The 57,671-nt window shown below is 46.1% G+C and carries 62 protein-coding genes and 1 riboswitch (2 of these 63 cut by a window edge); of the genes, 55 read left to right on the top strand and 7 right to left on the bottom strand.

Going from position 1 to position 57,671, the window contains the following annotated elements; genetic code table 11:
* The 17 genes from accC to J2X75_RS24710 all read left to right on the top strand — a co-directional run.
* Positions 1-518 carry the final stretch of an acetyl-CoA carboxylase biotin carboxylase subunit gene (gene accC, locus J2X75_RS24790; RefSeq protein ID WP_091018133.1) on the top strand. The gene continues 826 nt to the left of window position 1, outside the view, so only the last 518 of its 1,344 coding nucleotides appear in the window; its start codon lies off the left edge, out of view; the stop codon is at positions 516-518.
* A gap of 218 nt (positions 519-736) precedes the next feature.
* Positions 737-1,147: an Asp23/Gls24 family envelope stress response protein gene (locus tag J2X75_RS24785; RefSeq protein ID WP_017687593.1), complete on the top strand. Its 411-nt coding sequence runs from the start codon at positions 737-739 to the stop codon at positions 1,145-1,147.
* A 145-nt stretch (positions 1,148-1,292) separates the two neighbouring features.
* Complete coding sequence (gene amaP, locus J2X75_RS24780) at positions 1,293-1,832, top strand: alkaline shock response membrane anchor protein AmaP (RefSeq protein WP_017687594.1); 540 nt, start codon at positions 1,293-1,295, stop codon at positions 1,830-1,832.
* A 14-nt stretch (positions 1,833-1,846) separates the two neighbouring features.
* The gene (locus tag J2X75_RS24775; protein ID WP_017687595.1) at positions 1,847-2,080 is read left to right on the top strand and encodes a DUF2273 domain-containing protein; all 234 of its coding nucleotides are present in this window, start codon (positions 1,847-1,849) and stop codon (positions 2,078-2,080) included.
* Positions 2,081-2,302: 222 nt separating this feature from the next.
* Positions 2,303-2,755, top strand: coding sequence for a transcription antitermination factor NusB (gene nusB, locus J2X75_RS24770; protein ID WP_017687596.1), 453 nt, complete (start codon positions 2,303-2,305; stop codon positions 2,753-2,755).
* A 117-nt stretch (positions 2,756-2,872) separates the two neighbouring features.
* Positions 2,873-3,730, top strand: coding sequence for a bifunctional methylenetetrahydrofolate dehydrogenase/methenyltetrahydrofolate cyclohydrolase FolD (folD, locus tag J2X75_RS24765; protein WP_017687597.1), 858 nt, complete (start codon positions 2,873-2,875; stop codon positions 3,728-3,730).
* Positions 3,731-3,740: 10 nt separating this feature from the next.
* On the top strand, positions 3,741-5,105 hold the full coding sequence (xseA, locus tag J2X75_RS24760; protein WP_150364559.1) for an exodeoxyribonuclease VII large subunit: 1,365 nt from the start codon (positions 3,741-3,743) through the stop codon (positions 5,103-5,105).
* The gene (gene xseB / locus J2X75_RS24755) at positions 5,095-5,352 is read left to right on the top strand and encodes an exodeoxyribonuclease VII small subunit (RefSeq protein ID WP_017687599.1); all 258 of its coding nucleotides are present in this window, start codon (positions 5,095-5,097) and stop codon (positions 5,350-5,352) included. The genes xseA and xseB overlap by 11 nt, the downstream gene beginning before the upstream one ends.
* Positions 5,345-6,250 carry a polyprenyl synthetase family protein gene (locus tag J2X75_RS24750; protein ID WP_397384237.1) on the top strand — a complete coding sequence of 302 codons (906 nt, stop codon included), beginning with the start codon at positions 5,345-5,347 and terminating at the stop codon, positions 6,248-6,250. Before xseB ends, J2X75_RS24750 begins: the two co-directional genes overlap by 8 nt.
* 283 nt (positions 6,251-6,533) lie before the next feature.
* Complete coding sequence (gene dxs / locus J2X75_RS24745; RefSeq protein WP_310341178.1) at positions 6,534-8,441, top strand: 1-deoxy-D-xylulose-5-phosphate synthase; 1,908 nt, start codon at positions 6,534-6,536, stop codon at positions 8,439-8,441.
* A 22-nt stretch (positions 8,442-8,463) separates the two neighbouring features.
* Complete coding sequence (locus J2X75_RS24740) at positions 8,464-9,309, top strand: TlyA family RNA methyltransferase (protein ID WP_310341174.1); 846 nt, start codon at positions 8,464-8,466, stop codon at positions 9,307-9,309.
* Between the two features lie 84 nt (positions 9,310-9,393).
* Positions 9,394-9,879 carry a hypothetical protein gene (locus J2X75_RS24735; protein WP_307534663.1) on the top strand — a complete coding sequence of 162 codons (486 nt, stop codon included), beginning with the start codon at positions 9,394-9,396 and terminating at the stop codon, positions 9,877-9,879.
* 84 nt (positions 9,880-9,963) lie between these two features.
* On the top strand, positions 9,964-10,413 hold the full coding sequence (gene ahrC, locus J2X75_RS24730) for a transcriptional regulator AhrC/ArgR (RefSeq protein ID WP_145322615.1): 450 nt from the start codon (positions 9,964-9,966) through the stop codon (positions 10,411-10,413).
* Positions 10,414-10,467: 54 nt separating this feature from the next.
* The gene (gene recN / locus J2X75_RS24725) at positions 10,468-12,186 is read left to right on the top strand and encodes a DNA repair protein RecN (protein ID WP_124116166.1); all 1,719 of its coding nucleotides are present in this window, start codon (positions 10,468-10,470) and stop codon (positions 12,184-12,186) included.
* A gap of 120 nt (positions 12,187-12,306) precedes the next feature.
* Entirely contained in the window at positions 12,307-13,635 is a 1,329-nt protein-coding gene (gene spoIVB / locus J2X75_RS24720) for a SpoIVB peptidase (protein ID WP_310341167.1), read from the top strand.
* A 195-nt stretch (positions 13,636-13,830) separates the two neighbouring features.
* Positions 13,831-14,637 (top strand): sporulation transcription factor Spo0A, encoded by an 807-nt coding sequence (spo0A, locus tag J2X75_RS24715; protein WP_091018123.1) that lies wholly within the window; start codon positions 13,831-13,833, stop codon positions 14,635-14,637.
* Positions 14,638-14,986: 349 nt separating this feature from the next.
* Positions 14,987-15,943, top strand: a complete 957-nt coding sequence (locus J2X75_RS24710; RefSeq protein ID WP_310341163.1) for a GGDEF domain-containing protein — start codon at positions 14,987-14,989, stop codon at positions 15,941-15,943.
* Between the two features lie 263 nt (positions 15,944-16,206).
* Here the strand turns inward: J2X75_RS24710 and J2X75_RS24705 are convergent, their stop codons facing one another.
* Positions 16,207-17,019 (bottom strand): FlxA-like family protein, encoded by an 813-nt coding sequence (locus J2X75_RS24705; protein ID WP_310341160.1) that lies wholly within the window; start codon positions 17,017-17,019, stop codon positions 16,207-16,209.
* A gap of 205 nt (positions 17,020-17,224) precedes the next feature.
* Here J2X75_RS24705 and J2X75_RS24700 point away from each other — a divergent pair, with 205 nt between their 5' ends.
* The 6 genes from J2X75_RS24700 (at position 17,225) to J2X75_RS24675 (ending at position 23,487) form a co-directional block, all read left to right on the top strand.
* Complete coding sequence (locus J2X75_RS24700) at positions 17,225-17,482, top strand: hypothetical protein (protein ID WP_310341158.1); 258 nt, start codon at positions 17,225-17,227, stop codon at positions 17,480-17,482.
* A gap of 127 nt (positions 17,483-17,609) precedes the next feature.
* Positions 17,610-17,849: a helix-turn-helix domain-containing protein gene (locus tag J2X75_RS24695; protein ID WP_310341155.1), complete on the top strand. Its 240-nt coding sequence runs from the start codon at positions 17,610-17,612 to the stop codon at positions 17,847-17,849.
* 373 nt (positions 17,850-18,222) lie between these two features.
* A complete protein-coding gene (locus J2X75_RS24690) occupies positions 18,223-20,196 on the top strand; it encodes an AraC family transcriptional regulator (protein WP_310341152.1) in 1,974 nt (657 codons plus the stop codon).
* A gap of 159 nt (positions 20,197-20,355) precedes the next feature.
* On the top strand, positions 20,356-21,393 hold the full coding sequence (locus tag J2X75_RS24685) for an NAD(P)/FAD-dependent oxidoreductase (protein WP_091018114.1): 1,038 nt from the start codon (positions 20,356-20,358) through the stop codon (positions 21,391-21,393).
* A 432-nt stretch (positions 21,394-21,825) separates the two neighbouring features.
* A complete protein-coding gene (locus J2X75_RS24680; protein WP_307410539.1) occupies positions 21,826-22,476 on the top strand; it encodes a hypothetical protein in 651 nt (216 codons plus the stop codon).
* A 534-nt stretch (positions 22,477-23,010) separates the two neighbouring features.
* A complete protein-coding gene (locus tag J2X75_RS24675) occupies positions 23,011-23,487 on the top strand; it encodes a hypothetical protein (protein WP_017687614.1) in 477 nt (158 codons plus the stop codon).
* Between the two features lie 117 nt (positions 23,488-23,604).
* On the opposite strand, the gene J2X75_RS24670 is transcribed toward J2X75_RS24675, so the two are convergent.
* Positions 23,605-24,204, bottom strand: a complete 600-nt coding sequence (locus J2X75_RS24670; RefSeq protein WP_062835251.1) for a thymidine kinase — start codon at positions 24,202-24,204, stop codon at positions 23,605-23,607.
* A gap of 176 nt (positions 24,205-24,380) precedes the next feature.
* Here J2X75_RS24670 and J2X75_RS24665 point away from each other — a divergent pair, with 176 nt between their 5' ends.
* Positions 24,381-24,593, top strand: coding sequence for a hypothetical protein (locus tag J2X75_RS24665; RefSeq protein ID WP_124116173.1), 213 nt, complete (start codon positions 24,381-24,383; stop codon positions 24,591-24,593).
* Between the two features lie 8 nt (positions 24,594-24,601).
* On the opposite strand, the gene J2X75_RS24660 is transcribed toward J2X75_RS24665, so the two are convergent.
* Positions 24,602-24,949: a potassium channel family protein gene (locus tag J2X75_RS24660; RefSeq protein WP_036607883.1), complete on the bottom strand. Its 348-nt coding sequence runs from the start codon at positions 24,947-24,949 to the stop codon at positions 24,602-24,604.
* Positions 24,950-25,012: 63 nt separating this feature from the next.
* Positions 25,013-25,330, bottom strand: a complete 318-nt coding sequence (locus J2X75_RS24655; RefSeq protein ID WP_017687618.1) for a DUF2627 domain-containing protein — start codon at positions 25,328-25,330, stop codon at positions 25,013-25,015.
* A 224-nt stretch (positions 25,331-25,554) separates the two neighbouring features.
* On the opposite strand from J2X75_RS24655, the gene lpdA reads away from it, so the two are divergent.
* The 5 genes from lpdA to lipB all read left to right on the top strand — a co-directional run bounded on the left by lpdA (position 25,555) and on the right by lipB (position 31,448).
* Positions 25,555-26,979 (top strand): dihydrolipoyl dehydrogenase, encoded by a 1,425-nt coding sequence (gene lpdA, locus J2X75_RS24650; RefSeq protein WP_310341139.1) that lies wholly within the window; start codon positions 25,555-25,557, stop codon positions 26,977-26,979.
* A 139-nt stretch (positions 26,980-27,118) separates the two neighbouring features.
* On the top strand, positions 27,119-28,147 hold the full coding sequence (locus J2X75_RS24645) for a thiamine pyrophosphate-dependent dehydrogenase E1 component subunit alpha (RefSeq protein ID WP_036607878.1): 1,029 nt from the start codon (positions 27,119-27,121) through the stop codon (positions 28,145-28,147).
* Between the two features lie 2 nt (positions 28,148-28,149).
* Positions 28,150-29,136, top strand: coding sequence for an alpha-ketoacid dehydrogenase subunit beta (locus J2X75_RS24640; protein WP_017687621.1), 987 nt, complete (start codon positions 28,150-28,152; stop codon positions 29,134-29,136).
* 47 nt (positions 29,137-29,183) lie between these two features.
* The gene (locus J2X75_RS24635; protein WP_310341134.1) at positions 29,184-30,629 is read left to right on the top strand and encodes a dihydrolipoamide acetyltransferase family protein; all 1,446 of its coding nucleotides are present in this window, start codon (positions 29,184-29,186) and stop codon (positions 30,627-30,629) included.
* Between the two features lie 111 nt (positions 30,630-30,740).
* Entirely contained in the window at positions 30,741-31,448 is a 708-nt protein-coding gene (gene lipB / locus J2X75_RS24630; RefSeq protein WP_397384230.1) for a lipoyl(octanoyl) transferase LipB, read from the top strand.
* 26 nt (positions 31,449-31,474) lie between these two features.
* Here lipB and prli42 read toward each other — a convergent pair whose 3' ends face one another.
* Positions 31,475-31,576 carry a stressosome-associated protein Prli42 gene (prli42, locus tag J2X75_RS24625; RefSeq protein WP_017687624.1) on the bottom strand — a complete coding sequence of 34 codons (102 nt, stop codon included), beginning with the start codon at positions 31,574-31,576 and terminating at the stop codon, positions 31,475-31,477.
* 266 nt (positions 31,577-31,842) lie between these two features.
* Between prli42 and J2X75_RS24620 the strand changes: the two genes are divergently transcribed.
* Positions 31,843-32,976 (top strand): M20/M25/M40 family metallo-hydrolase, encoded by a 1,134-nt coding sequence (locus J2X75_RS24620; protein WP_310341129.1) that lies wholly within the window; start codon positions 31,843-31,845, stop codon positions 32,974-32,976.
* A 126-nt stretch (positions 32,977-33,102) separates the two neighbouring features.
* Here J2X75_RS24620 and mciZ read toward each other — a convergent pair whose 3' ends face one another.
* Positions 33,103-33,249, bottom strand: a complete 147-nt coding sequence (gene mciZ, locus J2X75_RS24615) for a Z-ring formation inhibitor MciZ (RefSeq protein ID WP_310341126.1) — start codon at positions 33,247-33,249, stop codon at positions 33,103-33,105.
* Positions 33,250-33,596: 347 nt separating this feature from the next.
* On the opposite strand from mciZ, the gene J2X75_RS24610 reads away from it, so the two are divergent.
* The 11 genes from J2X75_RS24610 (at position 33,597) to sigF (ending at position 42,243) form a co-directional block, all read left to right on the top strand.
* Entirely contained in the window at positions 33,597-34,190 is a 594-nt protein-coding gene (locus J2X75_RS24610) for an NUDIX domain-containing protein (RefSeq protein WP_307534687.1), read from the top strand.
* Positions 34,191-34,192: 2 nt separating this feature from the next.
* Complete coding sequence (locus J2X75_RS24605) at positions 34,193-35,413, top strand: endonuclease Q family protein (protein WP_310341123.1); 1,221 nt, start codon at positions 34,193-34,195, stop codon at positions 35,411-35,413.
* A 160-nt stretch (positions 35,414-35,573) separates the two neighbouring features.
* The gene (spoIIM, locus tag J2X75_RS24600) at positions 35,574-36,203 is read left to right on the top strand and encodes a stage II sporulation protein M (protein ID WP_307534691.1); all 630 of its coding nucleotides are present in this window, start codon (positions 35,574-35,576) and stop codon (positions 36,201-36,203) included.
* A gap of 107 nt (positions 36,204-36,310) precedes the next feature.
* Positions 36,311-36,778, top strand: coding sequence for a ferric iron uptake transcriptional regulator (fur, locus tag J2X75_RS24595; protein WP_036607866.1), 468 nt, complete (start codon positions 36,311-36,313; stop codon positions 36,776-36,778).
* A gap of 158 nt (positions 36,779-36,936) precedes the next feature.
* Complete coding sequence (locus J2X75_RS24590) at positions 36,937-37,179, top strand: DUF4227 family protein (RefSeq protein ID WP_310341118.1); 243 nt, start codon at positions 36,937-36,939, stop codon at positions 37,177-37,179.
* Between the two features lie 75 nt (positions 37,180-37,254).
* On the top strand, positions 37,255-38,145 hold the full coding sequence (locus J2X75_RS24585) for a tyrosine recombinase (protein ID WP_105599514.1): 891 nt from the start codon (positions 37,255-37,257) through the stop codon (positions 38,143-38,145).
* A gap of 129 nt (positions 38,146-38,274) precedes the next feature.
* Positions 38,275-39,099, top strand: a complete 825-nt coding sequence (locus J2X75_RS24580) for a purine-nucleoside phosphorylase (protein ID WP_310341114.1) — start codon at positions 38,275-38,277, stop codon at positions 39,097-39,099.
* Between the two features lie 248 nt (positions 39,100-39,347).
* Entirely contained in the window at positions 39,348-40,523 is a 1,176-nt protein-coding gene (locus J2X75_RS24575; RefSeq protein WP_307534698.1) for a D-alanyl-D-alanine carboxypeptidase family protein, read from the top strand.
* A gap of 144 nt (positions 40,524-40,667) precedes the next feature.
* Entirely contained in the window at positions 40,668-41,021 is a 354-nt protein-coding gene (spoIIAA, locus tag J2X75_RS24570; protein ID WP_017687636.1) for an anti-sigma F factor antagonist, read from the top strand.
* Positions 41,018-41,473: an anti-sigma F factor gene (gene spoIIAB / locus J2X75_RS24565; protein WP_036672324.1), complete on the top strand. Its 456-nt coding sequence runs from the start codon at positions 41,018-41,020 to the stop codon at positions 41,471-41,473. The genes spoIIAA and spoIIAB overlap by 4 nt, the downstream gene beginning before the upstream one ends.
* A gap of 14 nt (positions 41,474-41,487) precedes the next feature.
* Positions 41,488-42,243: an RNA polymerase sporulation sigma factor SigF gene (gene sigF, locus J2X75_RS24560; protein ID WP_036607856.1), complete on the top strand. Its 756-nt coding sequence runs from the start codon at positions 41,488-41,490 to the stop codon at positions 42,241-42,243.
* 86 nt (positions 42,244-42,329) lie between these two features.
* Here sigF and J2X75_RS24555 read toward each other — a convergent pair whose 3' ends face one another.
* Positions 42,330-43,259: a DMT family transporter gene (locus J2X75_RS24555; RefSeq protein ID WP_310341106.1), complete on the bottom strand. Its 930-nt coding sequence runs from the start codon at positions 43,257-43,259 to the stop codon at positions 42,330-42,332.
* Positions 43,260-43,367: 108 nt separating this feature from the next.
* Between J2X75_RS24555 and J2X75_RS24550 the strand changes: the two genes are divergently transcribed.
* The 14 genes from J2X75_RS24550 to J2X75_RS24485 all read left to right on the top strand — a co-directional run.
* Positions 43,368-44,276, top strand: a complete 909-nt coding sequence (locus J2X75_RS24550) for a helix-turn-helix transcriptional regulator (RefSeq protein ID WP_310341103.1) — start codon at positions 43,368-43,370, stop codon at positions 44,274-44,276.
* A 636-nt stretch (positions 44,277-44,912) separates the two neighbouring features.
* Complete coding sequence (locus tag J2X75_RS24545) at positions 44,913-45,569, top strand: stage V sporulation protein AA (protein ID WP_310341101.1); 657 nt, start codon at positions 44,913-44,915, stop codon at positions 45,567-45,569.
* Complete coding sequence (locus tag J2X75_RS24540) at positions 45,550-45,978, top strand: stage V sporulation protein AB (protein WP_026080996.1); 429 nt, start codon at positions 45,550-45,552, stop codon at positions 45,976-45,978. Before J2X75_RS24545 ends, J2X75_RS24540 begins: the two co-directional genes overlap by 20 nt.
* Positions 45,979-46,059: 81 nt before the next feature.
* Positions 46,060-47,670, top strand: a complete 1,611-nt coding sequence (locus J2X75_RS24535; protein ID WP_397384265.1) for a spore germination protein — start codon at positions 46,060-46,062, stop codon at positions 47,668-47,670.
* A 104-nt stretch (positions 47,671-47,774) separates the two neighbouring features.
* Complete coding sequence (gene lysA, locus J2X75_RS24530) at positions 47,775-49,106, top strand: diaminopimelate decarboxylase (RefSeq protein ID WP_017687645.1); 1,332 nt, start codon at positions 47,775-47,777, stop codon at positions 49,104-49,106.
* Between the two features lie 247 nt (positions 49,107-49,353).
* Positions 49,354-49,785, top strand: a complete 432-nt coding sequence (locus J2X75_RS24525; protein WP_017687646.1) for a peptidylprolyl isomerase — start codon at positions 49,354-49,356, stop codon at positions 49,783-49,785.
* 114 nt (positions 49,786-49,899) lie between these two features.
* Complete coding sequence (locus tag J2X75_RS24520; RefSeq protein WP_310341395.1) at positions 49,900-51,207, top strand: hypothetical protein; 1,308 nt, start codon at positions 49,900-49,902, stop codon at positions 51,205-51,207.
* Positions 51,208-51,375: 168 nt separating this feature from the next.
* A riboswitch (FMN riboswitch) is annotated at positions 51,376-51,544 on the top strand.
* Between the two features lie 323 nt (positions 51,545-51,867).
* Complete coding sequence (gene ribD, locus J2X75_RS24515) at positions 51,868-52,971, top strand: bifunctional diaminohydroxyphosphoribosylaminopyrimidine deaminase/5-amino-6-(5-phosphoribosylamino)uracil reductase RibD (protein ID WP_167483687.1); 1,104 nt, start codon at positions 51,868-51,870, stop codon at positions 52,969-52,971.
* A 61-nt stretch (positions 52,972-53,032) separates the two neighbouring features.
* The gene (gene ribE, locus J2X75_RS24510) at positions 53,033-53,701 is read left to right on the top strand and encodes a riboflavin synthase (protein ID WP_310341091.1); all 669 of its coding nucleotides are present in this window, start codon (positions 53,033-53,035) and stop codon (positions 53,699-53,701) included.
* A 32-nt stretch (positions 53,702-53,733) separates the two neighbouring features.
* Positions 53,734-54,966, top strand: a complete 1,233-nt coding sequence (locus J2X75_RS24505) for a bifunctional 3,4-dihydroxy-2-butanone-4-phosphate synthase/GTP cyclohydrolase II (protein ID WP_076318983.1) — start codon at positions 53,734-53,736, stop codon at positions 54,964-54,966.
* A 102-nt stretch (positions 54,967-55,068) separates the two neighbouring features.
* Complete coding sequence (gene ribH / locus J2X75_RS24500; RefSeq protein ID WP_017687651.1) at positions 55,069-55,536, top strand: 6,7-dimethyl-8-ribityllumazine synthase; 468 nt, start codon at positions 55,069-55,071, stop codon at positions 55,534-55,536.
* A 104-nt stretch (positions 55,537-55,640) separates the two neighbouring features.
* Positions 55,641-56,441, top strand: coding sequence for a segregation and condensation protein A (locus J2X75_RS24495; RefSeq protein WP_076328266.1), 801 nt, complete (start codon positions 55,641-55,643; stop codon positions 56,439-56,441).
* Positions 56,410-57,066 (top strand): SMC-Scp complex subunit ScpB, encoded by a 657-nt coding sequence (gene scpB, locus J2X75_RS24490; RefSeq protein ID WP_310341084.1) that lies wholly within the window; start codon positions 56,410-56,412, stop codon positions 57,064-57,066. The genes J2X75_RS24495 and scpB overlap by 32 nt, the downstream gene beginning before the upstream one ends.
* A 188-nt stretch (positions 57,067-57,254) precedes the next feature.
* Positions 57,255-57,671, top strand: partial view of a DUF2953 domain-containing protein gene (locus J2X75_RS24485; RefSeq protein ID WP_310341081.1) — the 5' portion only. Its footprint extends 315 nt past the window's final position; only the first 417 of its 732 coding nucleotides appear in the window; the start codon lies at positions 57,255-57,257; its stop codon lies beyond the right edge, outside the window.

Here is a 57,671-nt window from a genome sequence, read left to right as displayed (position 1 = left end):
AGTTCCTGCTCAGCCCGAATGGCGAGTTCTATTTCATGGAGATGAATACGCGTATTCAGGTAGAACACCCGGTAACCGAGATGGTTACTGGCGTGGATCTGATCCGTGAGATGATCTCGGTAGCGGAAGGCAACCCACTTTCATTCCGTCAGGAAGACGTGGTTATCAATGGCTGGTCCATTGAATGTCGTATCAATGCAGAAGATCCGGACCGTAACTTTATGCCATCACCAGGCAAAATCGGATTCTACCTTGCACCGGGAGGACCTGGCGTTCGTGTAGATAGTGCTGCTTATCCGGGTTATACCATTTCACCTTTCTATGACTCCATGATCGCAAAATTGATCGTGTGGGGAGCGAATCGTGAAGAGGCGATTGCCAAGATGAAGCGTGCGCTTGGGGAATTTGCAATTGAAGGCATATCTACAACTATTCCTTTCCATCAGAAATTGCTGGAGCACCCAACGTTCATTCGTGGTGACTTTGATATCAAATTTCTTGAAGAAAACGAGATTTAAAAGGTATATTGGGCTTGTTTGTCATAATGTAGCCCAAATGATATAGTATGTAATAATAAGAGCGCATGTCTCCTGCAAAGGATAAGCCCGCATCTCGCGGATGTTTGCAGGAGTTCCGGTAAAGCCGGACCGGAAGGGTTCTGAAGGTTGATTAACCTGAGTCCAGCGCCCTGACGGATGGCCGCAAACTTATCTCGCGAAAGGTGTGTTGAACAGTTATGAGTACACTACCGACTGAATTTGAACGAACGGATATCGGTGAAATCCAGATCGCACCTGAAGTTATTGAAGTGATTGCTGGATTGGCAACCCTTGAAGTGAAAGGTGTTGCAGGCATGAGTGGCGGATTCGCTGGCGGATTTGCTGAATTGCTTGGTCGCAAAAACCTTTCCAAAGGCGTTAAAGTTGAAGTGGGCCAACGTGAAGCTGCAGTTGATGTTTCCGTAATTATCGAGTACGGATACCGTCTGCCACAGGTGGCTACGGAGATTCAACAGAACGTGAAACGTTCCATCGAGAACATGACAGGCTTGAATGTTAATGAAGTGAATGTGCACATTCATGACGTTCAGTTCAAGAGCACCGAGAAAGTGGAAGAGATCGACCTGAACAGTCAGCGCGTAAAATAAAAGAAGACAGATTCCCCCGGCATCATCTGCCGGGGGTTATCCCGTCTTGGACAGGTCTTCATTATAGCGAAAGCTGGATGAGGATCTGATTTTTGCTATTGAACAGGTTAAGTAATGTTAGTGAGCAAGGGAGGCTGTGCAGTTCGTGGCTAAAATACTGGATCGGCTTCTGTTGTTTATATACAGCATAAGCGTTGGAGCAATATCGGCAGCCGTCATTCTTCTGATTAGCGGTGTGCTGCCTTACGAATTGAATTACCAGCAGGAACAAAACGTTATTGTTGCGTCGGTTATAGCAGCAGCGATTTTGTTTATCCTGAGTTTGCGATTTTTCTACATCTCGGTTCGGCGTGAGCGTGCATCGTTGCCGTCTGTAGATCAACGTACTGAGTTTGGTGATGTACAGATTTCGATGGAGACGATTGAGAATCTCTGTTTGAAGGCAACTTCCCGTTTCCGGGGAGTACGTGATGTCAAGGCACGCATACGTGTGGTTGAGTCAGGACTGGAGATTATGATCCGTGCAGTAGTGGATGGTGAGACACCTATTCCTGCGCTGACTTCTGATCTGCAAAAGGCGATTCATGATCATGTACAAGAGATTACGGGCATCCCGGTTTCTTTTGTCACGGTGTATATCGCTAATGTGACCCAGTCGCCTAACTACAAGAGTCGAGTGGAATGAGGTGAGTTTCACTGATGCTGTGGAAAGAGATTTGGGATAGTCACAGAGGCCGAATTACCGGAATTATCGGCGGCATCTTTTTTGGATTTCTTTATGTATGGATCGGTTTTTGGGATATGTTGTTCTTTGCACTCTTGGTGTTCATCGGTTATACGTTAGGCAGACGGAGCGATTCGAAGCTGGGTTCGTCCATTCCCTGGAGGGAGTGGGGACAATGGCTGGGCGATCGCTGGCGTCCGTTTAAGTGACCTACCTGAACCCTGCAATATGTTTCTTCCGAAAATAGAGCTGTAGTTTAGGTTGCCCGTTTTTTGGAGGAAACGTATTGCAGGTTTTTTTGTGAAAAGGGATAACAATAACAATACCGTGTAAGCCATCGATCTAACCGATACAGGATTTGATGAGATGGATGCATGGATTATAAAATAAGCATGATGACGCTCCAGACGGAGCGCTGCAGGAGGCAGGACATGAAAAGACGTTTGGCAAGGGAAATTGCAGTACAAAGTCTGTATCAGATGGAAATGAATGAGGTGGGTGCAGCAGAAGCTGTAAACATGTTGATCAATGAAGCTGCTGAAGATAATGAAACCGAAGTAGTTATCCGCGATGCAGATGTAATGCGTACTTATGTTACTGAGATTGTACAAGGAGCCTGGAACAATAAGGAAGCCATTGACGGGCTGCTCGTGGATTATTTGAAAGGTTGGCAGATTAGCCGTCTGTCACGTGTAGATCGCCAGATTCTACGACTGTCTACGTATGAAATGGTGTTCCGTGATGATATTCCGGCAAAAGTATCTGTCAATGAAGCAATTGAACTTTCCAAATATTTTGGTACAGAAGAATCCGGTAAGTTCGTCAATGGCGTACTTGGACGCATGATTCAGGAAGTTGACGCCATTAAAGCAAAATTATCTTAAGTTATGATTAACTATAGTGCGTGTTCAAAAGGACCGGTTTTCAGTATCCTTCGTAATCAAAAGCGGTTTTTTTGAACAACCTCTAAATTTATATTCACATAAGGGAGAGAGAGTACAATGACAGCATCTATTATTAACGGTAAAGAAGTATCCCAAGAGATCCGCGCAAGCATGACAACAGAAGTAAAACAGCTTAGCGAACAGGGGGTAGTACCTGGTCTGGCTGTTGTGCTCGTCGGGGAAGATCCGGCATCCCAAGTATATGTGCGTAATAAAGAAAAAGCATGTCACGACCTCGGTTTCTACTCCGAAGTGCATCGCTTGGATGCAGATACGTCCCAAGAAGATCTGCTTGCGCTGGTGGACAAGCTGAATAATCAACAATCCATTAACGGAATTTTGGTGCAACTCCCACTACCGAAGCATATCGAAGAGAAAGCGGTCATTGATGCAATTGCCGTGGATAAAGACGTAGACGGATTCCATCCAGTCAATGTTGGTAATCTTGTTATTGGAGACGATAGTCTGCTTCCATGTACTCCAGCGGGTGTAATTGAACTGATCAAGCGTACTGGATTGGAAATGTCAGGTAAACATGCGGTAGTCATCGGAAGAAGCAATATTGTTGGCAAACCGGTATCGCTGTTGCTGCAACGCGAGAATGCAACGGTAACCATGTGTCATTCCCGTACCGCCAACATGAAAGAAATTACACGCCAGGCGGACATTCTAGTTGTAGCCATCGGCCGTGCCAATTTTGTGGATGCTGATTTTGTGAAACCGGGTGCAGTTGTTATTGATGTCGGCATGAACCGTTTGGAGAATGGCAAACTGGCAGGAGACGTTGATTTCGAGAGCGTGAAAGAAGTTTCTGGTCCAATTACACCCGTTCCTGGTGGTGTTGGTCCGATGACAATCACAATGCTGATGCAAAATACATTGATCGCTGCCAAGCGCGCTCACGGATTGGCCTAGGGTTTTGTCTGTGGCAGATCAAAAGATCTACTCCATCAAAGACCTGAACCGATATATTCGAATGAAACTGGAATCGGATCAGGTCCTGTCGGACGTTTGGCTACGCGGGGAGATTTCGAACTTCACACATCACTCCAGCGGCCATATGTATTTTACATTGAAGGACAAGGACAGCCGGATTAAGTCGATTATGTTTGCGTCCCATAACCAGCGATTACCCTTTGTACCGAAGGAGGGTGCAAGGGTTATTGCTCGTGGTAATGTCTCGGTGTATGAACGAGATGGGCAGTATCAATTCTACGCTACCCATATGCAGCCGGACGGGATTGGAAGTCTGTATCTGGCTTACGAACAGCTGAAGAAAAAGCTTGAGGATGAAGGGTTATTTTCACCTTCGCGAAAAAGACAGATCCCTCGTTATCCACAGACCATCGGGGTTGTAACTTCACCGACGGGAGCGGCAGTGCGGGATATCATGATCACACTCCAGCGCAGGTACCCTTCTGCCAAAGTTGTTTTATATCCTGTTCTGGTTCAAGGCAAGGGTGCAGCACCTTCCATCGTCAAAGCGATTGGCAACCTGAACCGGATGGGAGAAGCCGATGTACTTATCGTTGGACGTGGAGGCGGTTCACTGGAGGAATTGTGGGCGTTCAATGAGGAGATTGTGGCAAGAGCAATAGTCGCTTCGGATATTCCTGTCATTTCTGCGGTTGGGCACGAAACGGACTTCACTATTGCTGATTTTGCAGCCGATTTGCGTGCGGCTACACCTACAGCAGCTGCGGAGTTAGCTGTACCTAATCGAGCTGAGTTGCTTGATCAGATCGGACAACGTCAGCGCCAGTTACAGCATAGCTTGCGTCAGCGTGCTGTACATAATCGCGAACGGCTCGCAAGATTACAGCGCTCGCCAGTGCTGGTTCATCCAAGACGTACCTTGATGCAGCATACGGAACGACTGGATATGATGCACCAACGGCTTTTGAGAACAGTGGATACGCGTATGAAATGGACAGGAGAGAAGCAGGAGCGTCTACGAGCAGCACTGCAACGATTTAATCCTCGTGAGCAGGTCAATGCAGCACGCCGTGAGAATGCGGCAGCACGCAGACAACTGGAACTTGCGATCAGGTCTATAACCAGATCGAAGCAGCAACAGTGGAAATCATCTGTGCGGCATCTGGATGCGCTTAGCCCGCTTAAAGTCATGTCACGGGGATACAGCCTTGTCTATGATGAGCAAGAACAGCGATTGATCAAGTCAACGAAGGATGTACAGCCTGGAGATTCAATTAAGATTAAATTAACAGACGGACAGCTGGACTGTCAGGTTTGGGGAATGAAGGAGGACGACAATACCCATGGCGAATGAACCGGAATTGAATTTTGAAGAGGCAATGGCGGCATTGGAAGACATCGTAGGTCAGCTGGAACATGGTGATGTTCCGTTGGAACAGGCCATCGATCTGTTTCAACGCGGGATGAAGCTTTCGCAACTTTGCGGTTTGAAGCTGGAACAAGTGGAACGTAAGATCGAGATGATCGTAGAAGAAGATGGAGAGCTTCGCAAGAAGCCTTTCGGAACTGCTGACGATGAGAGCGGTGAAGTCCATGAGTAATCGTCCTTCGTTTCAAGCATATCTCGAAGAGGTCACAGCTGAGGTGACAGAAGCGTTGAAACACACGCTTCCCGATCACTGGGATGTACCCCAATCGCTGACGGATGCGATGCAGTACTCACTCATGGCCGGAGGCAAACGCCTTCGTCCTCTTCTGGTCGTTGCTGCGGCGGAAGCCTTCGGTGCACAGCGTACAGCTGCAATGCCGGTAGCCTGCGCCGTGGAGATGGTTCATACCTATTCACTGATCCACGACGACCTGCCTGCTATGGATAATGATGATTACCGCAGGGGAAAATTAACGAATCATAAGGTATATGGTGAGGCAACAGCCATATTGGCAGGTGATGCGCTGTTAACCCATGCTTTTTATAGCATTGTTCAAGCTGGACGCCGTAGCGGTGTAGCGGCAGATGCGTTGCTGTCCATCGTAGAGGACATGTCCGAACTTGCTGGAGCAAGAGGCATGGTCGGCGGCCAAGTTGCGGATATGGAAGGCGAGCAAGGATTGACTGATCTTGCACAGCTTCAATATATTCATTTGCACAAAACGGGTGACCTGATTGTTTTCTCCCTCATTGCTGGAGCACGAATCGGTGGAGCAACGGAAGGACAATTGGAAGCGTTGCGTGTGTTTGGCCGTGATCTGGGGCTGGCGTTCCAGATTCAGGATGATATTCTCGACCTGACGGGTGACGAGCAGAAGATGGGCAAGAAAACACAGAGCGATGTGAATCAGCAGAAGGTAACATATCCTTATTTTATTGGCATGGAGGCTTCTGTAGCTGAGGTGAAATCCCTTACCCTATCTGCGAAAGACGCACTCGAAAGAGCTGAGTTACCTGATGCATCCAGATTGCTGGAAATTGCAGATTACCTGATGCGTCGAGACCATTAGATTCTGATAAAACGTGCTGTTTCAAAATCTGTATAACCGTGTAATGAATGTAATGTCCTTTTTCCGAGTAGATGGAAAAAGTCTGTCCCGAGTGGATGCGGGAATACATATGGAGAAGAATTCTAAATAACTTGCTGGCGGAAATGCTCGTTATCGGGAGTATAGTGCAGTAAATTATGATTCTTGTTCTTTTATGTTATAATGATTTAATGTCATTTGATTCATTATGTATATATCAATTTACAACAATAACTAAACAATCTAGGAAAGCGGGGAGATTCTCGTGCTGCTTCCACAAATTAAACAACCCAGTGATCTAAAGTCGATGTCTCAGGATGATCTTGCCCTTTTATCGGCAGAGATCCGGCAGTTTCTGATTGAGAAACTGTCTGTTACAGGTGGGCATCTCGCACCCAACTTAGGCGTGGTTGAGCTCACGGTAGCCCTGCATTACTGCTATAACAGTCCAGCAGACAAAATGATTTTTGATGTAGGGCATCAGGCTTATGTGCATAAAGTCCTGACAGGGCGTATGGATCGCTTTGATACATTGCGTCAACATAATGGCCTGTGCGGGTTTGTCAAACGCAACGAAAGCGAACATGATGTATGGGAAGCTGGACACAGCAGTACTTCATTGTCCGCTGCGATGGGGATGGCCCTTGCACGTGATCTGAAGGGTGAGGACAATCAAGTCATCGCGATGATTGGTGATGGAGCGCTTACAGGCGGTATGGCTTTTGAGGCCCTCAATCATATCGGTCATGAGCAGAGAAAACTGATGGTTATTCTGAATGATAATGAAATGTCCATTGCTCCAAATGTTGGAGCCATGCATAAATATTTGAGCAAGATTCGTTCGGATCGTCATTATCTGAAAGCGAAAGATGATGTCGAGGGGATGCTCAAAAAAATCCCAGCTATTGGGGATCGTTTGGCCAAATCGGCAAGCTGGATCAAAGATAGTGTCAAATATATGATGGTACCAGGTGTTCTTTTCGAAGAACTGGGCTTCACGTATTTGGGTCCGATTGATGGGCACGATATTCCCAAATTGATTGAAACCTTCAAACAGGCAGATAACGTTGATGGTCCTGTGCTCGTTCACGTGCTCACTACCAAAGGCAAAGGTTATCAGCCAGCAGAAGCCGATTCGCACAAGTGGCACGGGATTTCTCCGTACAAAATTGAATCCGGTCAAGTGCTGAAAGCTGTGGGAAAACCGATGTACACGGAAGTGTTCGGTCAAACGTTAATTGATCTTGCGAAGCAGGATAAGCGGGTCGTAGCTGTAACGCCAGCAATGCCTACAGGCTCAGGTCTCATTCCTTTTAGTAAGGAATTTCCTGACCGCATGATTGACGTAGGGATCGCAGAACAGCATGCGGCAACCATGTGTGCTGCACTGGCTATGGAAGGCTTGAAACCGGTCTTTGCCGTGTATTCTACGTTTATGCAACGTGCATATGATCAGATCGTACATGATATTTGCCGACATAACGCGAACGTGATGTTTGCTATTGACCGTGCCGGGTTTGTTGGTCCGGATGGGGAAACACATCAAGGGGTGTATGATGTGGCATTTATGCGCCATATTCCAAATATCGTTCTGATGATGCCAAAAGACGAAAATGAATTGCGCCACATGATGAGAACGGCGCTTGATTATAATGAAGGTCCAATTGCTTACCGTTATCCACGAAACAATGTGGTCGGTGTACCTCTGGATGATGTACTTGTTCCGATTCCGATCGGATCATGGGAGCAACTGCGTCCATCCGAAGGATATGCTGTCATCGCTTCAGGATCGATGGTGCAGCTTGCAGAAGAAGCAGCAGAGATGGTGAAACGGGAAGGGATTACAGCAGGCGTAATCAACGCTCGTTTCTTGAAACCTCTTGACGAGCAAATGTTACGTGATTTAGCTGTTCGAGGCACCAAATTGATTGTACTTGAAGAAACATCCCAAGCAGGCAGCATGGGTAGTGCAGTGCTGGAGTTTTATGCAGAACAGGGACTGCATGATGTTCATGTACAATTGATGGGGATTCCGGATCGCTTCATCGAGCATGGCAGTATTAAGGAACAACGTGAGGAAGTGGGTCTTACCGTTGAGAATGTATGTGCTGAACTGCGCAAGATGGCTGTTCAATCATCTTACGGCATACCGAAAACACGTTTTCCTTCGTAAATTTACATGATAGGAGACAGACATGTCACTCCCGAAAGAACGAATTGATGTTCTGCTGGTTGAGCAGGGCTATTATGAAAGTCGTGAGAAGGCAAAAGCTGCAATCATGGCTGGACTGGTATATGCCAATAATGAGCCAATCGAAAAGGCGGGCATGAAAATTCCAAGGGAAGCCGAGCTGAAAGTTAAAGGCTCGGTACATCCCTACGTCGGCAGAGGCGGATTGAAGCTCGAAAAAGCGATCCGTCATTTCGGCCTTGAAATGAATGGACTTGTCATGCTCGACATTGGTTCATCGACCGGTGGATTTACGGATTGTGCACTTCAGCATGGCGCGTCTCACGTCTACGCTATTGATGTGGGGTATAATCAGCTCGACTGGTCTTTGCGTAATGATGAGCGGGTTACTGTTATGGAACGAACTAATTTCCGCTATGTGACACCTGAAGATCTGGCGGGACCCGTGCCGAACTTTGCGAGCATTGATGTGTCGTTCATTTCACTGCGAATCATATTGCCGCCACTTCTGGCTCTTTTGAAACAACCTGCAGACATCGTTGCATTGATTAAACCTCAATTCGAGGCAGGGCGTGAAAAAGTAGGCAAGTCCGGGGTGGTACGTGATACGAAGGTACACAAGGATGTATTGCAGACGATGCTTCATTTTGCCAGTCAACTTGGTTTCCATCTGCAGAGTTTAACTTTTTCACCGATAACCGGTGGAGAAGGTAATATAGAATTTCTCGCACATTGGCGTCTGGAAGCACCAGAGGCAACACAACCAGAGATCGATCCAGCTTCACTTGATGCACTTGCGGAGCAAGTTGCAAAGGAAGCAGCTCATACATTTACGGGAAACTCATCATAAGATGGGTTTCTTTTCGCTGGAAAGGTGATTGACGTAAAGGGAAATCATTACTGAACCTCGAATATGTCTTCGAGGTGAGCAATAATGAATGGTCAATATGACACAATCGTTATAGGTGTACTTGCTGTCTGTTTGATCTTGTGGCTGTTCTTTGGCTTGCGTAATTGGGTGAACCGACCGATGCCGGTAAGCTTGTCTGGAATGCAACTGAACGTGAACATTCAGGATTCCCCGGCCTTGGATTTACTTGAAGCACAGGGTTACGAAGTCATCGGTGGCAAAATGAAAATCCCTCTGGCATTTGAGGCCAATGAATCCGTTTATTACAGCAGATTATTCATTGATTATGTTGCAGAACGTGAGGATCTCAGATACCTGGTGAAAACGTCTCGGCGCAGACAACCACTTGAAATGACTGGCCCTGCGCTAAGGGATCGCTTCCTCAATTATCTGTTGTTATATCCTGGCTGTGAAGGATTGCTGTATGTTGACGTGGAGGATTCCGATATTAAGTTAATCAGGCTCATGGACTATCAGGAAGATGTGTATGATGGGGATGATCTGGACTAATATAAAAGAATGAACATTGCAGGGCAAAGTCTGCGGCGAATTACAAATGCTGCTTTATTGCAATACATTTAACTGGAGGCATGTATGAAAGGACAAAGGCACATCAAGATTCGTGAAATCATTAGTCAAAATGAAATTGAGACCCAGGATGATCTGGTTGAAGCACTACGCAAATCAGGTTTTCAGGTGACTCAGGCGACGGTATCCCGGGATATCAAGGAACTTCTGTTAATCAAGATTCCGATGGATGACGGAAGATACAAATACTCTTTGCCAACAGATCAACGATATAATCCGATTCAAAAGTTGAAGCGTGCACTCGTTGACAACTTCTTGCACATTGATCACACAAACAATCTGGTTGTGATGAAATGTTTGCCAGGAACAGCCAACTCCATTGCAGCTTTGCTTGATAATATTGAGTGGAATGAAGTCATGGGGACGATCTGTGGAGATGATACCATTCTGATTATCTGCCGGACTGAAGGTAACAGCGTGACCGTTATTGAACGCATCATGGGTTACATTTCCTAATCAATGGTTCAAAAACATAATTTCTGAGTTAGTCATCCGGAGGTGTTTTTGCAGATGTTAGTTACGTTATCGATTCGTAATCTGGCTGTGGTGGAAGAAGTGGACGTTGTATTCCATCCGGGATTCCATGTACTTTCAGGGGAAACGGGTGCAGGTAAGTCGATTATTATAGATGCACTTGGCTTAATTGCCGGTGGACGAAGTTCAGCTGATCTGATCCGGTACGGATGTGAGAAGGCAGAGATGGAAGCCTTGTTCGAGATGGAGCAGAGTCATCCGGTATGGCAGACATTAGAGAAGTTGGGTATCCATTGTGAGCCTGAAGAGCATCTGGTCATTCGACGTGAACTGAACACACAGGGGAAAAGTACGTCCCGCATTAATGGGCAATTGGTCAATCTGACCATGCTGCGGGAAGTAGGCGAGAAGCTGATCAATATTCATGGACAACATGAACATCAGAGTTTGCTGCGTGCAGAGAGCCATCTGGGGCTTCTCGATACTTATGGCTCGGAAGTCATCGGACCTGTCAAAGCGAAGTATCAAGAGCGTTACAGCAAGTTTATCACGGCGGAAAAGGAACTGCGTGCGCTTCAGGAGTCCAGTCAGCGGGCATATCAACTCTTGGACATGTATCGGTTTCAGCTTGAAGAGATCGCAGCAGCAAGCCTTACACGAGGCGAGGATGAATTACTCGGGGAAGAACGGGTCAAACTATCCCATAGTGAGAAAATGATGGACAGTGTTGCTGGTGCATATGATCTGCTCAGTGGTCAACGCGGACTTGAAGCTGTGAGCATTGCTCTTTCAAGAATTGAAGACATTTCTGGATATGATAGCAAAGGACTGCAACCAATCGTAGAACAGCTGCAATCCGCATTTTATCAATTGGAAGATGCAACATTTCAGTTAAGGGATTACCGGGAGAAGATTGAATTTAATCCGGCAAGGCTGGAAGAAGTGGAGCAAAGGCTGAATCTGATTTCTGGCCTCAGACGGAAATACGGGGACAGTGTTGAACTTATTCTGAGTTATTATGATCAGATTAGCCATGAAACCGACCAATTGGAGAACAAGGACGAACGGCTGGAGAAATTGCGAGCTGAACGTGACAAAATGCTTAACCTTGTGATGGAGTCTGCTGAAGAACTCAGCAAGGTTCGCAAACAATGCGCCGAGGAACTTGCTGCACAGGTGGAAAGCGAACTCAAGGATCTGCAAATGGAGCGGACTACGCTGCGTGTTCAGATTACTCCTTTCGAAGATCCGAAGGGCATTGAATGGAATGGGCGCCGTATTCGTCTGAATCGTCAGGGTGCGGACAATGCGGAATTCCTGATTTCGCCGAACCCGGGCGAGCCATTACGACCACTTGGCAAGATTGCTTCAGGTGGTGAGTTGTCGAGAATGATGCTGGCGATGAAGAGTATCTTTGCACGACATGACCGGATACCTGTGTTGATTTTTGATGAAGTTGATACCGGAGTTAGCGGTAGAGCAGCTCAATCCATTGCGGAAAAACTGTTCCGCTTGTCTTCGACTTGTCAGGTTTTCTCAATAACTCACTTACCACAAGTGGCTTGTATGGCAGATCATCAGTATCTCATTGAGAAACATGTCTACGATGGACGGACGATGACGCAGGTGGAATCGCTGTCAGACGAAGGCAGAGTGAAGGAATTGGCACGTATGCTGGGCGGCGTGGAAATTACAGAAAAAACGCTGCATCACGCACAGGAAATGCTGAATTTGGCGGAAGCCAAAAAAGGGTGAAACGGACGGCTGGCGTAATGATTGACAGTAATAAAAGCCTGGGGGCGAGGTTATCTTATAGGTACGCAATTGGCGACCACCTTTCGTCAAGCGAAAGAAGCAAAGGGAGTGTGACAGCCATTGAATTCCCCCCTCAGGAAGAAATTGCTAGGTCTTTTATTTGCCTTCTTTCTTTGTGTGATTAGCCAGGCCATTCAGCCTGTGCAAAGTTATGCTTCACTGCCGGATGAATTGCAGGTGTTTGCTGGCAGGCAAGCGGATGTCCGGCTCGCTGTACCTGCTGCTTCAAGCGCCGTTGTAGATCGTCCAGATATCGTTGGTTTGGATGATCAGGCAGCGATGCATGTTACCAGGCAACAACCTTTGCATCTTCACCCTCAACAAACGGGACATGCCAAATTAACGTTGAAGTTGTGGGGTAAAATTCCGGTCAAAACAGTCCATGTGAATGTGATACCGGATTTGCGTGTTGTACCCGGGGGTCAAACGATTGGCGTCAAAGTTAAATCGGCAGGCATTCTGGTTGTAGGTCATCATCTGGTCCACTCTGGGCAGGATGAGCGTGTATCGCCAGGAGAAACGGCAGGCATCAAGCTCGGAGATCTGATTACGCATATGGATGGTAAACGTCTTGATGGCGTGGCAGGTGTCTCTGAAGCCGTTGAACTTGCAGGTAAAAGTAAAAAAGGTATTGATGTTGTGTTGAAACGTGGTAAGGAAACAGTGAAGACACGATTAACTCCGGCGTATGACTCCGAGGATCAAGCGTGGAGGCTTGGATTGTACATTCGTGATTCTGCAGCCGGTGTTGGCACACTTACCTTCTATGCTCCAGATCAGGGCGTATACGGCGCACTGGGCCATGTCATTACAGATATGAACACACAAACATCTATTGTTGTGGGTAGTGGTCAGATTGTTCAGTCCAATGTGACGTCCATTTCTAAAAGTGAGACCGGTGATCCGGGTGAAAAACGTGCTCATTTCCTCAAGGAAAGCAAAATTTTGGGCAATATTGAACGTAATACGGCTTTTGGCATCTTTGGTAAAATGTCCGTAAATCCTGAGCACAGTCTGTATTCGAAAGGTATTCCCGTCGCTTTCTCTCATGAAGTCAAAGAAGGACCTGCCGAAATACTTACCGTGGTTGACGGTCAACAAGTTGAACGCTTCTCCATTGACATTGTTCATGTGGCAGATCAAACCGAACCAGCAACAAAAGGTCTGGTACTTCGAATCACGGACCCGAAACTGCTGGATAAGACCGGAGGTATCGTTCAAGGCATGAGTGGCAGCCCCATTGTACAGAATGGTAAGTTGATCGGTGCAGTTACTCATGTATTCGTGAATGATCCGAAATCGGGTTACGGTTGCTTCATTGAATGGATGTTACAAGATGCTGGCGTTATGATGAAAAAGGAAAACGATAAAAACCTCAAGGCTGGTTAAACAGCCCTGAGGTTCTTTTTTGTCGAAAGCAAACATAATATATCGGATAATGAAATAAATTATTTATTATATAGGATCAAGAAAAAAAAATAAAGAAAAATAATTTTCGACAGGAGGAATTTAACTTGCTGTGTCGAAAATTTAACCTGTAAGGAAATGTACGAAACGATGTTTAATTTAAAGGAGGATACCGTTTTGCAAAAAATTGAGGTATTGCTGGCCGATGATAATCGTGAATTTACGAATTTGCTTGCCGAATATATATCTGAGCAGGAAGATATGGAAGTTACCGGTATTGCATACAATGGAGAAGAAGTACTGCAATTGCTGGAGCAAACTCGGGATGTGCCGGATGTATTGATTCTGGATATTATCATGCCTCATCTGGACGGTCTGGGTGTGCTTGAGCGCTTGCGCAACCTGAACCTGTCTCCACAGCCTAAAGTCATTATGCTTACGGCATTCGGACAAGAGAATATCACACAGCGTGCCGTGCAACTCGGAGCTTCTTATTATATTCTCAAGCCGTTTGACATGGAAGTGCTTGCGAATCGTGTGCGTCAACTGGTTGGAACACAGACCGCGATGTCTACAAGCAACGGATCATCCATGTTCATGAAATCCAATGTTGTGCCAATGGGCAAACACAAAAATCTGGATGCAAGCATTACGTCCATCATACATGAAATCGGCGTTCCTGCGCATATTAAAGGATATCAGTATTTGCGCGAAGCCATTACGATGGTGTATAACAATATCGAAATTTTGGGAGCCATCACCAAAACACTATATCCGGCGATTGCCGAAAAATTTAAAACCACGCCGTCCCGCGTCGAACGTGCCATCCGTCATGCCATTGAAGTGGCATGGACTCGTGGTAACATCGACAGCATCAGCCACCTGTTTGGCTACACGATCAACATCAGCAAGTCGAAGCCGACAAATTCGGAATTCATCGCGATGGTCGCTGACAAGCTGAGAATTGAACATAAGGTAAGCTGAAAGGGTAAGGAGTAGTGATCGGGCAAGGAAATTTTGAATTCAGATTAGATTCTGGCCAAATGAATTTTGGCGGCCAATATCAGAATTCGTTCATTTCATGCAGATAAACTTCTGTAATATATGCCAACGAATACCGTCATTTATTGGATTTAAGATATCCAGTAAATGACGGTATTTTTGCATAAACGAAAAAACACAGAACATGGGGATAAAAATTTTATTTCATAAACTTTTACCCTCAGTTAACGCTTTTTCAAGTAGAAAGTGGTACGATGTGACCATTGACAAAGACCTACATATATATTTAAAAAGTTCGGATTAGATGCTACGAACAGAGGAGTAGAATAGTATGTTTACGCAAATAGGCGAGATTGCTGAACCAATTCCTGTAGTACATTCTGATACAAAATGTGATATCGTCTATCATCTTTTCAAGTCCAATCCTAGTCTGGAAGGTATAGCTGTTATGTGGGAGAGGTGTGTGTCATTAATGATGCGGGCCCGATTCTTTCAGCAGATTGGCACCCAGTATGGCTATAATCTGTACATGGGACGTCCTGTAGAACTGGTAATGAAAACGCAGGCACTGGTCGTGGATTATTCGGAACAGATTACAGATGTCAGTGTTCTAGCCATGGACCGAGATGAAGGGGAAATATATGATCTTGTGTTGGTCACGTCAGGAGAACGTTTCTTTGGCGCTGTGAGTATTCGGCGTTTGCTACTCGCTGTTGCTGATGTACGGGCTGAAATGGCGATTTTTATGAACCCGCTGACGGGTCTTCCAGGTAATCATATTATAGATGAAAGGCTGTCTCAGGCTCTTCAGATGGACCATTTTAGCGTATTGTACGTTGATCTCGATCAATTCAAATCCTACAATGATAGCTACGGCTTCAAAATGGGGGATCAGCTTATTCAGGCGACAGCTAACTTGCTTCGCAAGCTATTTGTTCCCCCTGAAGCTTTTCTTGGACATATCGGTGGTGATGATTTTATTACGATCCTGAATCACCATGATTACAAATATATTAGTGAGGAAGTCATCTCAGGTTTTGAGGAAATGAAAAAGACATTTTACAACGAACATGATTGGCATCATCAATATGTTCTGGGGGAAGGACGTTCCGGGCTAAATCGGCCCATCCCTCTCGTGTCGGTATCCATCGCCGTTGTAACCAACAGCAAGCGAAAATATGAAAACATAGATCAGATTATTGATGAGGCTACACGGATCAAAAAAGGTTGTAAAGCGATTGCCGGTAGTGTCATCTGTGCAAATGATTCCGCCAGCAATTCATGTTAGAAGTAAAATACACATACGAAATAAACTGAAATATACATTTATACGAGAACATAGAGGACAGAATTAACCTCAAGAAGTGAAGCATCGCTTTAACACCCATAACATTAATATGCAGAAATGCAGAAAAACCACTACTTATCAGGAGTTAGTCACCTGTAATAGTGGTTTTTCTATCATTGGATGCGAGTTGAGAACTGTGCTATGAAAAGAAAACACGTCAACCCAATATGTATACATATAAGTTATGTTTGATCAGAGCGTATTCATATTCGAATATCTACAGATGGATATGACTTAGCTGGAGATGTGGAAGCCGTAGTTTGCGGGCCTTTTCCTGATTCCTGATCTGTGGTTCCGCCATCTGATGGGTGCTCCTTACTTCCCGTTTTCTTTCCTTCATTTACTTCCTGATTATCTTCTCCAGATGTTGCAGAGATGGGAGTTTGTGCCGATTCTTTAGGCGCGGATTGATGGATCTCTTCCACCAGTTCCCCAATCTTCTGATTAACCTTGTTTAACTGGGAGTTGATGTCCTGGATGGTCTCACGCTTTGCCTGAAAGACGGTGCGTTCTGAATTTTCCAACATCATTGATTTGCCGAGATCGAGATCATTTGTAGGAGGATTAATCTCCAGAACAAGTCGGTCGAAGCGGGTTTCTCCTTCGGTGGTCTGAATGGAGCCCTGCATGCGATCACGTAAACCGACCAGCTTACCCAATTGATCATAAGTCTGACTATGCTTGATCAGGTGATCGAGTGAAGGGGCTTGTGTCTCGTCGGTTGGTTTGGGTTGTTGGTGTTGAGTCTTTTCGGGCTGTCTTAATTTGTTCTTTTCTTGCAATTCTTCAGCTTTAATTTGGGCAATCTGGCTGTCGATCTGTGATATGGAGCTTGTTAAGGATTTAATTCGCTGAGCTTTGGTTTTGGTATCCAACTCGTCATTGGTTTTTACACCTTGCATTTCTTCATTGAGCCGGATCTTCTGCTGCATGAGTCCCTGAATTTCTTTATCCCGACTGGAGACTTGATTCCCGGGAGTGAAACTGCTTTTGGTTGCAGATGAGATTGAATTCATATCCTCTGTTCTCCTTCTACTCTTTATCATGGTTCTATTTACATATATCGGATGTTAAGAGAAGGATTTGAATAGCTCTTTTTTCGTCTGAATGGATTCATTTACATCGGTTGTATTGCGTGCTTCATCATAATAACTGATAATGGTTATCAATAAGTGAGTAGAGTACAGACACAATTTATGAAGACGGAGATGGGTTAGTAAAATGTGGAATGATTATTATATCCTCTGGAACTATGCTGCGGTGAGTATAACAGATATCCGTTACATGGAATTAGAGGCACATGAAAAGATGAAATATAAATTTCCGACAAGTACCTTTGTACTCAACATTCAGGGTGATGCTGGAGTGACGATTGAAAATCAAAAATATGAAGTGAGTCGCTTTTATATTTTCCATGGGGGAAAAGGGAGTAAGTTTGTGATTCAAGCAGGCGAATCCGGATTGCGCCTATTTACTTGATGTACAAAGCAACCCTGCCGAGTGGAGGGAGAAATGATCTGGGAAGGTTAATGGAGCATATCAATCCTTTCCAAATGAACTATGGCTTTACCCCCGATATGCCAACCATTTTATACGAGCAATTGAAATGATTGGCACCAGCCCAAGAAGTTTGTCACGCAAGTTCAAGCAGTCGACTGGAACCAGTCTCATCGATTATCTGATTCAGTTTTGTTTGTTCAAAGCCAAAGAGATGTTGCTGCAAACGGACGCCACGTTGGATGAGATCGCTGTAGGAATCGGTTATCCGGATGGATATTTTTTGGGGCGTATGTTCAAGAAACATACAGGTCTTTCTCCTCTGCAATTTAAAGAAAGGCATGGTTAGCCGATTATGACGCAAGAATTGCAGATGCAAAGAAACGTGTTGGTGAGGCGATTGATCCGCTAGGCCGAGGTGTCGGTCATGCAGCTCTATGATAAAGCACCGTTGGCCTTTGGTGATAATTTTGGTCGGGGAGGTCAGGCAGTCTACAGCGCGCTTGGTTTACGAAGATCTCTGAACCAAATTAAGTCTAACAAGTGATGGATGAGATGAAAACCAATTCCACTCTAAATTACAGTTGATAATGAAAATTATTATCATTTATAATAAAGGTACATTAGTAAACCTCTGCTACATATATGTTATCGGATGTATGGCAGAATGATGACCTTGTAAGGCCTTTGTTCCGGGTGAGGCTGGGATTGGAGAGTATGTGATGCAATTAGACGAACAGATGAAATGCTGGAATCATGCCGCTGTTAAGGTTCTGGATATACGACGAATCGTTATGGAGGCAGGGGCACAACTGAGTTCCTACACACTTCCGGCAAATGCTTTTATATATACGATTCGAGGCTCGGCTGACCTCCAAATGGATGGTAGAGCTTACAATGCAGAGCGATTTTACATGCTTCATGGGGCCAAAGGATCTTCACTGGATATCCAAACCAACGAAGATTTTGAATATATTCTGCTCTATTACAGAGCATTTCTTGCCTTTCCTAGTTATCGCAAAAAGTGGTTATTGGCACAGCCGGAAGTTGCACCGTTCTCTTTGCAATATGGATTTACACCGAGTAGTCCGCTGGGGTTATTACGTTACCTTGATGAGCTTGAGGGTGCATGGATTCAATCTGGCAGTCTGGATCTGCTTCATACAAAAAGTTTATTTTACCAGTTCATTCATGAAATGATGGTTCAATTGGCAGAGCAGGAGATCAAAACAGAGCTTGCTGACCCGGTGAAACAAACACTTCGTTATATACAGAATCATTATAGGGAACAGGTCACGCTTGATTTCCTGGCTGAACAATTCAACTACAGCTCCCGACATTTATCCATGCAATTCAAACGACAGACGGGTTACAGTCCTATTGATTATTTAATTCAGACCCGAATCGCCAAGGCTCGGAATCTGCTTGTACGATCTGATGCAACGCTGAGTGAAATTGCAACAGAAGTGGGTTATTCGGATGTGTATTATTTTAGTCGTATTTTCAAAAAACATGTGGGGATCTCTCCGATTCAGTATCAACGAAAGATAAGAGAAGAAGCGAGAACAGAGGATCGTCCATTGGTAATCTCTGAATCGTCCATTGGCCGAAGATGGAAGTCGGGATATATTGATTATGAGAATCATTATCAATATATAGACGGAGGGTCTACACCAATGAAAAGAAGAAAAACAAGTTCCAGTATGATTATGGTTGCATTATTGAGCATAACGATGCTCCTCGCAGCCTGCTCTTCAGGTACAGCAACAACACCAACAGCTGGCGAAGGAACGGGTGCCAGTTCCAATAACAGCAGTACGGCAGTATCATCAGATACAGGAAGCCAGACGAACAAAGACAATGAAACACGTACGGTCTCAACGGTTAAGGGTGACGTAGTTGTTCCAGCGAATCCGAAACGGGTTGTTGTATTGTATCTCCAGGGGGATGTCGTCGCACTTGGAGTTAAGCCAATCGCTACCTCAGATGTATATGAAGGGGCTGCATACAAGAGTGAACTAGAGGGTGTAAACGCATTGGGTACCTGGTTTGAACCGAATCCTGAAGCTGTCATTGATCTTGATCCGGATCTGATCATTGTTCCTTCAGAAGAGACGTATACCTTATTAAAAGATATTGCACCTACGGTATATATTCCGTATGAGAAATTGACTACAGAAGAGAGACTTCATGATATAGCAAGTATCTTTGGCAAAGAACAGGAAGCCGAAACGTTAATCACCAATCTCAACAACAAAGTCGAAGAGAGTAAAAAAACTCTTGCAGATGCAGGCATTCTGGACAAAACAATCTCCATTGTGGAGGGTGGTTTGAAAGGTATGGTTATTGTAGAGAGCAAACAATTTGGCCGTGGATCTCAGGCGGTATATGAGTACTTGGGAATGAAAGCACCCGAAGTCGTGCAGAAAAAAATCGACGTGGTTTCGGACGCGGCAGGCTCCACGATCTCCATGGAAGTCCTTCCTGAATATATCGGAGACTATGTGTTTCGCTCTGTGTATGAAGGGGCAGATAACTTGACGGATAATCCAATATGGAGCAGTATCCCAGCGATCAAGGAAGGTCGTCTGATTGAGATTGATTTCGATTTCTTCTATTATTCGGATATCTATTCGATTAATAAACAACTTGATTTTGTCGTTGAAAAGCTGTTGGCGGCACCAAGAGCGCAATAGTAAAGAGCAGATGTGTTCGTGAAATTTTTGTACAAGAAATGTTTGTTTTTTAGCCATTGTATTTTGATAAGATTACCATTAGACTAGAATTTAAGTGATAATGAGAATCGATATCAAATACTCGATGTTCTGGATCGAATTAACGGAGGTATTTTTAATATGAATCAGCAGTTGGAACTTTATGATGTAACCATTATCGGCGGTGGCCCTGCGGGCATGTACTCTGCCTTTTATAGCGGCATGCGAGATATGAAGACCAAGTTGATTGAGGCACGTGACAGATTGGGAGGTCGCATGCTCTTTTATCCGGAGAAAATGATCTGGGATGTCGGGGGTGTGACGCCAATTCTGTGTGAAGATCTGATCAAACAATTGGAAGAACAGGCAAGAACTTTTGAGCCAACCCTCGTATTTGAACAACAGATCGAAGGATTCGAGCGTCAACCTGATGGCACGATTCTGTTAACTTCTGCAACAGGTGAGCAACACTGGACACGTACCGTCATTATGGCAATCGGATATGGTATATATAAAATGGCTAAGCTGGAGCTTGAAGGTGCAGACCGCTATGAGGTTAGCAATCTGCACTATACCGTGCAGGAACTAGAACCATTCCGTGGTAAACGCGTGCTGATCTCGGGTGGAGGCGACTCTGCTGTGGATTGGGCGAATGAACTGGAAGCCCTGGCAGAGCAAGTTACGGTTGTGCATCGTCGTGACCGCTTTGGCGGGTTGGAGCGTAATGTACTGCGTATGAGAGAATCCTCTGTTGATGTCCGTACACCATATGCGGTAGAGACCTTGCATAGTATGAGTGGTGATGTGATTGAACAGGTGACCATCTCACACGTGGACACAGGTGAAACTGAACTGCTTGAAGTCGATGCTGTCATTGTAAACCACGGCATGAAGAGTGACTTTGGTCCAATCCGGGATTGGGGACTTGATCTTGGCGAATGGCATGTCACTACAACGGAGAGATTGCAAACCAATATTCCTGGTGTTTTTGCCGCAGGTGACTTTGTAAATTATGGTAGCAAACTGTACCTGATTGCAGGTACTTTCACTGATGCAGCCCTAGCGGTAAACAGTGCGAAGCTTTACATGGACCCTGAAGCGGAAAAAGTGGCTTATGTTTCTTCCCATAACAGTCGCTTTAAGGAGAAAAATAAAGCCCTTGGTGTTGTAGAAGAATAAAGGTCTGTGATCGGTTATATTAAGATGACTTCGGGTTAATCCCGAAGTCATCTTTTTTGTATAAAATGGGTAATAAGAAGGCATAATGGCACAAGATAGAACACGCTTAGAATTGAACATGAACCACCAAATGTCTATAATAAGCCTGAGAAACTGTAGAATGACACTATATAAGTTGAAATAATCATTTAAACGATAACGGAGAGGACAGAAAAAATCTGAAAAAGCGAAGCGGTCGCCTAAAAGCTTTCTGAAAGAAAGCTACATCGGAAGCATACGCTATCACCGGATTTTCCCTTGAGAAAAAGGGAATCGAAAAAATCTGGGGATAACAGCGATTGGAAGATTGTTCTGTCATCGTAGTGCCAGTGTAAATAAACTTTAATTCAACTTATATAGATACAATAACTAGATCAGAGTGGAGTGCAGCGTATGAAAAAGGGATCACAGCCACAACGAGGTTTCACCTTCATCCAGCGGTGGTTCAAACGATCTGATAAAAAAAAGATCAAATGGTCTGAAATGTATCTCGCACTGGCTGGCGCGCTTCATCGCTTGTTGGTTGAAGGGCGGCGTGAACGTTCAGCAGCCAAACGGCTGCATCAGGACTTGCCCATTAACGCGTTGGGCGAATTGAAGCTAGAGCCAGGGGATATTGTGTACACGCCAAGCTCGGAATCAACGTATTACGCCGGGCATATGGGCATTATTGGTCTCGACGGCAAGGTGTATCATGTGCACCCTTATGGGCCTGTATTTGCTGATTCATTAGAGTGGTATCTCACGCGGTTTTATGAAGGTGATCGCTTCATTGTATTTCGCTCCAGATTGAATGAGGCAGGCATGAAAGCAGCCGGGTGGGTACATGACCATTACAAGCAGGTAAAATTCTACCGTTTGCAGACCAATCTGCGCAGTATTGAGCGCAATTACTGTTCCAAGTTTATATATCAGGCCTATCAATTCACCTCGGGACTGGATCTGTGGAGCCGCAAATTTACCCGAATGAATCAGGGTTATATCTATCCATTTCGAATTGAGCGCTCTTCAGAGCTGGACGTTCTGGGAACTTTTTATAAATAAGGTTGGATCCGACTGAAATACTGTTCTTCCGAAAATAAGGAGAGCAGGTTCTGTCGGTTTTTTTTGTATGTGTAGAGATTAAAAACAGGAAAAACGCCCAAAACGTCGAATAGATTATGGGATAGGCACGCACAACTTGGAATCGTATACATAAAAAAAGGCGAAATGATTTTTAGCCCAGAGCACAAAAATGACTACGAAGTAGACGAACAAGAAAGAGTGAAGCGAGATGAAATGGCCGGGTTTCTTACAACGATTCCGACCGAACAAAAACGTGGTTAAGCTATCGGACTATATCCCAAAAAAGGAAAGGAGGCACTACTGTTCCATATGCAAGAAAAACGTTAAAGCGGTCGTGCATTATGCGGCTCCACAGGGAAATGTTTCAGGTGTATGCAGTTCTTGTAAGTCTTTGGCGGATGAACGAGGAATGTTTCCCATTTAATAAGAAGAGATGCGCTCAGGAAATAACAATTCTTTGATTTATGCGCGTTTTTGTAGTACATTAGCAAATGTATTCGAAGGAGGATTCTAATGTACTCAGGTAGACAAGACGATACTTTATACATCATGACCTACACCTTAAACAGCGGTATCAAGGGTACGGTTCCACTGTCTAATAAGCAGATTATTGAGTGGCTGGATTGCTACAGAAATGAGAAGCGCTTCGTGACCGAAATTGGCAAGGAGTTTTTTGGATTGAATGCAGGATTGGTAGCAGATTTCAAGGTTCAAAATCATTTATCGGATTATCAGCAGACCATTATGCCTACACAGCAGCAGGATAACCTGGAACGCTTGTCCAGTGCCTATAAATCAACCGAGTTATTAATGAAGATTGATTGTAAATGTGGCACGGCTTATGTGACGGAATCCCCATACAAGCGTACAAAATGGTACTGTACAAAGTGTAAAGAGATTGTATTTTTGGATGCCAAAAAAGGAATGGTGGAAACGTCGCGTGGTGACGCTTACTACATGACCAACAAATATTTTGTTTCCCGGGACTAGCGGGAAGTGACTCTAGAAGCATCGCTGCGAAGCGGTGCTTTTTTGTGCGAATATTTACTCTATAACAAAAAAAGCCCCAAGGGGCCTTTTTGGAAGATATCTAAGATCTTTTAGAAATTATGATGAGCATTCAACTTTGTGAGGAGGAATGAAGCAGCAACGACAGCGTGGCTCGTAAGCTTCTGAATCACCAATCATGACAACCGGACCCAAGGTAACAGGCTCCCCATTGACGATACGTTGCGTAAAGGCTGCATCCGGGCTGCCACATACCGCACAGAAAGCCGAGAGTTTCTCAATGTCATCTGCCATGGCAAGCAAACCACCGACATATCCGAATTCCTTACCACGGTAATCCATATTAAGTCCGTCCACAATGACATGTTTGCCACAATACGCTAACTCCGAGACAAGTTCCATAATGGCACTGCTGAAAAATTGTACTTCATCAAATGCAACAACATCAGCATCTATGGTTTGGTTCAAGATCATTTCTACGGATTCCGGGGTTAATTGCCGGGGAATGGAATGGGCAGGGAGTCGATAACCAATTCGGCTTACGATCTCGTCTTGGGCAAACCGATCATCCTCGGCTGGTTTGTAGGCCACAACCTTTTTACGGCCAAATTGTATTAATTTCTGACAACGGCGAATGAGTTCACCGGATTTTTCACTGAACATGGGTCCAGTAATTACGGTAATACGTCCTGTTTGCACGGTGCTGCTACTCCTCTCACATACGGGATTCAACAAAAAAAGCGACCTTTACAGAGTACCACAAAATCTTTGAAAAGAGCCAGAACTAATCTGCGCAGCTTTGTGTTACTATATGGATTGTTAAGGTATTGGTTACGGCAGCTAATTAACAGGAGTTGTGAAAAGAGGTGTTTAGTATGAGTGAAGCATTAACATCACTGCAAGCGCAATATGAAAGCCTGAAAGAACAGGGATCTCTAAATGAAGCGGCGCAGGCATTATTTGCAGAACTGTTCGCAGAAGCGGAGAGACTGCAGGCAAGTAACCTTACATTGCGTAGAACGATCTTGAAGTCTTCTTCCAAAGAATCACGTATGTCTACCAAACTGCGGGATGCATTATACGAATGACCCGGAGATTACTCCGGGTCCTCTTCTGTCTTTAATTTGCGAGGGAATAGAATACCTGCTGTAATTCTGGCAATCATGGCAAAGGTGAGACCAATGCCTGCAAACATGTAAATTACGGTAAAGGCTTTGCTGAATCCGGTGGTTGGCACAAATTCAGGATGTCCCACCGTAGTCAGAGTAACCGCACAGAAGTATAACGCATCGATCCAGTGCAGACCTTCAACACGAGTGTAAAATAAAGTGCCTGACAGCAACGTTGCTGCCGTTAACGCGAACAGAGCCAGAAACTTGGGGTCTTTGAACGCATGGAAAATGCCTTTGAGCAATCGTTGTAACGTGATTAGAAATGATACCATGATGATCCATCCTGTCTATGTAAAGTAGGCGATGTGTTGTATAAACACACAAAAAGCCCGGACTCATGGAGTCCTTCCGGGCGTCTCTGCTTTTTCGGGTACACTTTTGGACCGGAAACGGGGACCTACATAATTACGCTTACGGTCACGGAACAGGATCCAGCCTCCCAGAAAACTCATACCTGCGGCAAAAAGGACAAGTCCACCGCCAAAGGAGAGCCATTGGAAACCTGGTGAAATTAGTTCGTTCCCGTGCTCGGCATAATATAGGAACAGGGCATCTTTCATCATCAGAAAACCCTTCATTGCCATTAAACCGGGGATGACCAGAACAACAATCGCCAAAAAACGCGCAAAGACCAATCTTGTATTCATGAGCATTATACCCTTTCTGCCAAAGTCGACATTAAATAAAGGTTACGCTTACAGATCATACCTGATTCCATCATAGCTTGGAATGCATGGGCTGTCCATGTGTGATTGCTCCAAACTTTGAGTTGACCGCTCAAGGAGAGTACAATGGCATATAGAGGGTATAAGCCAAACCATGATTTAAGCCATCATAAATTATATTGAAATTTGATTCATAGAGGAGAGCATGAGAGATGCCAATTACATGTGATGTTGCAATTCTTGGAGGAGGGACCGGTGGATATGTAGCCGCGATCCGGGCTGCACAGCTGGGAAAACAGGTCGTTATCATTGAGAAGGACAAGCTTGGCGGTACCTGTCTGCATCGTGGCTGTATTCCGAGTAAGGCTTTACTGAAAAGTGCGGAAGTATACGCCGAGATCCAGGAGAGCGAGACGTATGGTATCGAGACAGCTGGAGCTACACTTGTATTTCCCAAAGTACAGGCACGCAAGGATGCAATTGTCGAACAGCTTCATCAGGGCGTTCAGTATTTGATGAAAAAAAATAAAATTCAGGTTGTACACGCGAAAGGTCGCGTCATCGGACCATCCATCTTCTCACCGCAGAGCGGAGCAGTCGCTGTGGAGTTTGAAGATGGAGAGATGGATACGGTAGTTCCAACCAATCTCATCATTGCCGCTGGTTCGCGTCCTCGTGTGTTGCCGGGCCTGGAACCGGACGGAAAATTCATAATGAGCAGCGACGAAGCCCTGCGTATGGATGAACTTCCTGCATCACTCATCATTGTCGGTGGGGGCGTGATTGGACTGGAGTGGGCATCCATGCTGAATGACTTTGGTGTAGACATCACAGTAGTAGAAGCAGCCGCTCACGTGTTGCCTGCCGAGGATGAGGATGTTGCCAGAGAAATGCAGCGATTGCTCGGCAAACGAGGTGTTCGTTTCCTAACAGGTGCCACTGTTCTAACGGAAACATATAACACAGATCAAGAGGGCATCCAGATTGATGTGCAGCTTGGTGAAGATAAGCAGGAAACGCTGAGAGCGGAGAAAATGCTCGTATCAGTTGGACGTCAAGCTAATGTCGAAAATATCGGACTTGAAAATACAGATATCAAACTGGAGCGTGGGTTCATCGCTGTGAACAAACAGTTACAGACCGGTGAAGGTCACATCTACGCCATTGGTGACTGCATCGGCGGTTTGCAGCTTGCACATGCCGCAAGTCATGAAGGCATTCTCGCTGTCGAACATCTGGCGGGCAAAACGGTACATGCTGTAGAATCCCACCGTATCCCGCGCTGTGTGTACACACGCCCGGAAGCAGCAAGCATCGGATTCACCGAGCGTGAAGCCAAAGAACGTGGCTATGACATTAAAACAGGCAAGTTCCCATTTTCGGCCATTGGCAAATCGCTTATTCACGGAAGTCGGGATGGATTCGTGAAGGTGATCGTAGATGCCAAGACGAATGATATATTGGGGGTACATATGATTGGCACCCATGTGACGGAATTAATCGCTGAGGCTTCTCTGGCTCAGATGCTGGATGCCACACCTTGGGAAGTCGGACAAACCATTCATCCGCACCCTTCTCTGTCGGAAATTATGGGTGAAGCCATGTTGGCGGTCGATGGAAAGGCCATTGGAATGTAAGTCAAACAAGCTTATGAGAAAGGTCCTTTCCTTTTTTGGGTAAAAGGGATTATAATAAGGTTAAGCCAAGTCTTAGTACCAGGTTATAAGATCGGGTAGTAAGAGTGGCACAGGCTCTGATTAAAAGGAGGTACCTCATATGAGTTCACAAGGTACTGCAGACGCGGTCCACCGGCATCAACAGCTGGGACTTAGCGATGGTGAAGTATTGGATATGTACAAATACATGCTGCTCGCGCGCAAGTTTGACGAGCGTTGCTTGCTCTTGCAACGGGCTGGCAAAATTAACTTTCACGTATCCGGTGTAGGACAGGAAGCTGCGCAAGTAGGCGCTGCTTTTGGTCTGGATCGGGATCACGATTATTATTTACCTTATTACCGCGATTACGGTTTTGTACTGGCGGTAGGCATGACTCCGCGTGAGTTGATGTTGTCTGCTTTTGCGAAGGCAGAAGATCCGAATAGTGGCGGTCGGCAAATGCCGGGTCACTTCGGTCACAAAAAGCTGCGGATTGTGACGGGTTCAAGCCCGGTTACAACACAGGTTCCGCACGCTGTTGGATTTGCACTGGCTGCCAAAATGAAGAAGCAAGAATTTGTTTCTTTTGTTACTTTTGGCGAAGGATCAAGCAATCAGGGTGACTTCCATGAGGGAGCCAACTTTGCAGGTGTGCATAAATTGCCTGTCATTATTATGTGTGAGAACAATCAATATGCAATTTCGGTACCGATTCACAAACAGTTGAGCGGCAAAATATCCGATCGAGCACAAGGATACGGGTTCCCCGGACTGCGTGTAGATGGTAACGATGCATTAGAAGTATATGCTGCAGTGAAGGAAGCGCGTCGCCGTGCAATAGCCGGGGAAGGCCCGACACTGATTGAAGCGATGATGTATCGGTTGTCACCGCATTCCACCTCCGATAATGATCTGGCTTACCGAACCAAAGAGGAAGTTGAGGAGAACTGGAAGAAAGATGGCGTTCCTCGCATGAAGAACTACTTGATCGATTGCGGCATCTGGGACGAAGCCCGGGATGCGGATCTGGCTTCCCAGCTTGCGATGGAAATGAAAGAAGCAACTGAATATGCAGACAACGCGCCATATCCTAAACCTGAGGACACTCTGACGCACGTTTATGCGGACAGCGAAGAAGGGGGACGGTAAGTATGGCAGTGATGGAATATATTGATGCAATCCGTCTCGCGATGAAAGAAGAGATGGAACGGGATGAGAATGTTTTTATCCTTGGTGAAGACGTAGGTCTCAAAGGTGGTGTGTTTACCACAACTAAAGGGCTGCAAGATCAGTTTGGCGAAATGCGAGTGATGGACACACCTTTGTCTGAATCCGCTATTGCAGGTGTTGCCATTGGTGCAGCGATGTATGGCATGAAGCCGATTGCCGAAATGCAATATTCGGACTTCATGCTGCCGGCAACCAACCAGATCATTAGTGAAGCGGCGAAGATCCGCTATCGTTCCAACAATGACTGGAGCTGTCCGATTGTTATCCGTGCGCCGATTGGTGGCGGGATCTTCGGTGGGTTGTATCACTCCCAATGTCCGGAATCGATTTTCTTTGGTACACCTGGTCTGAAAATTATAGCTCCCTACTCGGCATACGATGCCAAGGGACTGCTCAAGGCCGCTATTCGCGACCCGGACCCGGTACTCTTTTTTGAAAATAAAAAATGCTACAAACTTATCAAGGAAGATGTGCCTGAAGATGATTACATCGTTCCGATTGGTAAAGCCAACGTACTTCGTGAGGGTGCGGATATTACAGTGATCGGTTACAGTCAGCCGCTGCATTTTGTAATGCAGGCTGCTGAGGAGCTGGAACGTGAAGAAGGCATTACAGCACACGTTCTGGATCTGCGCACATTGCAACCGTTGGATCGTGAAGCGATTATTGCTTCCGCTCGTCTGACAGGCAAAGTGCTGATCGTACACGAAGATAACAAAACGGGTGGTGTAGGTGCCGAAGTTGCTGCGATTATTAGCGAGGAATGTCTGTTTGAACTGGATGCACCGATTCAGCGTCTCTGCGGACCTGACGTGCCGGCCATGCCAATTAGCCCAACATTGGAGAAATTCTACATGCTGAGCAAGGACAAAGCCAAAGCAGCAATGCGTACACTTGCCGAGTTTTAATTTCGTTTTTTGGATCGTTTAAAAGTAAAGTTTGGAGTGATAATCAAATGGCTGAACGTATGAAATGGATCGAGGTCATTATGCCGCAATTGGCGGAATCGCTGGTCTCGGCTACCATAGGCAAATGGTTGAAAAAACCGGGCGACCGTGTGGAACAGTACGAGCCGATCTGTGAAGTAATCACTGATAAAGTTAATGCCGAGATTCCATCCACTGTGGATGGAATTATGGGTGACCTTTTGGTGGAAGAGGGCACAACGATTGCTGTTGGTGAAGCAATCTGCCGCATGCAGGTCGCAGCTTCTGACGAAGAAGCGGCTGAGCAAGTAACACAAGTATCGCAGCAACAGGAGCAAGTGCAGCAACATGCTAGCCACACTCCTGTTGCCGCCTCAAATACAGCAGCACATGACCCGAACCAGCCGATGCGCAATCGGTATTCCCCGGCAGTGCAATCCTTGGCAGCAGAGCATGGTTTGAACTTGCAAAGCATCCAAGGCACTGGAGCCGGTGGTCGTATTACCCGCAAAGATGTGCTGGCATTTGTTGCACAGGGAGGTAACGCGGTTGGATCGTCTGCACAAGCATCATCTGCAGCAGCACAGCATACACCTTCTGGTGTGCCGTCTGCTTCTCCATTCAGCGGAGTGAATCGTGGAAATGGAGAAATGGGTTTAACCGCTGGAGAAGCGATCTCAGCGTCCGATGCAGGTGTTCCTGTGAGACATTCAGGCATTCATCTAACCGAAAGCCCGAAAATTCCACAGATCGAAGTGGAAGGTGGCGGCCAGGGAAGATCGGAGTATTTCATCGATGTTACCCCTGTGCGTAATGCCATTGCCCGGAATATGCGTCAAAGCGTATCTGAAATCCCGCATGCATGGACAATGATTGAAGTGGACGTAACAAATCTTGTGATGCTGCGCAATAAACTCAAGGATGAGTTCAAGCGTAAGGAAGGCATCAATCTGACATATCTGTCATTCATGATGAAGGGAGTCGTTAACGCGATTAAAGACTACCCAATCATGAACTCGGTATGGGCAGTGGACAAAATTATCGTCAAACGGGACATTAACCTGTCCATGGCGGTAGGAACCGAAGATTCCGTACTTACACCCGTAATCAAACATGCCGATCAGCGAAATATTGCAGGTCTGGCCCGTGAAGTGGATGAACTGGCTCGCAAAACACGTGAAGGTACGTTGAAGCTGGACCATATGCAAGGTGGTACGTTCACGGTGAACAACACAGGTTCATTTGGTTCGATCCTGTCCCAGCCGATCATTAACTATCCACAGGCAGCGATTCTTACATTCGAGTCGATTGTCAAGAAACCAGTGGTTATTAATGATATGATCGCTGTTCGTTCGATGGCTAACCTGTGTCTGTCGCTGGATCACCGAATCCTGGATGGTGTAATCAGCGGACGTTTCTTGCAACGTGTCAAAGAAAACCTTGAAGGATATACCATGGAGACCAAGGTGTATTAAGTAAATAGTTGTCGGGGAAGTGTATGAGCCGGAGGCCGTGCACTTTTCCTGCTGTCTACGGACAGGTGCTCAATTGTACACTGAACCTGAAGCAGAAGGGTGTGGGAAATCATGAGCAAGCCGCTGGATGTTGCATACATACCAATGCTTGATTATGAAGAGGCTTGGAACCGCCAGAAAGCGATTGTGCAGCAATTGGACGAGGGCGAGGGAACGGAGCAGATGCTGCTTTTACAACACCCGCCTACGTATACGATCGGCTCACAAAATCATCCGGAGCATCTGCTTCTCAGTCCGGAAGAGTTGCGTGAGCAAGGGATTTCTTTGTTTCAAATTGACCGCGGCGGTGATATTACTTATCATGGCCCGGGCCAGTTGGTAGGTTACCCGTTATTGATTCTTGGTCGGGATGAAGACCTGGATCTGCACGGCTATTTACGGAAACTTGAGCAGGTACTTATGGATTATCTCGCAGACCAGGGCATCGAAGCAGGACGCAAAGAGGGTTACACGGGTGTGTGGATTGGCGATATGAAGATTGCTGCAATTGGCATCAAGTTTAATCGTTGCAAAAACCGCCGCGGTTTTGTAACCAGTCACGGGTTTGCTTTTAACATCAGCTCAGGCATTCAACATGCAGGTTTTCAGGGGATTGTTCCTTGTGGGATTGAGCAGTATGGCGTTACCTCACTGGAGGATATAACGGGCAAGTCTTATTCGGTGGAGCAGGTAGCGCAGGAGATTGTTCCGTACTTTAATCGTATTTTTCCATATCAAATTAATTGGATCACGGAAAAAGAAGCCCTTCAACGTCTGTAAACAGTTCGTCGAAAGGCTTTAGGTTGCTATCCGAACAGCAACGGTTCGAGAGCTATGAAAAGGGTGGACCCGATCATGGCAATCAGCATGAGATAGATGATGATTTTGAACCATTTCTTTTTTTGCATGATGAGAGAACTCCTTTCAACATAAAGTGTATGTTCAAAAAGACTGGTTTTCAGTACCAAGAAGATGGGATGAAGCTAGAAATGGAGTAGCGGAGCGTAGGGAAAACTACGTGAGCAACGGACATTTCGGCTGAATTCCATATTCGATGCTGATGATGCCGCCAGGCATCCTTCGTAATCAAAAGCAGACTTTTTGAACAACCTCATAAAATAAACAAGCCATAGTAATTGTATTGTACCGTATCCACGAGAGGGAGGAAAGTCCTATGATTAAACAACAACGTGTTATCGATCAGTTCATGGAACTGGTGCAGATTGATAGTGAAACGAAAAATGAACAGAACATCTCGAAAGTGTTAAAAGAACAGTTTACAGAGCTTGGTCTTCATGTCTATGAGGATGATACCATGGAGCAAACCGGACATGGCGCCGGAAACCTCGTCATTACCTGGGAAGCCGAAGGAACTGAAGGGGTTGCACCGATCTTTTTCACATGTCATATGGACACCGTGACGCCGGGACAGGGAATCAAGCCTGAACTGGGTGAAGATGGCTGGATCCGCAGTGATGGAACAACGATCCTGGGAGCAGATGACAAAGCAGGGATTGCGGCATTGTTCGAAGCGATTCGTGTGATCCAGGAAAACAAGATTCCACATGGTAAAATTCAATTTGTCATTACGGTCGGCGAAGAGTCTGGCCTGGTGGGCGCACGTGCCATGAATCCTGAAGATATCGATGCCGAGTTCGGTTATGCGCTGGATTCTAATGGAGCTGTAGGCACGATCTGTGTTGCTGCACCAGCGAGAGCTGAAATTCAAATGAGCATCTATGGTAAGTCTGCCCATGCGGGCGTGAATCCGGAAGACGGGATCAGCGCCATTCAGGTAGCAGCCAAAGCAATTGCAGCGATGACACTGGGCAGAATTGATGATGAGACGACAGCGAACATTGGTAAATTCCAGGGTGGATCAGCACTCAACGTGGTATGTGACTTTGTACAACTTGAAGCGGAAGCTCGCAGTATTGTGCAGGAGAAAGTTGAATTGCAGGTTGCACAGATGCGTGACGCGCTCGAAACAACATGTCGCAAATACGGTGCTACAGCTGAATTCAGAAGTGAGATCCTCTACCCTGCATTTGGCTTCCATGATGAACACGAAGTTGTACAGCTTGCACAGCGTGCCATCCGCAGTATTGGGCTGGAGACAAGTACGTTTGCATCCGGTGGTGGCAGTGATGCCAATATCTTTAACGGATTCGACCTTCCGACAGTGAATCTGGCGGTAGGGTATGAGGATATTCATACAACCAAAGAACGCATTCGTGCTGAAGATATTGTGAAGTTGTCCCAGGTGGTCGTAGCTATTATTCAGGAAACGGTAGCTGGCAAGAAATAACGTGTACTTCTTAGACAAAAGTCCGAACCCGGTTTGTACGGATTCGGACTTTTTGTGAATTCATGTTATATTTCAAGGGAGAAGACTCGGTAATATTGGATGAAAATCTATCCATGGCTTAATAAATCAATGCTCCATTGATTTCCGTCCAGCGAGCAGATCGACTAACTTGGCATCCGGGCCCCACTCGCGCAACCATTGCTTGAGTATGAGCTGCACTTGCCGGGCTTGTCCTACCACGTGTACGGATTTAGGCGTCAAATAACTGTTCATCAAAATTCCCCCTGATTTGTTTATATTTACTGTGAGAGTTCTATACGCTCACCATATGCCCCAAATCAGAAATTTATACATTAACCGAATATATAAATTGAGCTAATCCTTTACACAAGAACGGAGAGGACAGAAATAACCAAGAGAAGCGGAGCGTTCGCCAAAAAGCTTTCTGAAGGAAAGCTGCATCGTAAGCATAAGCTATCACCAAATTTTATCTATTAGTGAAAGAAATCAAAAAATCTGGGGATAACAGCGATCGAAGGGTTGTTCTGTCATCGGAGTGGTTAGTGTAAATATTTTTAGTCAATTTATATATAATCCAACGATATGGAGTTGAAGAACAAATGAAACCAAACCAATCTGCCCAATCCATCCACGCGGCGCAACCTGCCAATCCAAAACTGGATGAAGTGACCGTATCCACTAAGCCAATCTTCGAGGGCAAAGTGATTTCACTTCAAGTCGATACCGTTAAACTGCCAAACGGCCAGACGGCGACACGTGAGATAATCCGACACCCTGGAGCGGTAGCTGTACTTGCTCTGAATGGGGATCGCATGCTTGTTGTGGATCAGTATCGTCAGGCAATGGGACGTACCGAAGTAGAGATTCCTGCGGGGAAACTGGACCCGGGTGAAGAACCGGAGGTTGCAGCAGCACGTGAATTGCGAGAAGAGACGGGATATGTGGCCAAGTCGCTACGTCATTTGCGGTCGTTCTATACTTCACCGGGGTTCGCAGATGAAATCATTCATCTCTACATCGCAGAAGAGCTTGAAGCAGGGGACATGGCGCTGGACGAAGATGAATTCCTTGAAGTATCCGAGATCACACTGGAGGAAGCTTACGCTCTCATGGACGAGAACCGGATTAGTGATGCTAAAACGATGATGGCTGTGTACGCGTGGGACCTTTACAGAACGACAGGACGGTTCTAGGCATGCAAGACCAACTGAAAACGTCCACGATGTGGGAGCCCTGTTATACAGACCTGCATATTCACATCGGACGAACCTCTCGCGGTGAGGCTGTTAAAATTAGTGGCAGTCGGGATCTGACATTTGAGAATATTGCCCGGGAAGCTTCGGAACGTAAAGGAATTCATTTGCTTGGTGTTATTGATTGTCATTCTCCAGTTGTACAGATGGATATTGAACAATTGCTGGAGAGTGGTACCATGTCCGAGATTGAGGGCGGCGGCATTGCCTACCAGGACACCACCATTCTGCTGGGTACAGAGATTGAGCTGCGCGAGCCTGGAATGCGTGAGTTCCATATGCTGGCGTACTTCCGTGATCTGAAAACAATGAAGTCCTTCACGGACTGGATGAAGCGTTATATGAAAAATGTGAACCTCAGTTCTCAGCGTGTCTACGTGCCCGCTTTAGAGATGCAAGCCGAGATTAAGGCACGTGGTGGGCTTATTGTGCCTGCACATGTATTTACACCGCATAAAGGCATCTATGGTAGTACTGCGCCCCGTATGAGCGATGTGCTGGATACTAGTCTCGTGGATGCGGTAGAGCTGGGGTTAAGCTCGGACTCATCCATGGCCAGTTATATTCGGGAGTTGGATCATGTACCTTTTCTGACCAATTCGGATGCTCATTCACTCGGGAAGATTGGACGGGAGTATAACGAACTGCAAGTTGCTGCCCCTTCTTTTGATGAATTCCGTATGGCACTTCAAGGAGAAGCCGGCAGGAGCATTGCGGCCAATTATGGACTGAATCCAAGGCTGGGCAAATACCACCGTACCTACTGTGCAGCATGTGGCAGCATTATGGACGAGCAAGCGATGTCAGCAGAGCGCTGTCCGCACTGTGGCAGTCTGAAGTTGGTTCAGGGGGTGTTGGACCGTATTCTGTCGATCTCTGATCGGGAGAGTCCTCATGTCCCTGCAAACAGACCGGCCTATCATTATCAGGTACCACTGGAGTTCATCCCCGGACTTGGCAAAGCCAAACTGCGCCAGCTACTGGACCATTTTGGTACAGAAATGAACGTACTTCATCGCACGCGTGAGGAAGAGCTTACTGCGGTTGTTGGACCTGTGCTAGCAGGCTTAATTGTGGCTGCACGGAACGGACAACTGGTGCTGTCCTCCGGAGGTGGCGGCACGTACGGAAAGGTTGCTGTTCAGGAAAAAGCTTCGGAGTGACCCGTGTAAATACTCCTAGGTTCAACAGATAAAGCTTCACTTCACGTAGAGCCAATCTGGACAAGAAGTCATACAGGTGCATTCCGGTTCATAAGAATGACTATGAGGATGTAACTGAGAATCCTTGCAGCATGATACCGGAAAGGGGATTCGTACCTGTATGCGCTCTTCCTACTTAACATTTAAAGGTCAGACTTCGTTATATGTATTCGTGGCTGTCTTGTTTCTGGTCGGCGTCATTTTTGGCGCGCTCATGGTGAACGCATTGTCTCTTGAGCAACGTCAGGATCTGGAGGGTTATCTGGGCAATTTCTTCATGACTGTGCAGCACAGTGCACAGGTGACAGAGACCGGGGCATATTGGGACATTGCCATGCTTCATCTGAAATGGGTAGGTCTGATCTTTATTCTGGGTTTATCCGTCGTTGGACTACCCGGTATACTGGTTCTGGATTTTTTGAAAGGTGTGCTCATTGGATTCACAGTAGGGTACCTTGTTGGACAGTATTCCTGGAAAGGGCTGCTGTTTGCACTGGTGTCCGTGGCACCGCATAATTTGTTCGTCATTCCGATCCTTCTGGTCTGCAGTGTGGCGGCGATGACGTTCTCGTTATACATCATTCGCAATCGTGTTTTGATGCAGCGAACACCTGGTCGACAAAGGCCTTTTGCTTCATATATAGTGTTAACTTTGGTTATGGCTGCATTGCTGCTCGGCGTGGCGTCTTTTGAAACATGGGTTACACCTGCGATGATGCGTTGGGTCACGCCAATGTTACTACCGGCCTAACGTGCACCGTATAGTGTAAAATGTTGACTTTAATTACGCACTCCCCCTATAATGAAAAGAGTGGGTTAAGTTGCAGTGTGCAGTGATTTCCTAGGGGGAGGGAGAAAATGGAAGCACGGATTGATAAAATTAAGCAGCAACTACAGTCCCAAGGATATAAATTAACGCCCCAGCGGGAAGCCACCTTAAGAGTACTTCTTGAGAATGAAGAAGATCATCTGAGCGCAGAAGACGTATTCATGCTCGTTAAAGAAAAGGCTCCCGAAATCGGTCTGGCAACCGTGTACCGTACCCTCGAACTGCTGAGTGAGCTGCATGTTGTAGAGAAAATCAACTTCGGCGACGGTGTAGCGCGTTATGATCTGCGCGGAGATACATCCAAGCATCACCATCATCACTTAATCTGTGTTCAATGCGGAAGTATGGATGAAATACGTGAAGACTGGCTTGGACCGCTTGAAGAGCGTTTGGAGCGGGAATTCAACTTTTCGGTAGTAGATCACCGACTGGACTTTCATGGAATTTGTTATCGTTGCAAAGCTAAAAATGAACAGAAACCCAAAGATGAAGAATAACATAGCATATCTTCAAGCTCTCACCGGCGGTTTTGACGGGAGAGCTTTTTTGGCACCGGACATGATCTGGAGTTTCCCCCGAATGGCATAAACCTCTGTTTATGGACATACCCTGATTCAAGGACAATACCGGATTCGAATCAGGAGGGGACGCGCCCATGATTATATCAGTGCGGAGAGGGCTCCGTTTTATTCGATTTATCATAGTTTTTGCCGCATTAGTTTATCTGTTCTATCATGTTCTGGATCTGTTTAATGGCTGGATCTCACCTGTGGATCAGTATCAGATGCCAACTGGCAATGCAATCAAAGTATTTCAGGAAATGGATTGGCCGGGTAATGGAGAAGGACGTCCTACAATGGCAGAGCGTCTCCGTTTGTTCTATTGGTACGGGGAGTAGCTTCAAACAGCCAGGGATGCAAATACGGGAGCAGTCTGCCAGAGCGGCAGATCTGTCAGTTGAGGAGCGTTGTACATGAAACAGACGATACATGCCTATGCCTTATACTTGGAAGATGATAAAGGGATGTCGAGCAGCACGCTTGAATCGTATCTCCGAGACGTGGACAAGTTCATTGAATTTGCAGATAAGGAATATGGCATACGCGAAGCCGATCAGGTCAGACGCACACATGTCGTCCTGTTTGCAGGTCAGCTCAAACAGGCAGGACGTGCCAATGCAACCATTGCCCGCAGCATCGTATCTCTGCGCTCCTACTTTCATTTTTTGATGCGGCGGGGTGATATTATACAGGACCCTACGTTTGATGTGGAAGCTCCCAAGGCGGATAAGACGCCACCACAGGTGTTAAGTATCCAGGAGATCGAACAACTGCTGACAGCGCCTGATATTCGTTCACCGCAGGGTGTGAGAGATCGAGCCATGCTTGAACTGTTATATGCTACAGGCATTAGGGTCTCGGAACTGATTGCCCTTGACATTCGGGATGTTCAGCCTGGCATGCGCTTTATACGATGCGGTGGGGCGGGCAAGGAACGTATCCTTCCCATCGGTGCACCAGCAGCACATTGGGCAAGTGTATATGTGGAGGAATTCCGCAACAAGTTGCTTAAAACCGATTCGGACGAGCAGGCACTATTCGTGAATGTATCTGGCAGACGTTTAACCCGGCAGGGCTTCTGGAAGCTGCTCAAAAAAGCGGCGGTGGACGCAGGAATCTCAGAAGAAATTACACCGCATACGCTGCGTCACTCCTTTGCAGCACACCTGATTGCCAATGGGGCCGATACACGTGCGGTTCAAGATATGCTGGGTCACGTGGAGCAGCCTGGACAACAATATGGCAATCATGGTCGCAAAACCATGAAAGAAATCTATGAAACCCATCATCCGAGGGCAAGATAGATTTTGACGCATGGCATTCACAAATAAATGCGGAACATTGGGCCGATTTAGGATAAAATAAATTGAATACATCCAAACGCCGTTATACATAAGACGGATCGTTTCAACTCAAGGAGGAACATACATCGCATGACAGCATTAAACCAACAAATGATTTCGGAAGCAGCATCTTATATTCAAACCAAAAGCTCCATCAAGCCGGAAGTCGGTTTGATTTTGGGTTCAGGTCTTGGCGTACTGGCAGAACTGATTGAAGATGGCGTAAGTATTGCTTATCAGGATATTCCACATTTTCCGGTGTCCACAGTAGAAGGACATGAAGGTGAACTATTGGTCGGAACCATTAAAGGTCGTCCAGTCGTGATGATGAAAGGCCGTTTCCATATGTATGAGGGATATGGTCCGGAATTGACAGCTTTCCCGGTACGGGTTATGAAAGAATTGGGTGTAAGTAGCCTGCTTGTAACCAATGCTGCAGGCGGTGTGAATACGTCGTATGAAGCTGGAGACTTGATGCTGATCTCTGATCACTTAAATCTCACAGGCAAAAATCCACTGATCGGACCAAATGACGCTGCACTGGGCGTGCGTTTCCCTGATCTGTCCGAAGCATATAGCCGCCGTTTGCGTGCGCTGGCGAAGGATACGGCCGCGTCACAAGGTTTTAACGTACGTGAAGGGGTATACGCAGGTATGCTTGGTCCGAACTACGAGACACCGGCAGAGATCAGAATGCTGCGTACATTGGGCGCAGACGCAGTGGGCATGTCCACTGTATCTGAAGTGATCGTGGCACGCCACGCAGGCCTGGAAGTACTCGGTATTTCCTGTATCAGCAACATGGCTGCCGGAATTCTGGACCAGCCGCTGTCACATGATGAGGTGATGGAAACGACGGAACGTGTGCGTGAGTCGTTCCTGGCGCTGGTATTGGCGGTTATTCCACAAATGTAAGCAAGATTTGAGTAGATAAGGTTACCTCTTTGGATGAGAAATCATCGGGGGGTAACCTTTTTTTGTTGTGTTAAATGTACGGTTACTCATTCGTTGAGTGCAGTGCGTTATTTTGCTTTGACCACATTTTCAATAAAAGTTCGGGAAATCATGCTTTACATGGAATAATTTACTGGAAACGGGCCGACAATGATTAGCAGTACATGCATGGAACATGCAGTAAGCAAGTCATTTGAGGAGGTAACTTAGTGAATAAAAGAATAATGGCATCGTTCATGACCCTTTGCATCCTGCTGTCCCTTTTGGCATCAACGGCATTAGCTGAAGAAACACCGAAGGCAGCGGGAGGAACTGATCTGGCCCCGTCGGCGCGCTCTGCCATCTTAATGGATGCAGATACGGGAACGGTCATTTATGAGAAAAACAGTCATGATCAGCTGCCTCCGGCGAGCATTACAAAAATTATGACCATGCTGCTTACGATCGAAGCGATCGACTCGGGTAAGCTGAAGCTGACGGACAAAGTAAGAGCGAGCGAATATGCAGCTTCGATGGGCGGTTCGCAGATCTTCCTGGAGCCAGGGGAAGAAATGACAGTTGATGATATGTTAAAAGGGATCGCGATGGCTTCAGGCAATGATGCCTCGGTAGCGATGGCTGAGAAGATCGCTGGCTCGGAAGAAGCCTTTGTACAGCTGATGAATGAGCGTGCGAAGGAGCTTGGCATGAAGGATACTCATTTTGCCAACTGTAACGGTCTCCCGGTCGATAATCATTATTCTTCCGCCCATGATATTGCCGTCATGAGCCGTGAACTGTTGAAGCATTCCGGGATTACGAAGTACACCGGTGCATATCAGGATTACCTTCGCAAAGATACGGAAAAGCCATTCTGGCTGGTGAACACAAACAAGCTGGTTCGTTTTTATCAAGGGGCAGACGGTTTGAAAACAGGTTACACATCCGAAGCGAAATTCTGCTTGTCCGCAACAGCGTCCAAGGATGGACTGCGTGTCGTTTCCGTGGTACTCGGTGAACCGAATACCAAAACACGGAACAGCGAAGTATCTTCGATGTTTGACTATGCCTTTAGTCAATATACGATGAAGGCTCTCTATAAGGCAGGGGATCTGCTGGGCAGTCTGAAGATCGAAAAAGGCGAAGTTGCCGAATTGCCTCTGAATGCCACGCAAAATTATAGTGTGCTGATGCGCAAAGGAGCCAAATCCAATGACATCCGGCATGAATTGCTGGTTGCCAAAGAATTGAAAGCTCCGATCAAGGCGGGGCAAAGTATAGGTAAACTGGTGGTTTACCAGGGCAACGATGTCATTAAGGAGTTCGACATTCAGGCTCCGCAGGATGTGAATAAGGCTGGCTGGTGGAAGCTGTTCAAGCGGACAACGTCCAATCTGTTTGACTAAACGGCGATTTCCGCGATTTGCACGCATCCTTCGAACATATTTTGTAGTTAAATAGGGGTTTTCTTCTAGTTTTGTCGGGGGGCAGGAAAAGCCTTCGGAAGCGTAGAAATCCTTGTTCTAAGACAGGGAGGAGAGTGAGCAAACGTGAACTTGCATGTGGAAATGGAACACCATCGCGGGATTCTGATTGTACGATTATCCGGGGAGCTGGATCACCATACAGCTGACATGGTACGGATGCAGATGGATGAAGCCATCCAGCGGAGACAAAGCGAGCATCTCGTACTCAGCCTGAAAGATCTGCAATTTATGGACAGTTCGGGACTGGGTGTCATATTGGGAAGATACAAGCTCATTAAGAATAAAGGTGGCAAGATGGTGGTCTGTGACGTCAATTCGCCAGTGTACCGTTTGCTGGAAATGTCGGGTCTGTTCAAGATTATGCCGATATACGAAAATGAGGGAACTGCTCTCTCAGGTCTGGAGGTCGTCTCATGAATGAAGGAACAGGGACAAATTTCATGAATCTGCAATTCGCGGCCAAGTCAGAGAATGAGTCGTTTGCACGGGTAACCGTTGCTGCGTTTATCTCCCAGCTTGATCCAACGATGGACGAGCTCAGTGACCTGAAGACGGTCATTTCGGAAGCCGTGACCAACAGCATCATCCACGGATACAACAACAACTCCGAGGGTGTGGTGTCTATCCAGGCCGAGATTCGGGAAGACATGATCACAATTATCGTGGAAGACCGCGGTGAAGGAATCGAAGATCTTGAACTCGCCAAGCAGCCGCTATATACGTCCAAACCCGAACTTGAGCGGTCGGGCATGGGCTTCACCATTATGGAAAACTTTATGGATGAATTCGAAGTCAGCAGTGAGCCCGGCAGAGGCACCTCCATCAAGATGAAAAAAAGGATTGAATCCAAGAAAGCATTGTATAATTAGGGGTTGGTGTTCTTATGGATGCTGAAGTGAAACCATCTTCACAGACCTATTTGGACGATGCCGAGGTCAAACGGCTGATTGCGCTCAGTCAGTCGGGTGACCATGTCTCACGGGATACGCTGGTGAACTGCAACATCAGACTCGTCTGGTCCGTCGTACAGCGTTTTATGAACAGGGGATATGATCCGGAAGATCTGTTCCAGATTGGTTGTATCGGTCTGCTCAAGTCAGTGGACAAATTCGATCTCAGTTATGACGTGAAGTTCTCAACCTACGCGGTACCGATGATCATCGGAGAAATCCAGCGATTCCTGCGGGATGACGGTACCCTTAAGGTCAGTCGTTCACTGAAAGAGATGGCGAATAAAGTCCGCAAAAAAAGGGACGAACTGTCCAAACATCTGGATCGTTTACCAACGATTAAGGAAGTTGCCGCAGAGCTGGGGGTAACCCCCGAGGAAGTGGTATTTGCCCAGGAAGCGAACAAACCACCGACCTCCATCCATGAGACGGTATTCGAGAATGACGGTGATCCCATTACGTTAATGGATCAGATTGCCGACGAGTCTCAGGAACGTTGGTTTGACAAGCTGGCGCTGAACGAAGCCATCGGTGGTCTCAGTGAGCGGGAGCGGTTAATCGTTTATCTTCGGTATTACCGGGATCAGACCCAATCCGAGGTTGCCAGCAGGTTGGGTATATCTCAGGTGCAGGTATCACGTCTGGAGAAAAAAATACTGCAATCCATCCGCGACCAGATCGCGCAGTGATTTAGTGGAGTGCAATACAATATTGGTGTCTATACACCAATATACGACAACTAACAACCTTCTATCGCGCATTATGGCGAGGAAGGTTATTTGTTGTTAATACGGGGAGATCTCAAACGATTGGACTGCATGACCAGCATCATGCCAAGAATACATGCCATACCAATCCATTGATAGAAGCCAAAAGGTTCATGGAGCCATATGACGGTTGTTCCAACAGCAGCAAGGGGCTCTGCGCTCCCGAGCAGGCTAGTTTCCTTGGGTGTAAGACTTTTGAGACTCGCAATATAAAACCAAAAAGCAATCAGGGTTCCAAAAAGGATCGTAAATATCAAATAACCGTAGGTTTCAAGCGTGATGTTAGCAAAATTCATTTTCCAGGGCGGGTGAATAAAACTCATTCCCAAACCACCGATGATCATAGCCCAGCCGACCACAACAAGTGAATCGTACTTTTTAATTAGTTGCACGGCATACAGCGTATAAAATGCAGCTGAAACCCCAGATAACAGGCCCCATATCACTGCCAGCGAGGAGACAGATAACCGCGTAAGCGAGCCATTCGTCAGCAGGAAAAAACACCCACTGAGAGCCAAAACAGCGCATGCAAGGTCATTGCGTGTGAGGACCGACTGCTTACGGAGTGCGATGTAAATCATGATCATGACAGGGGACAGATACTGCAACAGTGTAGCCACCGCTGAATTGCCGTGTTTAATGGATGCCATGTACGTATACTGAACGGCAAGCATGCCCACCAATCCGAAAATGATCAGCTGTCCAGCCGTTTTTTTATTTCTCCACACATCAAAAATCTGAAATCGTCCATTTGTAAACGATTGAATAACCAGTAATAGTAACCCAGCAATTAACAAGCGTACAGTGACATACCAATTGACCTTAATTCCATCCAGTTGAAACAGTTTTTGAGATACCGTCCCCCCAATGCCCCAGCAGATGGCTCCCGTCAGAACGAGTACGATGCCTGAAATTTTGGATTTTGCAGAAGTTGTCATTCTTGTTCGCCTCACCTTAAATATAAGAATAGTGTTATATTAAGGAGAAATACGATACATTTATATCAATATTACACTTAAAAATATAACTATATTGAGATGAGGGCCATGCAGAAGATCGAATTTATCATTGATCAACATTTGAAAGAAATGACGCAACACCGTACGGATACATTATCTATAGCCTGTTATGAGACAACCATTGTTCAAAATGTTCACGGACATATTCCTCTCCACTGGCATGATGAATTGCAGTTTGTTACCGTTCTTCAGGGTACGGCGTTGTTCCATATCAACGATCAAAAGATGATTTTGTCCAAAGGTGACGGGATTTTTATCAACAGTGGAATAATGCATATGGCTGAAGATCACGATGAGAGCGAGAACTGCATTTATTTATGTCTGAATTTGTCCCCGCATGTTATCATGCCTTCGGATTTGTATATAAAGTACGTACATCCATATGTAACAGCAACTAATTTGCCTTTTCTGTATATCGAAAGAGCTAACGCTTGGGGAGAACGGATCCTGGATGTTATTGCACGGATTAGAAAGGAGTTAGTGCACCAAGTTCCTTTTTACGAAGTGAATGTTGCTTCTGCGGTGCTTAATATGTGGAAACTGCTGATTATGAACGGATATTCTCTAGAACATGATCCATCAGAGATGAGCAGAAACAATCGAATGAAAGACATGTTGCAATGGATTAATCTCAATTATGCGGATGAAATTAAGCTGGAAGATATTGCGAAGGCGGGACAGTTGAGTCGATCGGAGACATGCCGTTATTTCAAGCAAATCCTGAAAACTACACCCATGCAATATGTGATCGAGTACCGCATCCAAAGAAGCATTGAACTATTGCAATCCTCCAAGCGTAGCGTCACCGAGATTGCCTATGAGGTCGGTTTTAACAGCACGAGTTATTACATTAACCAATTCCGCAAAACAATGAATTCAACCCCTTTACGATTTAGAAGAGAATTGAACAAAAGAGAAAAAGAAAATAATTCTTGAGATAATGTTTATGATCGGTAAGTCTATCAACCAATCCCAAAGAGTCGCCCATACGGCGACTTTTTTTGATATGTAAAATAATGCTTTACACTCCGTTACGCCTCAAATCGGTCACAAGGAGAGCGTATAAAAGGCTAATCTCCTAATTTCTAAAATTAATATCAAAAAGCTACTTTCACAAGTCATGGAATTTTGAGCAAAATAACCCCAAAAAGCTCATCTTTCGATTCCCTTCCTACCTACTCCCCCAGCATATTTATTTCAAACGTTTGGAAACGGGAGGACGGCTGGTAGCGGAGGGATGGAATCGGTCAAAAGGAGCGAAGCGTGAGGGCTTGCCTAATGATACACAAGCAACGCAGGCGGCAGATTAGACCTGAAGAAGCGAAGCGCTCGCCTTTGTCTCCAAATTTCTAACACTTAGAAATCAATCAAAAGAATTTGGAGACAACAGCGATCAGAAGGTTGGTCTGCCGTCGGAGTGTCTGCGTGTATCCTCCCCCGAGCAACAGCGACCAATGACCGATCCATCCCGCAGCACTAGCACAACCTCCCGATCTTTTTCCAACCCGTTTGTAATAAATTTGCACATTCTTCAAATACTAACCTAAATTACGCAGTAAAGGAGTGCTTTGGATGTCCCAGACACCCACTCCAATGGTCTATATTCGTCTACGCAGCCGTATTCGCATCCAGAGGGGCAGAGCAGTCAAGCTTGGAGACATTGCACATATACTGACCTCTTCTGAAGACCAGGAGGGCAGGCTACTGGAGCTTGAACTGCTGCGCCCTGGACCGGAGGATGGCAATCTGATCCTCATTGATATATTGCAGATTATTCCCCGAATTCGGCACATCTTGCCGGAGGTAAGTGTGGAACTGATGGGATCAGGTCATACGTTGGTTGAAGTCATTGCGGGAAATGGTCAACCTTCCAAGTCGCTGTTCATTCTGGTTTGGCTGCTGCTGTTCTTTGGATCAGCCTTAACCATTATGAATTTTCATGCCGATGTGAACATGCAGGAAGTACAGATTCGAATTGTGGAGATGCTTACTGGGCATCGGGACGAACATCCCTATCTGTTTCAAGTGGCGTATTCCATTGGCATTGGATTCGGAATGGCAGTATTTTTTAATCATTTGTTCAAGAAAAAGTGGAATGAGGAACCTACCCCGCTGGAAGTGGAGATGTTTCTATACCAGCAAAATGTAGATAAATATGTGGTGATTGAAGAGAGCGAACGGATGCACGAGCAGGAACGCAGGGAGATGAATGCGGATGAGCGTTCTTAATGGAGCAATCAGCATTGTATTGGGTATTGCAGGGGGAATTGCCGTAGGGAGCGGCGTAATTGCGCTCATTCTGGTGCTCGATATGATTCCCAGGTTAGCTCAACTTACGCAATCATATGACAAGACTCACTGGTACGAAGGGGCGCTAATTGGTGGTTCACTTCTCGGGACGGTGGCGGATTTCTGGCACTGGAAAATGCATGGGGTGCTGCTGCTCAGCCCGATCGTTGGTTTGTTCTGTGGTGTATTCATCGGTCTGCTCGCCGCAGCGCTCACCGAGGTGCTTAATGTACTTCCCGTGCTAGCCAAACGATTGGGCATGAAACCTTATTTGTTTGGATTACTGCTCGCCATGATTTTGGGCAAAATGACAGGTTCCCTGTTTGATTTTTTTATATATCAGCGGTAACTCGTGGCCATAGGAGGATGGAAGATGGATGAACGAACGGAGCAAACAGGCCAGGAAAATGGTGAAGGTATAACGGAAGAGATGTTACACAAGTCTGCTTATGAGATTCAGAAGGAAGAAGAGGAGAAAGCGTACAAAAAGAAAAAACAAAATGAAATGTCTGACAGTATTGAAGAATCCGTAAAATATTGGCAGGAAAACGATGATATCTCCCCACGCATGAGTGAAAATAGATATACATTACAACAGGTACTGGGGCTCGGAGAATCGTTCGACGTAAATATGAGGGAAATGGTCCTGGGTGGCAAGCACGTTGGATTGCTGTTGATCACCGGCTTCGCCAAGGATGAGATTTTGCTTGAAGTATTAAAAAGACTGACCTACCTTACCCCTGATGATGTGTCAGGGCATGCACTCAAGTCCTATTTTGAATGTTACATTCCCCATATTCAGGTTGAAAGAGTCGACAAGATGAGTGCGGTCATCAACAAGGTTCTTACCGGTATGAGCGCAATGTTTGTTGAAGGGGACCGCTCGGTCCTAATTATGGATACCCGGAGTTATCCGGTACGTTCACCCGAAGAACCTTCATTGGAAAGGGTAGTCCGAGGTTCCAGAGACGGCTTTACCGAAACGCTCCTGACCAATGTAACCTTGGTGCGCCGCAGGATACGCGACCCTGGACTGAAATTTGAGATCATGCAGGTGGGGCGTAGAACACAAACCGATGTCTGTGTTGTGTACATTGATGATATTGTGGATAAAGTGCAGGTGGATTCCGTTCGTGAAAAAATACAGCGAGTGGATATCGATGGTATTCCCGCGGCCGATAAGCAGCTAGAGGAAGCGATTATCAACAAGGGGTGGAACCCGTTCCCACTCGTTCGTTATTCGGAACGACCAGATGTTACAGCTTCCCATTTGCTGGAAGGACGAGTTGTCATTTTTGTAGACACTTCTCCCAGTGTGATGATTCTGCCTACGACCTTCTTCGACCTGTGTGAGCATGCGGAGGAGAACAGACAGACGGCCTTAATGGGAACATATTTACGATGGGTGCGTTTTGCAGGGATTCTCATATCCTTGTTTTTGCTACCACTATGGCTGCTGATGGTTATTGATCCTTCAATTAAACCGATGGGGCTGGACTTCATTGGTCCACAGGAAAATGTAAAGTTACCGCTGATTCTACAGTTTCTACTGATCGAACTTGGCGTCGACTTATTACGTATGGCAGCGGTTCATACGCCTACACCTCTCGCATCGGCCATGGGCTTAATCGCGGCAATTCTAGTCGGGGATATCGCCGTGAAAACAGGATATTTTGTCAATGAGGTTGTACTCTATATGGCGATCGCAGCCATCGGAATGTTTGCCACCCCGAGTTACGAGCTTGGACTTGCCAATAGGCTGGTCAGGTTGTTTCTGCTCATTGCAGTAGCGATATTCAAGGTTCCTGGATTGGTCGTGGGCAGTACACTACTCATATTGGCGCTCACCGTTCACCGGTCTTACAATTCTTCGTATCTCTGGCCTTTTATACCGTTTAATGCAAAGGCCTTGGGTAACTTTTTATTCCGGCTTCCGCTGCTGGAAAATAAAAAACGTCCATCATTTAACAAAACCCGTGACAACACCAAAATGTCCGATGATCCGGACGGTGAACTGCGAAAAAGTAAAAAACACAAATGATCTTCCGAAAAATCCATTCATCTCGCCGCCTAATTTGATATACTGGTGTAAAATCATTGGAATAGCAACTGTTCCAGTATACAAAAAAGTGAGGAATGCAGATTATGTATTTACATGGTACAAGTAAAATAAATGCGCAAGGGCATCTGGAGATTGGCGGAGTTGATGCAACAGATCTGAAAGAACAATTTGGAACTCCCCTGTACGTTGTGGACGAGCAATTGGTTCGCGAGCGTTGTAGAGAGTACATGGAAGCATTCCGTGCTTCCGGACTGGGTTTCCAGGTTGCTTACGCAAGTAAAGCTTTCTGTGTAATGGCGATGTGTGCACTTGCAGCTGAAGAAGGACTTTCCCTGGATGTTGTATCTGATGGTGAATTGTTCACTGCACTGCAAGCAGGATTCCCGGCTGAGCGCATTCATTTCCACGGTAACAACAAAACGCTGGAAGAAATCGAAATGGCTCTTGATGCAGAGATTGGATGCTTTGTTGTTGATAACTTCAATGAATTACATCTGTTGCAGGCTGTAGCTGCGGACAAAAATCGTAAAGTAAACATTTTGCTTCGTGTGACGCCTGGTGTTGAGGCCCATACGCATGAATATATTTCCACAGGTCAGACGGATTCCAAATTTGGATTCGATATCGGTAATGGTACAGCATTTGAAGCGATTGACTTGGCTTCCAAGCAGTCTAACCTGGTATTGCTGGGTGTGCATTCCCACATCGGTTCCCAGATCTTCGAAGTTGAAGGCTTCCAGATGGCTGTTCAACGTGTTGCTGAATTTGCAGCAAGTGTATATGAGCGTCTTAATGTTGCTTTCAAAGTGGTTAACCTTGGTGGTGGATTTGGAATCCGTTATATCGACGGAGATACGCCGCTTGAAGTTGCGCAATACGTGAAGGCTATTACAGACGCAGTTAAAAATCATTTTGCTCAAATCGGCTATGCCGTACCTGAGATCTGGGTTGAACCAGGCCGCAGCATCGTGGGTGAAGCGGGAACAACGCTTTATACCGTTGGAACTAGCAAAGACATTCCAGGGGTGCGTAAATACGTTGCCGTTGATGGTGGTATGACCGATAACCCACGTCCTGCTTTGTATGAATCCAAGTATGAAGCTGTGCTTGCCAACCGTGCGAATGAGGCTGCTCAGGAAACGGTATCTGTTGCGGGTAAATGCTGCGAGAGTGGCGATATGCTGATCTGGGATCTGGACTTGCCAAAAGTGGAAAGTGGCGATCTGCTCGCTGTAGCTTGCACAGGCGCGTATAACTACTCCATGGCAAGCAACTACAACCGGATTCGTCGTCCGGCCGTTGTATTTGTCAAAGACGGTCAAGGAGATGTCGTGGTACGCCGTGAGACGTATCAAGATATCATCCAGAATGACCTGGTACCAGCGCGCATTGGAAAACAGCCAGTTACTCGCTAATTCGTCAAAAGATAATGCGATTCTGCATTATTCAAGATATAGCGATCTTAAAGTTGAAGCAGATGAAAAGGGAACTTCCTTTTTCGTCTGCTTTTTGCGTATTTGAGCTAAATCATGAAAAAAGTTGCCGTTTTTTTTGCGATCCAGACATTTTCGGTGTACACTAAGAAAAGTGCTGTAATGCTTGGCCCAGGGTCATGCGTCTGGCACCATTAACGATGGTCAATACGAAAGGAGTCATTTACATATGGCGAAACAAGCGAAAATTAAATTGGCAAACGGCGGAGAAGTTCTGATCGATCTGTTCGATCAAGAAGCTCCAAACACAGTAGCAAACTTTGAGAAACTGGCTAACTCCGGTTTCTACAATGGTCTTACATTCCACCGCGTTATCCCGGGCTTTGTAGCTCAAGGCGGATGCCCTAACGGTAGCGGTGCAGGTGGCCCAGGTTACACAATTAACTGTGAAATCAACCCGAACAAACATGAGCGCGGAACACTCGCTATGGCACATGCTGGCCGTAACACAGGTGGAAGCCAGTTCTACATCTGCTACCAACCGCAACCACATTTGGATGGACAACATACGGTATTTGGCAAAGTAACCAAAGGTATGGAGTTCGTGGACGCTTTGGAAGGTAAAGACAAAATGGAAACTGTTGAAGTTGTAGAAGCTTAATACCTTCACCTTAACTGGATCCAAACATGAAGTGCTTCTTTTATAGAAGCACTTTTTTTGTTTTTTTTACATACTTGAAATCGATGATTAGAAAGGATGAATAAAACCTTGGATATGGTTACTCAGCTAAGCTTGTTAAAACAAATTTATAGTGAGCGCACGTTGTGGGATGAAGAACTTCAGGCATCGCGGCATGTCGTTCCGGACAGTCTATCCGTAAAGGATCGGGAAGCGTTAGAGGCAGCTGGGCATGAACCGAATCGATTTGTACGTCCGCAACATGATGAAACGATTACTGAGCTGAAAAAAGTTGCAAATCAATGGACGATAAATGATGCAGCGCAGGCTTTTGTATCCTCTTTGTGGTCCGCACCCATGATCTGGCGCTCGTTGCTTACGGGCAAGCTTATTGCGAGCAGTATGCCAAGTCATGAACATACGCCATATCCATCTTCGAACACTTGCAAGATCTGCGGATTAAGTGTAGATCAAGCAACCGACACGACGCTGCAATGGTATTGGCGGATGACCAATGGAACCCCGTTGGACGGTGATCCTTTTGGATATGTGTTGGCACTTCGAGAGCTGGCTGCCGCGCAGGAGATTCCAATACCCAATGATTACGACCGCTGGACATTCCGTGCGGTGTTAACAGTGCTGCGCGAACTACCTCCCAAAACACGTTACAGCAAGGCAGCAGTAGCGCTCAAGAAGGAACGCCTTTTGCCTACACAGAAGGAATATGCCTACCGTGATTTGCTTGAGACGTTAGCTCTGATTGGCATACTGGATACGGCGGAACATCCCGGAATGATCACGGAATTCACCTCTTACATGCAGCGTGACGCACGCCCCAATATGCGTGTTGAAGTGCAGGCCCCTCTGGCGTGGTGGGACTCATCTGTCGGAATTAATGAGAACAACCTGAACAAGATATTTCATGATTTTGATCTGAGTAATATATCTCTTGCGGATAAGCCTGATGAGAGTCCAGCTGTAAAGGACACAATCTTAGGGGCATTGGAGAAGAAGAGAAGTGTTCGCGGAAAAGTACCAAAGGCATCTCCTGATGCAGGTACCGGGGAGGTACAGTCTGGAGATGTGTATGCTGTTCGGGTGCGGGAAGGTGTATGGGTGACGGTGTATTGTCATGAAGTCAGAGACAAGCGTGTCATCGTAGAATATCTGGATGGTGTCTTTCCAGAGATGCCGGGAAAAGCAGATTTGCATGGGACGTTTCGACCGAGAGCGAACGGACGCTGGAAATGCTCGGCTATTGCGATCGATTCCACAAGTTGGGTCAGAAGGGTGGCAAGAGAGTTCCCGCTTCCAACTTCGCCCCTGCAAGAACCTGACCGCACTCCATTTCATAATGCCAAAGAATTAAAGCATATGGCGAGCTGGTGTTTTCCTGATATGTAGAATGATACGATGGGTGTGAAATGGGCCTCCAAGCAAAAACCGTGCCTCCTTGAGAGGAAGCGGTTTTTTGTTGTTTCTTAGCTTATTAAAAGTTAGTATGTGACAAAAAGGAACAAAAAACAATTGATTTTTTGGCATTAAAGTGCTAACATCCAAGTAATAACGAAAGCAATCCTTCAGGGCAGGGTGCAATTCCCTACCGGCGGTGATGCAGGAAGTGTAAGGACCTATGTGTCCGGCACTTGATGCAAAGTCCGTGACCTGTCTGCCCTTGGCAGATGGCTGATCTGGTGTAATTCCAGAACCGACAGTATAGTCTGGATGGGAGAAGGAGAGGTGCAGACCTAACAGGTTTGCATTCAGCAGGAGTATTGCTGCACAGTCACGATTTGTAATGTCTTGCACTGTGCAGGGAAGATCCGGTTACGTCGGAAAGTTCCATACATATGCCACACTATAAAAGCTCTTTACCTGTAATTGATGTTCATTAAGGTATGTGTCTATTTTCACTTGCCCGAAATGAAGTTTTGGGCAAAGTGTTGGCGTGCTGTATCCATTTCACTCCTGCTGGTGACATTTGTCTCTCATCATCCCCATCGAACTGATTGTTCGACGGGGATTTTTTAATAAACAAGACTTTAAACCGCGGGGTGAACGGATTTGGAAATGATCAATGATGAATTTTATATGGCACTGGCATTGGATATGGCGGAACGAGCACAGGGACAGACGGGGATCAATCCGGTCGTTGGATGTGTAGTTGTGAAAGAGGGTCGTATTGTAGGTCTGGGGAGCCATCTGAAACGTGGAACCGGTCATGCAGAGGTGCATGCACTTAACATGGCAGGCAGTGATGCAGAAGGAAGTACGGTATACGTTACACTTGAGCCTTGTAGTCATTATGGCAAGACGCCACCTTGTAGTGAACGCCTGATTCATGAGAAGGTGAAACGTGTTGTGGTATGTTGTGAAGATCCAAATCCGCAAGTTTCCGGTAGGGGCATAAGCATGCTTCGTCAACAAGGCATTGAAGTTGAAGTTGGCGTACTGCGTGAGCGAGGAAGACGCATGAATGAAAAATTCATTAAGTTTATTACAACGGGTCTACCTTTCGTGACACTGAAGACGGCTACTACTTTGGATGGCAAAATTGCTACTCGCAGCGGAGACAGCAAATGGATCTCTAACGAGCCCGCTCGTGAGATTGTGCATGCCCTTCGTCATCGTCACCAGGGAATTATGGTTGGCGTCGACACAGTGATTGCCGATAATCCGGAACTTACTACCCGTTTGCAAGTCGAAGGCATTAGTCCAGTGCGCATTGTGGTGGATTCCAAGTTACGTCTTCCCGTAGGTGCCAAAATGGTTAAGGATGGTCTTGCTCCAACATGGGTGCTGACAACAGACGAAGCCAGTCCTGAAGCTGCTGAACGTTTGGAAGCCTACGGCGTCGAAATTATACGCTGTGGTCCTGGACCACGTGTGGATCTGTTAAACGGACTTAGCAAGTTGGGTGAGCGTGAGATTGGTTCGATTTTGCTTGAAGGTGGAGGCACCTTGAATGGAGCCATGCTGGAGGCACGGTTGGTCGATCGACTGCTCATGTTTATCGCTCCGAAAATTGTAGGCGGTTATGATACACCTGGAAGCTTCCGCTTCGAGGGTGTGGAACGTATGAATCAGGCGATTCAATTGAATCAGTTGGAGATCGAACAAGTTGGAGATAATATCAGCATTGGCGGTATTCCGGTGTGGCCTGAATAAATAAATGGATTTTAAAGTAAAAAGTTAGGTTCTTTATAACTTGAAAAAGGGAGGCGGCAGCATGTTTACCGGTTTGGTGGAAGAAGTCGGTCAGATCCGGCGTATTGGTCGGAAAGGCGAAGCGATGGTCCTGAATATCGGAGCTTCCGCCATCATGGACGATCTGAAGATTGGTGATAGTGTAGCAGTGAACGGCGTGTGCTTAACAGCAACAACACTCGAAGGTGGAGGTTTTACCGCCGACGTAATGCCTGAAACCTATCGTCATACCAATCTCAGTCAGCTGCAATCTGGCAGTAAAGTTAATCTGGAGCGGGCCATGCAATCAGGCGGTCGCTTTGGCGGCCATATCGTTCAGGGCCATGTAGATGGTACTGGAGTGATTGGCAGTATAACACGTGATCAAAATGCAATTGTGTTTGAGATCAAGCCTGATGATCACCAGTTATTCAAATATCTGATCCCCAAAGGATCGGTTACACTGGATGGCATTAGTTTGACCGTTGTCCATACGTCGGATACCGCATTCACGGTTTCCATTATCCCGCATACCATTGGTGAAACTGTACTAAATGTGAAAAAGACAGGGGATACCATTAATATCGAATGCGATATTTTGGGCAAATATGTGGATCATCTGCTCCAGTATGGGAGAGGACATCGGGAGACGTGTGCTGGCAAGCCGCGCAGTATCAGTGAAGATTTTCTCGCCAATCACGGATTTGCATAAATAGAGAACAGAAATTAACTGGAGGTGGACCAATGTCAGAACAATCCATTCTGGACACAATCGAAGAAGCCATATATGATCTCATGCGTGGTAAACCTGTCATTGTTGTGGATGATGAAGATCGGGAGAATGAAGGCGATTTTATCGCTTTGGCCGAAAAGGCGACACCTGAAGTCATTAATTTCATGATTACTGAAGGTAGAGGTCTGGTCTGTGTTCCGATTACACAACAACGTGCGGACGAACTTAACCTGAAACCGATGGTTCAACAAAATACGGATTTCCATGGAACAGCCTTCACCGTCTCTGTGGATCACAAAGATACGACAACAGGTATCTCGGCACATGAACGCTCTATTACCGTGAAAGGTCTAATCGATCCTGAGGCGAAAGCCGGGGACTTCCGTAAGCCGGGTCACATGTTCCCGCTGATTGCAAAAGACGGCGGTGTACTTCGTCGTGCCGGGCACACAGAAGCAGCGGTAGATTTGGCTATTATGTGTGGTTCATATCCCGCAGGCGTTATCTGTGAAGTAATTAAGGAAGATGGTACGATGGCCAGACTTCCGGATCTGCAGGAGATTGCCCGCAAACATGATCTGAAGCTGATCAGTATTCAGGACATGATTCGTTACCGTAACGAAAAAGAGCAGCTGGTTCAACGTGAAGTGGCTGTGCGTATGCCAACGGACTTTGGTGAGTTTCAAGCGGTGGCTTATACAAACGCTGTGGACAATAAGGAACATGTAGCTTTGGTCAAAGGAGAAATTGATGGTTCGAAACCCGTACTTGTACGTGTGCACTCTGAATGTTTGACAGGTGATGTATTCCATTCGCATCGTTGTGACTGTGGTCCGCAGTTTGATGCGGCACTCAAACAGATTCACGAGGAAGGCAATGGTGTACTGCTTTATATGAGACAGGAAGGTCGGGGTATTGGCCTGATCAACAAACTCAAAGCCTATAAGCTGCAAGAGGAAGGTATGGATACTGTTGATGCAAACCTGAGTTTGGGTTTTGCTGCTGATTTGCGTGATTACGGAATTGGCGCTCAAATACTGAAAGATCTTGGGGTTCGTCAGATCAGACTGCTAACTAACAACCCTCGTAAAATTAAAGGTCTTGAAGGATATGGACTTGAAGTCGTAGAGCGTGTCGCGATCCAGATGGAGGAGAACGAGGACAATACGGTTTATCTTCATACCAAGCAAGCCAAGTTGGGGCATATGCTCAAGTTTGATGATATCGAACAAAACGAACAGTAAATATATTTTAGATGAACAACGTTGACCATGTAATTTATGGAAGATAATAATTAGGGATTTCCGTTACTTACATTACATTATACCGTTAGGGAGATGACTTGAATGCCACAATTTTTTGAAGGACATTTAGTATCAGAAGGATCCAGATATGGAGTTGTCGTTGGACGTTTCAACGAATTCATTACCAGTAAATTGCTTAGCGCAGCGCTCGATGCTTTCAAACGTCACGGCGTGCAGGATGATGAAGTGGATGTAGCCTGGGTTCCAGGTGCGTTCGAAATCCCTTTGATTGCGCAGAAAATGGCGGAGAGCGGCAAGTATGATGCGGTGATTACGCTGGGAACTGTCATTCGTGGATCAACTACACATTACGATTATGTATGCAACGAGATGGCTAAAGGGGTAGCGGCAATTAACCTGAAAACAGGCGTGCCTACGATCTTTGGACTGGTTACAACAGAAAATATTGAACAAGCGATTGAACGTGCCGGAACCAAGGCGGGTAACAAAGGTTGGGATGCAGCTACGGCGGCAATTGAGATGGCAAACTTGACGAAACAGCTAAAATAGTGCTTATTTAATAGTAGTGCCCTGCTTTGCGCAGACGAACACGGGAAACCGGATTCGGACGGCTTAGCAGGGTTTTGTATTTTTCTGGCGGGAGGATTCGTCTAGTGACGGTAGTTACATACAAACTGGAGACTTTTGAAGGGCCTTTGGATCTGCTGCTTCATCTGATTGATAAGGCTGAAATTCATATCCAGGATATTCCCATCAGCGATATTACCGATCAATACATGGCGTATCTGCATTCGATGCAGGAACTGGAACTGGATATTACGAGTGAATTTCTGGTCATGGCAGCAACACTGCTGTCGATCAAGAGCAAACTTTTACTGCCCAAACCACCGGTAATTGAGGACTTTGAGGATTATGATTTTATGGAAGAAGAAGATTATGATCCACGTGCAGAGCTGATTGCACGTCTGATAGAATATCGCAAGTACAAGGGAATTGCGCGTCATCTTCATGAACGGGAGTGGGAACGCAGCCTTATATTTTCCAAAGAGCCCGAGGATCTGCGCCCCTATATGCCCGTAGAAGCCCAATCGAACCCGGTTGAGGGTTTACACACCTCTGACCTGATTGCAGCCTTTCAGAAGGCGCTACGCAAGGCTGAGAAGCGCACAACTGTAACCCGAATCAAACGGGATGAGATTTCGGTTAAGGATCGGATACGGGATGTCATCGGCGCTTTGGAAAGTATGGGGCCGGGAGGCAGACTGTTATTCTCCAAGTTGATGGACGAGCATATCTATCGCCATGAGATTGTTGTCACTTTTCTGGCGGTGCTGGAACTGATGAAGATGAAGCAGATTGTCTGTTATCAGGAACGGATGTTTGAGGATATCGTTATGGAGTGGAGAGGGGAAACAAAGAATCATGGATTTTCCGAAATTGAAATCGATTATTGAAGGCCTGCTGTTTTTGTCCGGAGAAGAAGGTCTGAGTATCAAACAAATCGCCGAGATCGTCGACCAGCGAGTGGAGCTTGTAACGGACGCGATTGAGGAGATGATTCATGAATTTTCACAGCAGGGACGAGGTGTACAGATTCTCAAGATCGCTGGTGTAGTTCAGTTGGGCACCTTGCCTGACCACGCTGTCTATTTCGAGAAACTGGCATACTCTCCCGCACGCACGTCCTTATCCCAGGCGGCTCTGGAGACGCTGGCCATTGTGGCGTATCGTCAGCCGATTACACGGGTAGAGATTGAGGAAATCCGCGGTGTAAAATCGGAGCGGGCCATCCATACGCTTGTGAATAAGGATTTGATTATTGAAGTGGGACGAGCCGAGGCCATCGGACGACCAATTCTGTATGGAACGACCAAGTCATTCCTGGATTATTTCGGACTGGCTTCAATTAAAGACCTTCCGGAACCAGGCTTGTTCGAAGATTCGGAAAACCTGGAAGAAGAGACACAACTGTTATTCAACAAACTGGATTTGCAACAACTGGAACCGGAAAGTGCTGATCCGGCGGATGACCTAGGTCATATCGACAACGAAGACGATAATACGGATTCTTCACTCTAATTTGCTAGCTCAAACTAACCGACACCCATCAGTGGAGTCGGTTTTTTTGTGCATTGTTTTAGATAAATGGTGAATAGAACAGTTTACAAATAAATATGTAATGGGATTTTTAGGTCAGACGTGAATTTTTTCCTATTCAGAGTGCCATACTAGACGAGAAAAGAATTGAGGGCTTGGAGGTAAGGCCTGTGTGGATTTGGCTTGGAGGAATCGGTTTGTTGTTCGCATTGCTGATTGCCGCAGTCCTCATCTCAAATGTTCATGTACATTTTACATTCAGTAAACATAAAAGTGATGATTACGCCAATATTAATGTTCGTCTTCTCTATGGAATTGTGCGGATTAACTATGAGATCCCGAGTATTGTTTTTCGCAATATGAAGGAAGGTTTTCTGGTCAAGACCGAACAATCCATGAATCATTCGAGAGGCGAGGCCCAGGGAAGTGAGCGGGTCAACAAACGCAAAGTCAAGAAGTGGGCTAAAGATGTGAAAATTATGCTTAGGGCAACAGACGCACTCAAGCTGTGGCTTAAGCAAACACTCACACGCGTACATATGACCCAACTGTCCTGGGCTACCCACATCGGCGTTGGTGATGCAGCA

The sequence above is a fragment of the Paenibacillus sp. 2003 genome, assembly GCF_031455635.1.
Lineage (GTDB): Bacteria > Bacillota > Bacilli > Paenibacillales > Paenibacillaceae > Paenibacillus > Paenibacillus amylolyticus_B.
This window is presented reverse-complemented; position numbering and strand designations above follow the sequence as displayed.

Coding starts and splice junctions, on each gene's coding strand:
- sigF (WP_036607856.1), top strand. CDS start 41,488: ATGGATGCTGAAGTGAAACCATCTTCACAGACCTATTTGGACGATGCC.
- J2X75_RS24580 (WP_310341114.1), top strand. CDS start 38,275: ATGACAGCATTAAACCAACAAATGATTTCGGAAGCAGCATCTTATATT.
- J2X75_RS24590 (WP_310341118.1), top strand. CDS start 36,937: ATGATTATATCAGTGCGGAGAGGGCTCCGTTTTATTCGATTTATCATA.
- J2X75_RS24640 (WP_017687621.1), top strand. CDS start 28,150: ATGGCAGTGATGGAATATATTGATGCAATCCGTCTCGCGATGAAAGAA.
- ribH (WP_017687651.1), top strand. CDS start 55,069: ATGCCACAATTTTTTGAAGGACATTTAGTATCAGAAGGATCCAGATAT.
- J2X75_RS24540 (WP_026080996.1), top strand. CDS start 45,550: ATGCGGATGAGCGTTCTTAATGGAGCAATCAGCATTGTATTGGGTATT.
- J2X75_RS24545 (WP_310341101.1), top strand. CDS start 44,913: ATGTCCCAGACACCCACTCCAATGGTCTATATTCGTCTACGCAGCCGT.
- spoIIM (WP_307534691.1), top strand. CDS start 35,574: ATGCGCTCTTCCTACTTAACATTTAAAGGTCAGACTTCGTTATATGTA.
- J2X75_RS24520 (WP_310341395.1), top strand. CDS start 49,900: ATGGTTACTCAGCTAAGCTTGTTAAAACAAATTTATAGTGAGCGCACG.
- J2X75_RS24635 (WP_310341134.1), top strand. CDS start 29,184: ATGGCTGAACGTATGAAATGGATCGAGGTCATTATGCCGCAATTGGCG.
- J2X75_RS24645 (WP_036607878.1), top strand. CDS start 27,119: ATGAGTTCACAAGGTACTGCAGACGCGGTCCACCGGCATCAACAGCTG.
- J2X75_RS24675 (WP_017687614.1), top strand. CDS start 23,011: ATGTACTCAGGTAGACAAGACGATACTTTATACATCATGACCTACACC.
- J2X75_RS24610 (WP_307534687.1), top strand. CDS start 33,597: ATGAAACCAAACCAATCTGCCCAATCCATCCACGCGGCGCAACCTGCC.
- J2X75_RS24740 (WP_310341174.1), top strand. CDS start 8,464: ATGTCACTCCCGAAAGAACGAATTGATGTTCTGCTGGTTGAGCAGGGC.
- folD (WP_017687597.1), top strand. CDS start 2,873: ATGACAGCATCTATTATTAACGGTAAAGAAGTATCCCAAGAGATCCGC.
- J2X75_RS24655 (WP_017687618.1), bottom strand. CDS start 25,330: ATGCTCATGAATACAAGATTGGTCTTTGCGCGTTTTTTGGCGATTGTT.
- nusB (WP_017687596.1), top strand. CDS start 2,303: ATGAAAAGACGTTTGGCAAGGGAAATTGCAGTACAAAGTCTGTATCAG.
- J2X75_RS24735 (WP_307534663.1), top strand. CDS start 9,394: ATGAATGGTCAATATGACACAATCGTTATAGGTGTACTTGCTGTCTGT.
- fur (WP_036607866.1), top strand. CDS start 36,311: ATGGAAGCACGGATTGATAAAATTAAGCAGCAACTACAGTCCCAAGGA.
- J2X75_RS24690 (WP_310341152.1), top strand. CDS start 18,223: ATGCAATTAGACGAACAGATGAAATGCTGGAATCATGCCGCTGTTAAG.
- J2X75_RS24750 (WP_397384237.1), top strand. CDS start 5,345: ATGAGTAATCGTCCTTCGTTTCAAGCATATCTCGAAGAGGTCACAGCT.
- J2X75_RS24620 (WP_310341129.1), top strand. CDS start 31,843: ATGATTAAACAACAACGTGTTATCGATCAGTTCATGGAACTGGTGCAG.
- J2X75_RS24700 (WP_310341158.1), top strand. CDS start 17,225: ATGTGGAATGATTATTATATCCTCTGGAACTATGCTGCGGTGAGTATA.
- J2X75_RS24785 (WP_017687593.1), top strand. CDS start 737: ATGAGTACACTACCGACTGAATTTGAACGAACGGATATCGGTGAAATC.
- J2X75_RS24555 (WP_310341106.1), bottom strand. CDS start 43,259: ATGACAACTTCTGCAAAATCCAAAATTTCAGGCATCGTACTCGTTCTG.
- J2X75_RS24525 (WP_017687646.1), top strand. CDS start 49,354: ATGGCGAAACAAGCGAAAATTAAATTGGCAAACGGCGGAGAAGTTCTG.
- xseB (WP_017687599.1), top strand. CDS start 5,095: ATGGCGAATGAACCGGAATTGAATTTTGAAGAGGCAATGGCGGCATTG.
- prli42 (WP_017687624.1), bottom strand. CDS start 31,576: ATGCAAAAAAAGAAATGGTTCAAAATCATCATCTATCTCATGCTGATT.
- mciZ (WP_310341126.1), bottom strand. CDS start 33,249: ATGAACAGTTATTTGACGCCTAAATCCGTACACGTGGTAGGACAAGCC.
- lysA (WP_017687645.1), top strand. CDS start 47,775: ATGTATTTACATGGTACAAGTAAAATAAATGCGCAAGGGCATCTGGAG.
- spoIIAB (WP_036672324.1), top strand. CDS start 41,018: ATGAATGAAGGAACAGGGACAAATTTCATGAATCTGCAATTCGCGGCC.
- ribE (WP_310341091.1), top strand. CDS start 53,033: ATGTTTACCGGTTTGGTGGAAGAAGTCGGTCAGATCCGGCGTATTGGT.
- lipB (WP_397384230.1), top strand. CDS start 30,741: ATGAGCAAGCCGCTGGATGTTGCATACATACCAATGCTTGATTATGAA.
- J2X75_RS24585 (WP_105599514.1), top strand. CDS start 37,255: ATGAAACAGACGATACATGCCTATGCCTTATACTTGGAAGATGATAAA.
- J2X75_RS24550 (WP_310341103.1), top strand. CDS start 43,368: ATGCAGAAGATCGAATTTATCATTGATCAACATTTGAAAGAAATGACG.
- J2X75_RS24710 (WP_310341163.1), top strand. CDS start 14,987: ATGTTTACGCAAATAGGCGAGATTGCTGAACCAATTCCTGTAGTACAT.
- J2X75_RS24685 (WP_091018114.1), top strand. CDS start 20,356: ATGAATCAGCAGTTGGAACTTTATGATGTAACCATTATCGGCGGTGGC.
- J2X75_RS24535 (WP_397384265.1), top strand. CDS start 46,060: ATGTTACACAAGTCTGCTTATGAGATTCAGAAGGAAGAAGAGGAGAAA.
- J2X75_RS24775 (WP_017687595.1), top strand. CDS start 1,847: ATGCTGTGGAAAGAGATTTGGGATAGTCACAGAGGCCGAATTACCGGA.
- J2X75_RS24680 (WP_307410539.1), top strand. CDS start 21,826: ATGAAAAAGGGATCACAGCCACAACGAGGTTTCACCTTCATCCAGCGG.
- ahrC (WP_145322615.1), top strand. CDS start 9,964: ATGAAAGGACAAAGGCACATCAAGATTCGTGAAATCATTAGTCAAAAT.
- J2X75_RS24505 (WP_076318983.1), top strand. CDS start 53,734: ATGTCAGAACAATCCATTCTGGACACAATCGAAGAAGCCATATATGAT.
- J2X75_RS24660 (WP_036607883.1), bottom strand. CDS start 24,949: ATGGTATCATTTCTAATCACGTTACAACGATTGCTCAAAGGCATTTTC.
- lpdA (WP_310341139.1), top strand. CDS start 25,555: ATGCCAATTACATGTGATGTTGCAATTCTTGGAGGAGGGACCGGTGGA.
- J2X75_RS24605 (WP_310341123.1), top strand. CDS start 34,193: ATGCAAGACCAACTGAAAACGTCCACGATGTGGGAGCCCTGTTATACA.
- recN (WP_124116166.1), top strand. CDS start 10,468: ATGTTAGTTACGTTATCGATTCGTAATCTGGCTGTGGTGGAAGAAGTG.
- J2X75_RS24705 (WP_310341160.1), bottom strand. CDS start 17,019: ATGAATTCAATCTCATCTGCAACCAAAAGCAGTTTCACTCCCGGGAAT.
- scpB (WP_310341084.1), top strand. CDS start 56,410: ATGGATTTTCCGAAATTGAAATCGATTATTGAAGGCCTGCTGTTTTTG.
- J2X75_RS24695 (WP_310341155.1), top strand. CDS start 17,610: ATGATTGGCACCAGCCCAAGAAGTTTGTCACGCAAGTTCAAGCAGTCG.
- J2X75_RS24665 (WP_124116173.1), top strand. CDS start 24,381: ATGAGTGAAGCATTAACATCACTGCAAGCGCAATATGAAAGCCTGAAA.